Source organism: Bradyrhizobium embrapense (assembly GCF_001189235.2).
Classification (GTDB): domain Bacteria; phylum Pseudomonadota; class Alphaproteobacteria; order Rhizobiales; family Xanthobacteraceae; genus Bradyrhizobium; species Bradyrhizobium embrapense.
The window spans coordinates 1-57,671 of sequence record NZ_LFIP02000005.1 but is presented as its reverse complement, the minus strand read 5'-3'; the positions used below and the strand labels follow the sequence as shown (position 1 = coordinate 57,671).

Annotated in this window: 48 protein-coding genes, 1 tRNA gene and 2 pseudogenes (1 of these 51 running past the window's edge); 23 read left to right on the top strand and 28 right to left on the bottom strand. The window is 64.5% G+C overall.

Annotated features, from left to right (window positions below; genetic code table 11):
• Nucleotides 1-509, top strand: the 3' portion of a protein-coding gene (locus AKN83_RS22960) for a ring-cleaving dioxygenase (protein ID WP_050401782.1). The gene continues 430 nt to the left of window position 1, outside the view; the window shows 509 of its 939 coding nt (coding positions 431-939); its start codon lies off the left edge, out of view; its stop codon occupies nt 507-509.
• Nucleotides 506-1,135: an alpha/beta hydrolase gene (locus AKN83_RS22955; RefSeq protein WP_050401781.1), complete on the top strand. Its 630-nt coding sequence runs from the start codon at nt 506-508 to the stop codon at nt 1,133-1,135. Before AKN83_RS22960 ends, AKN83_RS22955 begins: the two co-directional genes overlap by 4 nt.
• Before the next feature lie 59 nt (nt 1,136-1,194).
• Here the strand turns inward: AKN83_RS22955 and AKN83_RS22950 are convergent, their stop codons facing one another.
• From AKN83_RS22950 to AKN83_RS22915, 8 genes are all read right to left on the bottom strand, one after another.
• Complete coding sequence (locus tag AKN83_RS22950; protein ID WP_050401780.1) at nt 1,195-2,796, bottom strand: Na+/H+ antiporter; 1,602 nt, start codon at nt 2,794-2,796, stop codon at nt 1,195-1,197.
• Nucleotides 2,797-2,804: 8 nt separating this feature from the next.
• The gene (locus AKN83_RS22945; RefSeq protein ID WP_050401779.1) at nt 2,805-3,500 is read right to left on the bottom strand and encodes a YoaK family protein; all 696 of its coding nucleotides are present in this window, start codon (nt 3,498-3,500) and stop codon (nt 2,805-2,807) included.
• 1 nt (nt 3,501) lies between these two features.
• A complete protein-coding gene (locus AKN83_RS22940; protein ID WP_083992209.1) occupies nt 3,502-4,923 on the bottom strand; it encodes an alginate export family protein in 1,422 nt (473 codons plus the stop codon).
• A gap of 8 nt (nt 4,924-4,931) precedes the next feature.
• Nucleotides 4,932-5,885: a VOC family protein gene (locus AKN83_RS22935; RefSeq protein WP_050401778.1), complete on the bottom strand. Its 954-nt coding sequence runs from the start codon at nt 5,883-5,885 to the stop codon at nt 4,932-4,934.
• 32 nt (nt 5,886-5,917) lie between these two features.
• Entirely contained in the window at nt 5,918-6,352 is a 435-nt protein-coding gene (locus tag AKN83_RS22930) for a DoxX family protein (protein ID WP_050401777.1), read from the bottom strand.
• A 1-nt stretch (nt 6,353) separates the two neighbouring features.
• Nucleotides 6,354-8,231 (bottom strand): amidohydrolase, encoded by a 1,878-nt coding sequence (locus AKN83_RS22925; protein WP_050401776.1) that lies wholly within the window; start codon nt 8,229-8,231, stop codon nt 6,354-6,356.
• Nucleotides 8,228-8,512, bottom strand: a complete 285-nt coding sequence (locus AKN83_RS22920) for a XapX domain-containing protein (RefSeq protein WP_050401775.1) — start codon at nt 8,510-8,512, stop codon at nt 8,228-8,230. The genes AKN83_RS22925 and AKN83_RS22920 overlap by 4 nt, the downstream gene beginning before the upstream one ends.
• 132 nt (nt 8,513-8,644) lie before the next feature.
• Nucleotides 8,645-9,283: a hydrolase gene (locus tag AKN83_RS22915; RefSeq protein WP_050401774.1), complete on the bottom strand. Its 639-nt coding sequence runs from the start codon at nt 9,281-9,283 to the stop codon at nt 8,645-8,647.
• A gap of 335 nt (nt 9,284-9,618) precedes the next feature.
• Between AKN83_RS22915 and AKN83_RS22910 the strand changes: the two genes are divergently transcribed.
• Nucleotides 9,619-10,434, top strand: a complete 816-nt coding sequence (locus AKN83_RS22910) for an alpha/beta fold hydrolase (RefSeq protein WP_050401773.1) — start codon at nt 9,619-9,621, stop codon at nt 10,432-10,434.
• Nucleotides 10,435-10,448: 14 nt separating this feature from the next.
• Nucleotides 10,449-11,075, top strand: a complete 627-nt coding sequence (locus tag AKN83_RS22905; protein ID WP_050401772.1) for a hydrolase — start codon at nt 10,449-10,451, stop codon at nt 11,073-11,075.
• A gap of 18 nt (nt 11,076-11,093) precedes the next feature.
• Here AKN83_RS22905 and AKN83_RS22900 read toward each other — a convergent pair whose 3' ends face one another.
• Nucleotides 11,094-12,017 (bottom strand): helix-turn-helix domain-containing protein, encoded by a 924-nt coding sequence (locus AKN83_RS22900; protein WP_050401771.1) that lies wholly within the window; start codon nt 12,015-12,017, stop codon nt 11,094-11,096.
• A gap of 194 nt (nt 12,018-12,211) precedes the next feature.
• Between AKN83_RS22900 and AKN83_RS22895 the strand changes: the two genes are divergently transcribed.
• On the top strand, nt 12,212-12,643 hold the full coding sequence (locus tag AKN83_RS22895) for a hypothetical protein (RefSeq protein ID WP_157113517.1): 432 nt from the start codon (nt 12,212-12,214) through the stop codon (nt 12,641-12,643).
• A gap of 92 nt (nt 12,644-12,735) precedes the next feature.
• Nucleotides 12,736-15,597, top strand: a complete 2,862-nt coding sequence (locus AKN83_RS22890; RefSeq protein WP_050401769.1) for an ATP-binding protein — start codon at nt 12,736-12,738, stop codon at nt 15,595-15,597.
• On the opposite strand, the gene AKN83_RS22885 is transcribed toward AKN83_RS22890, so the two are convergent.
• A complete protein-coding gene (locus AKN83_RS22885; RefSeq protein WP_050401768.1) occupies nt 15,594-16,535 on the bottom strand; it encodes a ring-cleaving dioxygenase in 942 nt (313 codons plus the stop codon). The two genes, AKN83_RS22890 and AKN83_RS22885, sit on opposite strands and share 4 nt — an antisense overlap.
• Nucleotides 16,536-16,898: 363 nt before the next feature.
• Here AKN83_RS22885 and AKN83_RS22880 point away from each other — a divergent pair, with 363 nt between their 5' ends.
• From AKN83_RS22880 to AKN83_RS22870, 3 genes and pseudogenes are all read left to right on the top strand, one after another.
• Nucleotides 16,899-17,612, top strand: a complete 714-nt coding sequence (locus AKN83_RS22880) for an alpha/beta fold hydrolase (RefSeq protein ID WP_083992181.1) — start codon at nt 16,899-16,901, stop codon at nt 17,610-17,612.
• Nucleotides 17,534-18,136 (top strand): MBL fold metallo-hydrolase, encoded by a 603-nt coding sequence (locus tag AKN83_RS41300; RefSeq protein WP_244522091.1) that lies wholly within the window; start codon nt 17,534-17,536, stop codon nt 18,134-18,136. Before AKN83_RS22880 ends, AKN83_RS41300 begins: the two co-directional genes overlap by 79 nt.
• 93 nt (nt 18,137-18,229) lie before the next feature.
• Nucleotides 18,230-18,671, top strand: a pseudogene (locus AKN83_RS22870) (IS481 family transposase); the annotation flags it as partial.
• Between the two features lie 258 nt (nt 18,672-18,929).
• Here AKN83_RS22870 and AKN83_RS22865 read toward each other — a convergent pair.
• From AKN83_RS22865 to AKN83_RS22850, 4 genes are all read right to left on the bottom strand, one after another.
• Nucleotides 18,930-19,019: transfer RNA gene (locus tag AKN83_RS22865), tRNA-Ser, on the bottom strand.
• 416 nt (nt 19,020-19,435) lie between these two features.
• A complete protein-coding gene (locus tag AKN83_RS22860; RefSeq protein ID WP_050401766.1) occupies nt 19,436-20,887 on the bottom strand; it encodes a trehalose-6-phosphate synthase in 1,452 nt (483 codons plus the stop codon).
• Nucleotides 20,888-21,087: 200 nt separating this feature from the next.
• The gene (otsB, locus tag AKN83_RS22855) at nt 21,088-21,921 is read right to left on the bottom strand and encodes a trehalose-phosphatase (RefSeq protein WP_050401765.1); all 834 of its coding nucleotides are present in this window, start codon (nt 21,919-21,921) and stop codon (nt 21,088-21,090) included.
• Between the two features lie 3 nt (nt 21,922-21,924).
• Nucleotides 21,925-23,415, bottom strand: coding sequence for an MFS transporter (locus AKN83_RS22850; RefSeq protein ID WP_050401764.1), 1,491 nt, complete (start codon nt 23,413-23,415; stop codon nt 21,925-21,927).
• A 181-nt stretch (nt 23,416-23,596) separates the two neighbouring features.
• Here AKN83_RS22850 and AKN83_RS22845 point away from each other — a divergent pair, with 181 nt between their 5' ends.
• Nucleotides 23,597-23,989, top strand: coding sequence for a DUF3175 domain-containing protein (locus AKN83_RS22845; protein WP_050401763.1), 393 nt, complete (start codon nt 23,597-23,599; stop codon nt 23,987-23,989).
• Nucleotides 23,990-24,130: 141 nt separating this feature from the next.
• Here AKN83_RS22845 and AKN83_RS22840 read toward each other — a convergent pair whose 3' ends face one another.
• Entirely contained in the window at nt 24,131-26,164 is a 2,034-nt protein-coding gene (locus AKN83_RS22840) for a methyl-accepting chemotaxis protein (RefSeq protein WP_050401762.1), read from the bottom strand.
• A 452-nt stretch (nt 26,165-26,616) separates the two neighbouring features.
• Between AKN83_RS22840 and AKN83_RS22835 the strand changes: the two genes are divergently transcribed.
• Nucleotides 26,617-27,789, top strand: coding sequence for an FIST N-terminal domain-containing protein (locus tag AKN83_RS22835; protein WP_083992208.1), 1,173 nt, complete (start codon nt 26,617-26,619; stop codon nt 27,787-27,789).
• Nucleotides 27,786-29,159, top strand: coding sequence for an ATP-binding response regulator (locus tag AKN83_RS22830; RefSeq protein ID WP_050401760.1), 1,374 nt, complete (start codon nt 27,786-27,788; stop codon nt 29,157-29,159). Before AKN83_RS22835 ends, AKN83_RS22830 begins: the two co-directional genes overlap by 4 nt.
• Here AKN83_RS22830 and AKN83_RS22825 read toward each other — a convergent pair.
• From AKN83_RS22825 to AKN83_RS22810, 4 genes are all read right to left on the bottom strand, one after another.
• Nucleotides 29,154-29,900, bottom strand: coding sequence for a LuxR C-terminal-related transcriptional regulator (locus tag AKN83_RS22825; protein WP_063695474.1), 747 nt, complete (start codon nt 29,898-29,900; stop codon nt 29,154-29,156). The genes AKN83_RS22830 and AKN83_RS22825 overlap by 6 nt on opposite strands.
• Nucleotides 29,901-30,017: 117 nt before the next feature.
• Nucleotides 30,018-30,698, bottom strand: coding sequence for a response regulator (locus AKN83_RS22820; protein ID WP_050401758.1), 681 nt, complete (start codon nt 30,696-30,698; stop codon nt 30,018-30,020).
• Nucleotides 30,699-30,734: 36 nt separating this feature from the next.
• On the bottom strand, nt 30,735-31,952 hold the full coding sequence (locus AKN83_RS22815; protein WP_244522089.1) for a c-type cytochrome: 1,218 nt from the start codon (nt 31,950-31,952) through the stop codon (nt 30,735-30,737).
• A 27-nt stretch (nt 31,953-31,979) separates the two neighbouring features.
• Entirely contained in the window at nt 31,980-33,695 is a 1,716-nt protein-coding gene (locus AKN83_RS22810) for a PQQ-dependent methanol/ethanol family dehydrogenase (protein ID WP_050401757.1), read from the bottom strand.
• 402 nt (nt 33,696-34,097) lie between these two features.
• Here AKN83_RS22810 and AKN83_RS22805 point away from each other — a divergent pair, with 402 nt between their 5' ends.
• The 4 genes from AKN83_RS22805 to AKN83_RS22790 all read left to right on the top strand — a co-directional run bounded on the left by AKN83_RS22805 (nt 34,098) and on the right by AKN83_RS22790 (nt 39,171).
• Nucleotides 34,098-34,583 carry a (2Fe-2S)-binding protein gene (locus AKN83_RS22805; protein ID WP_050401756.1) on the top strand — a complete coding sequence of 162 codons (486 nt, stop codon included), beginning with the start codon at nt 34,098-34,100 and terminating at the stop codon, nt 34,581-34,583.
• 90 nt (nt 34,584-34,673) lie between these two features.
• Nucleotides 34,674-37,013 (top strand): xanthine dehydrogenase family protein molybdopterin-binding subunit, encoded by a 2,340-nt coding sequence (locus AKN83_RS22800; protein WP_050401755.1) that lies wholly within the window; start codon nt 34,674-34,676, stop codon nt 37,011-37,013.
• 13 nt (nt 37,014-37,026) lie between these two features.
• Complete coding sequence (locus tag AKN83_RS22795) at nt 37,027-37,827, top strand: FAD binding domain-containing protein (protein WP_050401754.1); 801 nt, start codon at nt 37,027-37,029, stop codon at nt 37,825-37,827.
• A gap of 231 nt (nt 37,828-38,058) precedes the next feature.
• A complete protein-coding gene (locus AKN83_RS22790) occupies nt 38,059-39,171 on the top strand; it encodes a CaiB/BaiF CoA transferase family protein (protein ID WP_050401753.1) in 1,113 nt (370 codons plus the stop codon).
• Between the two features lie 124 nt (nt 39,172-39,295).
• Here AKN83_RS22790 and hppD read toward each other — a convergent pair whose 3' ends face one another.
• Entirely contained in the window at nt 39,296-40,414 is a 1,119-nt protein-coding gene (hppD, locus tag AKN83_RS22785; protein WP_050401752.1) for a 4-hydroxyphenylpyruvate dioxygenase, read from the bottom strand.
• Between the two features lie 123 nt (nt 40,415-40,537).
• Here hppD and AKN83_RS22780 point away from each other — a divergent pair, with 123 nt between their 5' ends.
• Both AKN83_RS22780 and AKN83_RS22775 read left to right on the top strand, forming a co-directional pair.
• Entirely contained in the window at nt 40,538-41,014 is a 477-nt protein-coding gene (locus tag AKN83_RS22780) for an Lrp/AsnC family transcriptional regulator (RefSeq protein WP_050401851.1), read from the top strand.
• 84 nt (nt 41,015-41,098) lie between these two features.
• A complete protein-coding gene (locus tag AKN83_RS22775) occupies nt 41,099-41,410 on the top strand; it encodes a DUF1272 domain-containing protein (RefSeq protein WP_050401751.1) in 312 nt (103 codons plus the stop codon).
• A gap of 162 nt (nt 41,411-41,572) precedes the next feature.
• Here the strand turns inward: AKN83_RS22775 and fahA are convergent, their stop codons facing one another.
• The 5 genes from fahA to AKN83_RS22750 all read right to left on the bottom strand — a co-directional run bounded on the left by fahA (nt 41,573) and on the right by AKN83_RS22750 (nt 47,187).
• Nucleotides 41,573-42,844 carry a fumarylacetoacetase gene (gene fahA, locus AKN83_RS22770; RefSeq protein WP_050401750.1) on the bottom strand — a complete coding sequence of 424 codons (1,272 nt, stop codon included), beginning with the start codon at nt 42,842-42,844 and terminating at the stop codon, nt 41,573-41,575.
• 146 nt (nt 42,845-42,990) lie between these two features.
• On the bottom strand, nt 42,991-44,337 hold the full coding sequence (gene hmgA / locus AKN83_RS22765) for a homogentisate 1,2-dioxygenase (RefSeq protein ID WP_050401749.1): 1,347 nt from the start codon (nt 44,335-44,337) through the stop codon (nt 42,991-42,993).
• Nucleotides 44,338-44,339: 2 nt separating this feature from the next.
• The gene (locus AKN83_RS22760) at nt 44,340-45,296 is read right to left on the bottom strand and encodes an MBL fold metallo-hydrolase (protein ID WP_050401748.1); all 957 of its coding nucleotides are present in this window, start codon (nt 45,294-45,296) and stop codon (nt 44,340-44,342) included.
• A gap of 28 nt (nt 45,297-45,324) precedes the next feature.
• Nucleotides 45,325-45,552, bottom strand: a complete 228-nt coding sequence (locus AKN83_RS22755) for a DUF2783 domain-containing protein (protein WP_050401747.1) — start codon at nt 45,550-45,552, stop codon at nt 45,325-45,327.
• 9 nt (nt 45,553-45,561) lie between these two features.
• Nucleotides 45,562-47,187, bottom strand: coding sequence for an FAD-dependent oxidoreductase (locus tag AKN83_RS22750; protein ID WP_050401746.1), 1,626 nt, complete (start codon nt 47,185-47,187; stop codon nt 45,562-45,564).
• Nucleotides 47,188-47,363: 176 nt separating this feature from the next.
• Between AKN83_RS22750 and AKN83_RS22745 the strand changes: the two genes are divergently transcribed.
• Nucleotides 47,364-47,924: a MarR family winged helix-turn-helix transcriptional regulator gene (locus AKN83_RS22745; RefSeq protein WP_430641570.1), complete on the top strand. Its 561-nt coding sequence runs from the start codon at nt 47,364-47,366 to the stop codon at nt 47,922-47,924.
• A 68-nt stretch (nt 47,925-47,992) separates the two neighbouring features.
• Here AKN83_RS22745 and AKN83_RS22740 read toward each other — a convergent pair whose 3' ends face one another.
• Together AKN83_RS22740 and AKN83_RS22735 are read right to left on the bottom strand one after the other, a co-directional pair.
• The gene (locus tag AKN83_RS22740; protein WP_283807400.1) at nt 47,993-48,931 is read right to left on the bottom strand and encodes an NAD(P)-dependent oxidoreductase; all 939 of its coding nucleotides are present in this window, start codon (nt 48,929-48,931) and stop codon (nt 47,993-47,995) included.
• Nucleotides 48,928-49,734 (bottom strand): N-acyl homoserine lactonase family protein, encoded by an 807-nt coding sequence (locus tag AKN83_RS22735; RefSeq protein ID WP_050401745.1) that lies wholly within the window; start codon nt 49,732-49,734, stop codon nt 48,928-48,930. The genes AKN83_RS22740 and AKN83_RS22735 overlap by 4 nt, the downstream gene beginning before the upstream one ends.
• A gap of 371 nt (nt 49,735-50,105) precedes the next feature.
• On the opposite strand from AKN83_RS22735, the gene AKN83_RS22730 reads away from it, so the two are divergent.
• From AKN83_RS22730 to AKN83_RS22715, 4 genes are all read left to right on the top strand, one after another.
• Nucleotides 50,106-51,683, top strand: a complete 1,578-nt coding sequence (locus tag AKN83_RS22730; protein WP_050401744.1) for a caspase family protein — start codon at nt 50,106-50,108, stop codon at nt 51,681-51,683.
• 140 nt (nt 51,684-51,823) lie between these two features.
• On the top strand, nt 51,824-52,468 hold the full coding sequence (locus AKN83_RS22725) for an OmpA family protein (protein WP_050401848.1): 645 nt from the start codon (nt 51,824-51,826) through the stop codon (nt 52,466-52,468).
• Between the two features lie 252 nt (nt 52,469-52,720).
• Nucleotides 52,721-53,638 carry an efflux RND transporter periplasmic adaptor subunit gene (locus AKN83_RS22720; RefSeq protein WP_050401743.1) on the top strand — a complete coding sequence of 306 codons (918 nt, stop codon included), beginning with the start codon at nt 52,721-52,723 and terminating at the stop codon, nt 53,636-53,638.
• Nucleotides 53,639-53,651: 13 nt separating this feature from the next.
• Nucleotides 53,652-56,804, top strand: a complete 3,153-nt coding sequence (locus AKN83_RS22715) for an efflux RND transporter permease subunit (protein ID WP_050401742.1) — start codon at nt 53,652-53,654, stop codon at nt 56,802-56,804.
• Nucleotides 56,805-57,484: 680 nt separating this feature from the next.
• Here AKN83_RS22715 and AKN83_RS41295 read toward each other — a convergent pair.
• Nucleotides 57,485-57,671: pseudogene (locus tag AKN83_RS41295) on the bottom strand (hypothetical protein); the annotation flags it as partial.

Genomic DNA, 57,671 nt, shown 5'->3' with positions numbered 1-57,671 from the left:
CCGAGCATGCGATCCGCGGCTTTCACGGCGTGACACTGCTGCTCGACAATGCCGGGAAGACCGCGGCGGTACTGACCGACGTGTTCGGCTTCAAGGAGACGACCCGGGAAGGCTCCGTGATCCGCTACAAGGCGGCGGGCGACGTCAACGGAAGCGTCGTCGACATCTATGAGGCGAAGGGATTCCTGCGTGGCCATCAGGGCGGCGGCTCGGTGCACCATATCGCCTTCCGCGCGGCCGACGACGCCGAACAGGCCAGAATGGCGCAGCGGCTGGTGGAGAATCACGGGCTGCATCCGACCGAACAGAAGGACCGCAACTACTTCCGCTCGATCTACTTCCGTGAGCCGGGCGGCGTGCTGTTCGAGATCGCAACCGACATTCCGGGCTTCGCCGTCGACGAGCCGGTGGAGACGCTGGGGCACGCACTGAAGCTGCCGCGCTTCCTGGAGTCGCACCGCAAGGAGATCGAGGGCGTGTTGCCGAAGCTGGAAGGAGCCGTGTCGTGACGGACGCCACCTCATTCGTCTATCGCTTCGAGAAAGCCGGCAGGGCCGACGCGCCGCCGCTGCTGCTCCTGCACGGCACCGGTGGCGACGAGACCGACCTGTTGCAGCTCGGAGCCATGATATCGCCGGGCTCCGCCCTGCTCTCGCCGCGCGGCCGCGTCCTCGAACACGGCATGCCGCGCTTCTTCCGACGCCTCGCGGAGGGCGTGTTCGACGAACAGGACGTGCGCAAGCGTGCGCTCGAGCTTGGGGAATTCGTCGAAGGCGCGCGGCGGCGCCACGGCATCGCGGCGCCGGTCGCGGTCGGGTTTTCCAACGGCGCGAACATCGCCGCTGCGCTGCTGCTGACGAAGCCGGAGGTGCTCGCCGGCGCGGTGCTGATGAGGGCCATGGTGCCTTTGTCGGACCCGCCCAAAGCCAGGCTTGACGGCAAACCGGTGCTCATCTTGTCGGGACAGGCGGACCCGATCGTTCCACCTGGCAATGCGGCCAGACTATCGGCAATGCTCGCGGATGCGGGAGCAAAGGTGATTCTCAGGACCTTGCCGTCCGGTCACCAGCTGTCGCAGGCGGACGTCAATCTGGCCCGCGATTGGATCGCCGGTGTCGATGCCCGGGTTGCCTAGATTGATGCGAGCCGAACTGTCACTCCGGCAGTTCGGCTCCATCACCTTGGTCACGCCCGTCAGCCGCCTTCCATCACATCGACCACGCGCGCAGCGAACAACTCCTCCTGATCCAGCTCTCCTTCCAGCCGGTGCATGATGCTGTCGTGAATGCGCCCCCCGTTGAAGAGCTCCAGGAGCCTGCTGCGGCCGGCATCCACCGCGATCAGCACCGCACGATAATGCTGAAGCCTTCGCTCTTCATGCGGCTCTTTGGCGAGGGCATGGTCCTCAGCGACCGCCAGACGATGCCCGTATTGTTCGACGAGTCGCGGATGCGCATGATTCCCCTCGCCGTCAAGAGAATGCGCGCGGATGGCCTCGAACTGGGCACGCGCGATTTCGGCGCGAACCATCTCTTCCGACAGCGTTTCCTCCCCGCGCAGCAGGAATTCCTTCCCTGTCAGCGTCTTCGCCACCGGACCAAGCGTCAATCCGAGGACGACGATGGTCGCGGCGACAACGCAGAAGGTCACGAACAGGATGACGTCGCGGCCCGGAAAATGCTCCGGCAATGACAAGGCGGCAGCAAGACTGACGACCCCACGCATCCCGGCCCAGCTCATCACCAGCGGAACGGCAAGCGGCGGATAAGGATCCCGCGCCCGGAGCGAGGGGATCAGCGCCCGTGGAATGTAGGCGGTCGGGAAAATCCACGCGAACCGAGCCAGCACCATCACCACAAAGATCGTCGCGGCTGCCGGCGCAAGCGTACGCACGATCCCCCAATCCGAGCCGAAGCGGTGGAGCACGCCGCGAAGCGCCAATCCCACCAGCACGAAGACCAGGGCCTCCATCACGAAGGTCACGACGGACCACACCGCGAGCGCCTGCACGCGGGACGCCGCGCTCAAGGCCTTGTGCTGCAGGCGGCCGAGGACCAGCCCGCACGCAACTGTCGACAGCACGCCCGACACATGCAGGCGATCGGCCAGCAGATAAGCCGCCCAGGCGGACAGGAAGGTCCACACCACGGTCAACCTGGCATCCGTCAATCGTCCGGCGACGTAGGCGCAGATCCAGCCGAGCGCAAGACCGATACCGACGCCCACGGCCGAAACATAGACGAAGCTTGCCGCGGCCGCCCCTGCGCTGAAGGCGCCGGTCAGGGCAGCGGCAACAGCGAAACGAAACAGGACGAGGCCCGACGCGTCGTTGATGAGGCTCTCGCCTTCGAGCAGCACCGCGATGCGTGGCGGAACATTGAGATGGTCGAGCACGGCGCGCGCGGCGACGGCGTCGGGCGGCGAAACGATCGCGCCAAGCGCAAAGCATGCGGCCCAGGGCAATGCCGGGAAGAAGACGTGCGTCACGACGCCGACCAGCAAGGTCGTCAGCACGACGGCGCCGACCGCCAATTGCAGGATGATGCGGAGATTGGCCCGAAAGTCCGGCCACACCGTAAAATAGGCACCCGACAGCAGGAGCGGCGGCAGGAACAGCACCATGACGAAGTCCGGGTCGAATTCCACTTCGGGAAGTCCCGGGACAAGTGCCAACACGATGCCGGCCAGCACCAGCACCGACGCGGACGGCAGCCGCAACCGCCGCGCCACCGTGTCGAGCACGACGGCAATCATCAAGAGCAGCAGGATGGTCTGGAAGGCCTCGGACGAACTCATCGCGAGCGCTAGGCCGTCTTTTCGGGCGCGGGCTCGGGACCTGCAAGAAAAACCGCCGGCAACGCGAGAAGCGGAGGCAGGACGAAGCACCAGGTTCCGAACTTGGCATAGAGGCAGGCGCCCGCCGCGCACCCCAACGCGAACGCGGCGACGCTCGCCGCCATCTTGCCGAGGCGAGGCCTGGCAACTGTCAGGACGGAAGCCGGCGCACGACGCAGGACGTCGGCGATATCGATCATGATCTGGGTCGTCGTTCCCGTCATCAGCGTGCTGGGCGGATCGGTGCCCATATGGATGCGGTGAGCCGCGTTCTGGATGGCCATCGCGGCAACCAGAAGCATCCCGGTCACGATCGCCTGCCAGCTGTCGCCCTGCACGAACGGGCCGAAAGTGGCGGCGGCCGCACCACCCGCAGCGAGCAGCAGCGTCTTGATGGCCAGCATCGAGCGGAAGATCGGCAATCCCATCGCAGGAAGATAGAAGCTGAAAACCCTGGTCACGATCACGACAGCGCAGAACACGGGAAGAGCAAGCAGCTTTGCCAGCGCCCCGGACGTTCCGAGCACGATAGCGGCGCCGAACGTGACGAAGTTGCCGGTGACATGCGCCGTGAACAATCCTTGAAGGGCAAGGAAGCCGGCCGTGTCGACGAAGCCTGCATTGAGGCTCATCAGCAGAGCGAGAAAGGAAACGGGCTTTGACATGCTACCAGCCGTACTGGAGTTGGACACCGAGATAGTTGCTGGTGTGCCCGCCGGCGCCGAGGATCGTATTGCCGACGGCGAAGTGTACCGCTTCGACCGCGCCGGTGAGATGTTCGTTGAAAGTGTAGTCGAGGCGCAACTGCCCGTAGGCTCCCGTCCACGCGCTGCCAGTACCGGCCGTACCGGCAACAGGCACATTCGGCTGCACATAAATTGCATCCGCCGTCGTCTGCCGCCACTGGAAGGCAACCGCCGCCATGACTTTCAGCCGATCCGTCGGATTGACGAGGATCGCCGGCTTGAGATGGATCAGATTGGTGTATCCGGTATAGCCGCCGAGCGTGAAATAGTAGCCGTTCGGAAACAGCGGGTTGAAGGTCTCGACCACGCCGTCTCCGGGGTGGCGGTCGCCCGATGCCGCGTCGAATTGCAGGCCGATCCGAGGCTGCCACGCCACATCGGAAAACGTGTAGCCGGTCCGCGCGCCGACCGCCCAGGCCCGCACGTCCGTCCTACCGACCTGGCCGGCCTGTCCCATCGCCTCGAGATCCCAGTCGAACCCGGCGCCCTTGCCTGCGAACCGCACGTCCAGGATATGCCGTTGCTCGTCGCCGCGCGCATCGAGATATTTGGCGTCGCTGCGCTCATAGAGCGAATAATAGCCGGACAGCTCGTCGTTTCCGAACACCTTCCGCTCGACGCGCAGGGTGCTGAACTTGAAGCGGTCGTTCGACGTATCGTCGAAGGGACGCACGTCGAAATATTGGACGGGCCGGCTGACGAAGCCGAGGATGCGCCAGGCACCGCTCTCCCAATCGGCCCAGATCGCATCGAAGGATTGGCGTACGTTCGGTCCGTCCCGTGACGACACGAAGCGCTGCAGGTCGAACGCAAAATCCTGACGACCGGCGCGCGCCTTGAAGGTGCCGGCCGCGGTGGTGTTGACATACTCGATGAACGCCAGTCGCAGATCGAGGCGATCCTGGTCGACCGAGGAGACGTTCTGTTTGTCGAAGGCACGATCGTCCTCGAGCTGGACGAACGCCCGCCAGTTTTCGTCGAAATGCACGTCGGCATGGACCTGAAGCCGTTGCAAGAGATAGCTGTCCGCAGGGCTGTTGCTGGTCCCGAACGCCGCCGCACTGTTGGACTCGAAGCGCTCGCGCAGCGTGGCTCCGAGTGAAATGTAACTCTTCGGGTCCGTGGCCCACAGCGGAATGTATTTGAGCCCGTCGAAGGCTTCGGTCCGCAACTTGGGATCAGCGAGCACCGACCAGTCCTCGGCCCATCGGTTGGCCTGGATCGCCGGACGCTTGGCCGCCGTATCATCCCCGTCCGCCGCAAAGGCGGCATGGATCGATGACGCGATCGCCAGAAGGGGCAATAGCGTCCTGACAATTCGCGTGTCGATCCATGCCGGCATAGCGACCATTATTTCAAGGCGAGCTCAGGAGGCTGCTGGTCGGTGCGGGCAGCATGTTTGGTGCCCGTCGAGTGGATCTCCGCAACGTAACCGCCCGGAAACTGCACGATCGCCGCAGACCTTCCTTCGGACGTGTAGGGCTCGACCAGGACAGCCGCTCCCGCCGACTTCGCCTTTGCAAGCGTCGCGCCGAGATCCGCGACCTCGTAGCCCGTCGTCTCGCGGCCATAGGGATAGGGGAGATGACCGTCGGTCACGAGGACGACCATCTTGCCGAATGTCGATTCAATGCGGATCCTCTTGTAGGTCTGGTCCGCCCTGCCGATCTCGATCCCGGGGGCTTTCGCGGTCTGCGACACGACCTTCCCGTGCGAGAAGGCGAGGAAGCTCCGCACGAATGCATCCGCCCTGTCGGCCGAAACATACACCCGGTTCTCCGGGACCTTCTCGAAGGCCGCGTAGTTCGGCTTGGTCGTATGCCAATAGATCTGCATGTTGACGCCGCCCGGCCACTGGATCACGGCATCGCGCCCGATCGGATCCGGGAAGGTCGAGACGATCACGTCGGCACCCGCCGTGCGGGCGGCCTTGATCGCGGCGTCCATGTCGGTGACCAGATATCCGTTCCGCTCTGCGCCAAACGGATAGGGAATCGGAGTCTTGAAGCCGAACAGCGAGACCGTGCCGACCGGTGTCTGAAGCAGCTGCGACGTCGTGCTGCTCGGCGTGGGCGTGACCGTTGCAACAACCTGCTTGGTGCTCTGGCCGCCGAACGTCGCGAGGAAGCTCGACACGAACTTGTCCACGTCCTCAGGAGCGACATAGACATGCGTCGTGTCGTATTGCGGCGCCACCGCAACCATCTCCCTGCCGGCTTTTCCGGTATCCCTGGCGACCGCCGGCGCCGCTACGGCAAGAGCCGCAACCGACAAGAGCAGGATCGATGCCGATAGCCGTTTCATGGACAACTCCTTGAGCGAGATTGGACTAGAATTCACTGATTCGACGAGGTTTGCGTCTTTTCAGCGCAGATTGTCACGACCACAAGGCCCGCGATGAGGCCGAGGTGTTCGAAGAACGCGTTCACTGCCACGAACCGTTCGTGGCCGACCAATTGCCAGAACGCATTTGCGGTCAGCATCGCCACGAAGGTGAGCACGCCAAGTCCGCCGGCGCCGAGCCAGACCAATCGATTCGCAATGACCAGTACCGAGCCGCCGAGCTCGACGACGATCGCCGCGACGGCCCACAGCCAGGCCGGCTGCAGACCGAAATGCGCCTGCTCGGCGACAGCCGCCGGAAAATCGGCGAGCTTCTCGATCCCGCCGATCAGGAATGCGGAGACCAGCGCGCCCCTGGCGATCGGCAGCAGCCACGGCCAGCACAGGATGGCTGCGATCCAACGCGGTGTGCCGGCCCCCGCATGCATCTCACACCGCCCAGCAGGCGCAGCCGAGCGCGCCCCAGAAGCTCTTGAGGTCGGCGATCGGCAGCCTGGCAGACCACGCGGTCGCATGATCATGGCCGTGCACGCCGCACGCGCTCGCGCAACCACACATCTGCATGGCCTGCGATTGAATCGCCTTGGCCTTTCCGTCCGATCCAACCCAATTGCCGTAGCCGCCGAAATTACGCACCGGCGACCAATCCGGCATCGCCGGCGGCGGCGCGTTGGTGTCGAGCGCCTTGAAGTCGCCTGCACCGTAGACGATACGGCCGCCGACCACCGTCAGGTCGCTCGACGTATCGGCGATCTCGGCCTCGCTGCACGAGAAATAGTCGCGATCCGGAACGATCAGATCGGCGAGCTGCCCGACCTCGATACGCCCCTTCTTGCCTTCCTCGTTCGAGAACCAGGTGACATTCTCGGTCCACATCCGTAGCGCGGTCTCACGGTCGAGGCAGTTGCGCGGCGGATAGAGCCGCAGGCCGCCGACCGTCATGCCGGTCACGAGCCAGGCGAGCGAGACCCAGGGATTGTAGGATGCGACCCGGGTCGCGTCGGTACCCGCGGAGACCTTGACGCCCTTGTCGAGCATCTTCTTCACCGGCGGCGTCGCTTCCGCCGCGCCGTAACCATAGCGTTCGACAAAATATTCGCCCTGATAGGCCATGCGGTGCTGCACCGCGATGCCGCCGCCGAGCGCGGCGATGCGATCGATCGACTGGTCGGAAATGGTCTCCGCGTGATCGAAGAACCAGTGCAGGCCCTCCAGCGGCATATCCTGGTTGACCTTCTCGAACACGTCGAGTGCGCGCGAGATCGTCTCGTCATAGGTTGCGTGCAGACGCCATGGCCATTTGTTCTGGACCAGGATGCGGACCACGCCTTCGAGTTCGCCTTCCATCTCCGGCGCCATGTCGGGACGTGCGACCCGGAAATCCTCGAAGTCGGCGGCCGAGAACACCAGCATCTCTCCGGCACCGTTGTGGCGGAAGTAATCGGTGCCCTGCTGGTATTTTGAAGTCCTGGTCCAATTCAGGAAATCGTCCTTTTCACCCTTCGGCTTCTGAGTGAAGAGGTTGTAGGCCAGGCGGATCGTGAGCTGCCCCTCGTCGGAGAGCTTCTGGATGACCGCATAGTCCTCCGGATAGTTCTGGAAGCCGCCGCCGGCGTCGATGGCGCCGGTGACGCCCAGTCGGTTCAGTTCGCGCATGAAGTGACGGGTCGAATTGACCTGGTAATCGAACGGCAGCTTCGGCCCCTTTGCCAGCGTGGCATAGAGGATGTTGGCGTTCGGCTTGGCGAGCAGGAGCCCCGTCGGGTTGCCCTTCGCATCGCGGATGATCTCGCCGCCCGGCGGTTCCGGGGTGTCCTTGGTGTAGCCGACGGCGCGCAGTGCCGCGGCATTGAGCATCGCGCGGTCGTAGAGATGCAGGATGAAGACCGGCGTATCCGGAGCCGCGGCGTTGAGCTCGTCGATCGTCGGCAGGCGCCGCTCGGCGAACTGGTGCTCGGTGAAGCCGCCGACGACGCGCACCCACTGGGGCGGCGGCGTGATCGCCACCTGCTTGCGCAGCATCGCCATCGCGTCGGCCAGCGACCACACGCCGTCCCAACGCAGCTCCATGTTGAAGTTGAGCCCCCCGCGAATGATGTGCAGATGGTTGTCGATCAAGCCGGGCAGCACGCGCCGGCCTTTCAGATCGATCACCTTGGTCGACGGCCCGGCCAGCGGCATGATGTCGTGGTCATGACCGACCGCGGTGAAGACCCCGTCCTTGATGGCGACGGCGCTCGCGGTCGGGTTCGACCGGTCGAGCGTCGTGAACAGGCCGCGATGAAGAATCGTATCAGGAGCGCTCATGACGCCTTCTCCGCAACATCTTTGGTTGTCTTGGCTTCCTCGGCATGCCGCCCCGGCAGCAGACCGAACATGTGAGGTGCGCACTTGGCCTGCCGCCACGCGGCGGCGAGGCCCTCACCAACGACGACCTGCCGGGCGACCGGAACGATCTGCTCGCCGATAAGGATGCCGAGCAGACCGACCAGGGCCACCAAGGGCGGCGCGGGCGAACGTACGTTGAGAAGGCTGTAGATGACGCCGACCAGCAGGCCGGCGCCAAGAGACAGAATGTAGATCTTCATCGCACCACTCTCGGAGGATGGAGAGAGAAATCAGGCGGGTTGAGGCGCGATGCGATCATGTCATCACGCCTCGGCGCCTGGCTCGAGCATCACCTTCCCGGAAAACCGCTTCGCGCTTTTCCGAATCGCGCTCTAGCCGGCCTCCGACGCATGCTCGCCGAGCGCCCACTTCGAGAAGCGGATCTGGATGCCGTAGGGCGAGTGTGCCTTCAGGATCTCCATCATGCCGTCATAGGTCTCGGTGCGCGCCCAATCCTGCTGCAACTCGAATGCGTACTGGCACGAGGTGATCGGAATAGCTCCCGCCTGCACCAGGCGCTCCATCGAGCGGTTGTGGCACTCGACCGACAGGTCGCCGCACGCGTCCGCCGGAATGTAGACCTCATAGCCTTCCTTCAGCATGTCGAGCGCCGGAAACATCACGCAGGCCTCGGTCCAGAGACCGCCGATCACGAACTTCTTGCGCCCGGTCGCAGCGACCGCCTTGCGGAAGTTGGCATTGAGCCAGGAGTTCATCGAGGTGCGGTCGATGATGTCGTGATTGGGGAACAGCTCGGCGACTTCGGGCATGAACGGTCCGGAGAACGAGTCCTTCGCAACCGTGGACAGCACGGTCGGAATCTTGAACAGCTTGGCGGCCTTCGCCAGGATCTGGACGTTGTTGAACACCCCGAGGCGATCGTGCGACTGGACGCCCTGGTACATCGCCGGCTGGTAGTCGATGAGCGCAATGGCACTGTTGTCAGGGGTCAGCATATCGAGTTTGGACATCGAGATATCTCCTTGAATTGACGATTGCCGGCCGGAGCGAATGACATCCAGCGTCCGAGCGGATTTGACTGTATGGCCCAGGGCGGCATCGCTGCTTGGACAAGTTGTTCGCTGCTTGGACGAAGTCGCGATCAATGCCGACGTGCGACAAAGCGGCTCCTGGCGATGCCCGGGATCACGCCCTTCGGAGCCTGCACGCTGCGGAAAGCCGAGACCGCGCGGCCGTACAAACAGCGCCGTTGCCGTCCAAGCCACGCGGGTTCCCATCCATGAGATTGATGGAGGATGGCCCGACGCCCCTGCGCGCGGCCGATCGCCACACAAGGGAGCACTCGATGGCGCTGCTGAAACTACGCGATGGTACCGACCTCTACTTCAAGGACTGGGGCAGCGGAAAACCGATCCTGTTCAGCCATGGCTGGCCGCTCAGCGCGGACATGTGGGACGCCCAGATGCTGTTCTTCGCCAGTCACGGCTTCCGTGCGGTCGCGTTCGATCGCCGCGGTTTCGGCCGATCCAGCCAGCCCTGGGAAGGTTACGACTACGATACGTTCGCCGATGACATCGCCGAACTCATCAAGCATCTCGAGCTCAACGACGTCACCCTGGTCGGTTTCTCGATGGGCGGCGGCGATATCGTGCGCTACGTCGCGCGCCACGGCGCCTCGCGGGTGTCGAAGCTGGCGCTGGTGAGCGCCGTGACCCCGCTGTTCGGCAAGACGGCGGACCATGACGGTGTCGACAAGGCGGTGTTCGACGGCATCAAGGCCGGCCTCGCCAAGGATCGTCCGCAATTCCTCGATGATTTCAGCCCGCTTTTCTACGGGACCAATCACGGCACCAAGGTCTCGCAGGGCGTGTTCAAGCAGACCCTGCAGATCGGCCTGCAGGCCTCCATCAAGGCGACGATCGATTGCGTGACGGCGTTCTCCGAGACCGACTTCCGCCCGGATATGGCGAAGATCAGCGTTCCGACGCTGGTGATCCACGGCGACGACGATCAGGTGGTCCCGCTTCAGTTCACCGGAAAGCTCGCGGCCGAGATGATCAAATCCGCGACGCTCAAGGTCTATCCCGGAGCCCCGCACGCAACCGCCACCACCCACGCGGACCAGCTCAACGCCGATCTGCTCGCATTCCTCAAGCCGTGACAAAGGGTGATCAGATGACCGACGCTCCCCTTCTCGAACCGAAAGACTGTGCGCTCCTGTTTGCAGACCAGCAGGCCGGACTCGCCTTCGGCGTGAGTTCGATCGACCGCCAAGTCCTGCTCAACAACGTTGTCGCCCTGGCCAAGACGGCCACGGCGTTCAACCTTCCGGTCATAGCCTCGACCTCTGCGACGAAAGTCTACAGCGGTCCGCTAATGCCTGCGATCAGTGCGGCTTTGCCGGGCATCGTCCCGATCGAACGGCGCAACATGAACGTCTGGGAAGACGATCATGCGCGCGAAGCAATTCTCGCGACCGGCCGGCGGCGCCTCATCGTATCGGGACTGCTGTCTGAAGCGTGCGTCAGCTTCGTGGTTCTGTCGGCGCTCGCCGCCGGGCTCGAGGTCTACGTGGTAGGCGACGCCTGCGGCGGTCTCACCGCGGCCGGCCATGACCTCGCGCTTCGCCGCATGGAGGCCGCGGGAGCAAAGCCCACATCATGGATCCAAGTGCTGCTCGAGTTGCAGCGGGACTGGACCCGCCATGAGACCTACGATCATGCGCGAGCCATCGTCGAAGCCCATGGCGGCGGCTATGGCATCGGACTGTCGTACGCGCGCGATATGATTCATCCGACCTAGCGCTTCGGCGGAAGCCCTTCAACCTTCGGAACGAGCCCTGCGCCAGGCGCCGGGGCTCGTTCCCACGCTGCGCGAGAAGACCCGGGTGAAGTAGCTCTGGTCACCGAACCCGCAGATCAGCGCGATATCCGCCAGCGGCAGCCTGGTGGTGCTCATCAGACGCTTGGCTTCATCGATCCGGAGCCGGGAGAGATATTCGTGGGGAGCGACACCGGTGCTGCGCCGGAACGCGCGGGCAAAATGGCTCGGCGTCAGCCTGCATTCGGATGCGACATCGGCGATCGTCAACCCGCTGGCGAGGCGAGCACGCATGATCTCCTTGGCGCGCCGCTCCTGCCACGGCGCCAATCCGCCCTCCTGAACACCTTCCCGCGAACAGAGATCGCCGTAGGTCTGCGCAAAATGGGCGAGCAAACTCAGTCCGAGCTGATCGACGAAGAGTTGATTGTTCGCGCTCTCCTCTTCGAGGGCGCTCAACAGGACGTTTGACAACGTGGACAGATATGGATCGCGCCGGTCACGCGTCCACTTCATCGTGGAGATCGGCTTCGCGCCATTCTCGTAGGCGAAATCATCAAGAGCGCGACGCGGGATATAGTATTGAAGCGCATCGAACGGGCCTCTGAACTCACACTGCGGATTGTCGCGCAAGTCGATGACGCTCACCGTTCCCGCACCGAACGATCCTGAATATCTCTGGCGGCCGGCGAGCCAGCATGAGTGCCGGTCCAGATCACCCAGTTGATGGAGGATGCTGAATGCCGGCTCCGACGGAATCGCAGCGGTCCGCTCACGAACAAAGCGGGTACATGTCAATCTCGTGATGGCAAGCGCGAGCTTGCCGTGGCGATTGATCTTGCGAACGCAATCGCCCTCCATTCCAAGATGCGAGGCGAGCCGACGGCCGTAAAAGCCATCGGTTAAGGTATCGGTGTCGTCCATCGGAGCCCCGTCGAGATTCTGCACACCCAGGCGATGGTTATCCCCGCCGCATCGCCTGGCCAGTAAATCGTTCCAAAACGTGCTTGCACACGCTGATGCGGCGTTTCCATGAACCGCCCTGAATTTGCAAGATTTTAGTTGGCTTCGACCTTCGGCCGCGAGAGAGTTGCCTACATCGATACGACGAGGATTTGATGAACGGCAATTTGGCTCAATTAGGAGAGGATTTGCGCCTCCATCTGTCCCACCTGCAAGTGAGCCTTGACAACATCAACGGACTGTTCGCCAGGGGCAGCATTGCTCACGAGGCAGAATTCGAGAGCCGGGCGCAGGAATTGCAGGCCGCCGTCAAGGAATCCTCCGAACGTACCGCCTCGCTGCACGAGACATTGCGCGACGGCCTCGAACGCTATGCCGCACTCACGCCGGAAACCCTGTCCGGATGGGTCAGCAAGCGGCAAACCGCGCAGCTTCACGCCCGCGCCGACCTGATCGAGCAAATGGCCGCGGTCGCGGTGGAATTGGCGGTGCTGTCCACGGTCGAGGCCGAACGCCTCACCGTGACCGCCATCATGGCCCGCCGGCAGGCGGTTGCCCTTCAAGTCGAGCGTAACGACCAGCTGTGACGTCCTGGTCCGCATGCGTCTTTGAGGGGATGGACACCCTCCAGGTCGTGGCGTAGTGAGGTCCCTTGAGAAGGCTCATGGCTGACTGAAGGATGCCTGATCGCGACGACAGACCAGAGCGTACGTTTCTATTTGGACCGTTTCGCCTTTCCACTTCGAAGCGGGTCCTGCTCGAGGGCGAGCGCGTCATTCGCCTCGGCAGCAAGGCGATCGAGATCCTGATCGCGCTGGTCGAGCGCGCGGGCGAGCTGGTGAGCAAGCGCGAACTCGTCGAGATCGCCTGGCCCGATACATTCGTCGTGGAAGCCAACCTGACCGTCCAGGTGGCGGCACTTCGTCGCGCGCTCGGCGAGGACGACAACGCCAATCAGTACATCGTCAACAGTCCGGGCCGCGGCTATCGCTTCGTTGCGCCCATCAAGGTGCTCGAAGAGGAGCGCCCGGCGATTGACCAGGCGGCGACGCAGGCGGCTCACAACCTGCCGGCGCAACTGAACCGGCTGGTCGGACGCGCCGAAGCGCTTCGGTCGATGAGACAGAAACTGGCTGACAGCCGCCTTCTCAGCATCGTCGGGCCGCCGGGCGTCGGAAAGACATCGGTCGCGCTTCGGCTGGCGGAGGCGATGCTGCCGCAGTTTCAGCACGGCGTGTGGCTGATCGACCTCGGCTCGATCGCGGATGCCTCGCTGATTTCGAGCGTGATCGCGTCCGCCCTTCCGATCGACGCCCGGTCGAGCGACGTCTTGCCCGGCATCGCGGCGGCGCTGCGTTACAAGAGTCTGCTTCTGGTGTTCGACAATTGCGAGCATCTGATCGACGGGGCGTCGGCCGCCATCGGCGAGCTGCTGCGCGGCGCCGGCGGCATCAAGGTGCTGACCACGAGCCGGGAGCCGCTGCGCATCGATGGCGAGCAGGTGTTCCGGCTGCCGCCCCTCGAGGTGCCTCCCATCGGGGTATCCCTCGGGCCGAAGGATGCCTTGGGCTATCCGGCGGTTCAGTTGTTCGTGGAGCGGGCGGCTGCCATCGTCAACGATTTCGAGCTGACCGAAGCCAATGCCCACTTTGCCGCGGAGATCTGCCGCGAACTCGACGGCAACCCGCTCGCAATCGAGGTCGCCGCCGCGCGCGTCGATGCGTTCGGCGTCAACGGACTGGCGGCCCGGATCGAGGACCGCATGCACCTGCTCGCGGACGCACGCCGCGGCACGCCGGCCCGACATCGTACGATCGCGGCGGCCCTCGACTGGAGCTACCAGCTGCTGTGCGAGCGCGAGCGATACGTTCTGCGCTGCCTCGGCATTTTCGCCGGCAGCTTCACCCTCGAAGCCGCCGTCTCGGTGATTCCGCCAGCCGAGGACGCCGACACCGCAGCGATCCTCGCCGATCTCGTCTGCAAGTCGCTTGTCTCGGTGGATATCGGCTCCGAGCGGACCCGATTCCGGTTGCTGGAGATCACCAAGGCGTTTGCGCTCGCCAGGCTGGTCGAACAATCCGAGCGCAACGAGCTCGCAGCGCGCCTTGCGGCCTGCGTTACCGAAATGCTCTGCAGGTACGCCGATGGACCGAAGCGGGTGCAGGCCCTGAGGGGGGCGGTCCAGGAACTCGATAATGTGCGCGGCATCCTCGACTGGGCGTTCTCGACGGATAGCCACGCCCCAGCGGGCGTCGCGCTTGCGGCCGCGGCGGTGCCCGTGTGGCTGGAGAACTCGCTCCTGACCGAATGCATCGCATGGACAACAAGAGCGATCGACGCGCTCGACCCGGCCATCGAGAGCGAACGCAACGAGATGGTTCTGAAGGCCGCTCACGGCCTCGCCGTGATGTTCACGCAGGGCATGACGGGCCAGTCGCGCGACGCGCTGAACAGGGCGATCGAGCTTGCGGCACGCCTCGGCGACCGGCAATGGGAGCTGAGAGCCCGGCTGGGCCTCATCGTGTTCCTGCACCGGCGCGGCGACTTCAAAGGCGCACTGCAGGGAACGGAGCGGATCGAGAGGCTCGTTGCCGACGCCGACGAGCCCGCGGCCCTGGCGATGACGAAGAGCGCGAAGAGTGCGTCGCTGTTCTTCCGCGCCGAGTATGCACCGGCCCTGGAGCTTGCACGCGAAGCCCACGAGTACTTCCGAACTCATAGTGACGTCTCGCAGATCGGCCGATGGGGATTGAATCATTCGGTCTATGCGCAATGCGTGACCGCGCGGGCCTATTGGAATTTGGGACGCTTCGATCGCACCGTTCGAGCCTGCCTGTCCGCGCATGCCGAGGCGGAGGAGACGGGTAATCCGACCTCGATCTGCCAGGCACTCAGCTGGTGCGGGGTTTCGCTGTTCCTGAGCCTGGAGGACCTCGACCAGGCGGCGTGCGCGATCCAGCGGTTCAGACAGGTGGCTCAGGATAACGATATCCAGAGCTACGTGTTTTCATCGATCGGCTTCGAAGGCAGGCTGCTCTTCCTGAGAGGCCAGATCGAGCCCGCCGAACGGCTGCTGCGAGAGGCGCTTTCGAAGCTAAGTGGCGCCCAATACGAGAATGTGTCGATCCCATTCATCGGCCGTCTGGCCGAGGTGCTGGCGGCGGATGATCGACCCGAAGAGGCGCTGCTGGCGTCCGCGGAATGCCTCGAGCGAACCAGGGCCACGGAAGCACTCTGGTTGCTGCCGGATTCGCTGCGGATCCACGGCGACGTCCTCGCTATCTTGCAGGGACCCAATTCGGAGTCGGCCGAGGCCCATTTGCGCGAAGCATTCGAGGTTTCCGAACGGCAAGGGGCCCTTGGATGGGAGCTCAGGTCGGTCGAAAGTCTCGCAGGATTCCTGCGCCGGCAGCGACGAGACAGCGAGGCTGCCGCGGTGCTCGAGCGGACGCTGGGAAAGTTCACTGAAGGTTTCGACGCCGTCCCGTTCCGGCGGACCAAGGCGATGCTCGACGAGTTGGCCAACCGCAAGCCCGCTTAGTTCAGCGGGGGCAAGATGGTTTGCAATTCCAGGCGGCGTTCCTCGAGAAAACCGGGCAATCTGAGACCCTCCCCCAGCTGATTGCGCGGCTCGTCGACCGCGAAGCCGGGTCCATCGGTTGCGATCTCGAACAGCACGCCGCATGGCGCCCGGAAGCCGACTGCAGTCAGATAGGTTCTCTCGATCGGCTCAGTTACGGCGATGTCGTGATGTCTTTGAAGCTTCCGGATCATTTCGGATTGATCTTCAACATTCGCCGAGCGGAAAGCAACATGCCTGATCGTGCCGCCACCAAGGCGGCCCCGCGACGACGCGCCCACCATCCGCAGCGTCAGCGTGCCTCCGGGACCGTCATGCGCGGCGAAACGGATCGAATCATCGGCCTGCGAAACGCGCTTGAAGCCGAGCACGTCCTGGAGGATATCGATGGTGGCGTCCTCCGAGCGGACGTTCAGCGTGACCTCGTTCAAACCCATGACCGCTTGAGCCGCATCGCTAGGTCCGGCGTCGTGACGATCCTGCACCGCTTCGACCAGAGCAAGCGTCGTTCCGTCGGGATCGGCGAAGCAGAGCAGCCGCTCGCCAAACGGCGAATGATCGAACCGGCATTCGACATTCGCGGCCGTGAGCCGCTCCGCCCACCATTCGAGCGATCCGGTCGGCACACGAAGTGCGGTCTGCACGACTTCCCCGACCCCGACCAATCCCTTCGCGACGCATCGCCACGCCAGGGTACTCAGCACCGTTCCCGGGCTCCCGGCGTCGTCGCCATAATAGAGGTGGTAGCTGCCCGGGTCGTCGTAGCAGACCGTTTTCTTGACTCGTTTCAGACCGAGAACGCCGGCGTAAAAATTCGCGGCACGCTGCACGTCGTCAATGATCGTCGTGACGTGATGAAGGCCACGGGAGGGCGAGCGCGATCTGTCTGGTTCGGCCACGATACGCGCTCACCGTTGCCTTGCTGAATAGTGCTGAAGAGAACCCTTCATAGCCGATACGCAATCCTCGATATGGCGATCCAAATCGCAGCCGAACGCAAATCGTCCTCCCCGCTCCCGCCAACGGCAGTCGCAGCTGTCTGATCGCTTATTGAGGCCGATACCGATCGGAATGTCTTGGATTTTCGCCCGATCACGTGAGGGGCCACACGGATTTGGGAGCCACGACCGGCAGCATCCTCACTTTCAACCAGGACGCAATCGTACAACCGCACGCCAGGATGTGCAATCAGCCGGACTGGTTTTGGATCAACATCGGAACAAAATCGATGCCACCCGCGCCGGTCAGGGATCAGATCGCAAATGGACGACGCCGGACACGACACGATCAGGGCCAACGGCATCCGCCAGCATTGTCGCCACGCGGGCTCCGGTCCACCGGTCATCCTGCTGCATGGCTTTCCCGAGACCAGCTACGCCTGGCGGTTCCAGATTCCCGAGCTTGCGCGGCGATATCGGGTGATCGCGCCCGACCTGCGCGGTTATGGCGACACCGACAAGCCTTCGACCGGCTACGACAAGAGGACGATGGCCAATGACATCGTCAAACTGGCGGAGGCTCTCGGCATCGGTCGGTTCGCGCTGATCGGGCACGATCGCGGCGCGCGGGTCGCCACGCGCCTGGTGAAGGACCATCCCGCGCTGGTCGACAGGCTTGTTGTGATGGACAACGTGCCGACGCGCGTCGTCGCGCGCGAGATGAATGCAAAGATCGCACGGCAGTACTGGTTCTTCCTGTTTCACCAGGTGGCCGACCTGCCCGAAGCGCTGCTGGCGGGCCGTGAAGAGATCTGGCTGCGTCACTTCTTCACCGACTGGTGCCACGATCCGCAGAGTATCAACGCTTTCCTGATCAACACCGGGGGCAAGCTCGTGCTGATCGACAGCGGCGCGGCAGCCTCTACGGCGACTGCTGCGGCCATCTCGTCGAAAACCTCATCGCCGCCGGCTATCGGCCCGAGCAGATCGACGAGGTCTATCTCACGCACCTGCATGCCGATCATGTCGGAGGCATAGCTCCGCACGGCAAGGTCGCATTCCCGAACGCGATCGTCAGGGTCAGCCAGAACGATCTCGACTACTGGCTCGATCCGAAAAGCGAGGACCAGGCGGCAGCCTTCCTCAAGCCCATGTTCGAAGGCGATCGCGCGTCGTTGAAGCCCTATCTGGATTCCGGCCGCGTGCGGCCGTTCCAGCCGGGCGCAGAGCTGTCACCCGGAATTCGCGCGATCCCGACGTTCGGCCATACGCCGGGCCACACCTCCTACGAGGTCACGAGCGGACCGCATCGGCTGCTGGTGTGGGGAGACCTCGTCCACGTCGCCCCGATCCAGTTTCCCGATCCCGCCGTGACCGTGACCTATGACAGCGATCCGCTCGCGGCCGAGGCAAGACGCATGGCAGAATTCTCGGATGCTGCGCGAACTGACACCTGGATCGCCGCTGCCCACATTGCCTTTCCGGGCCTCGGACACGTCCGCGCCACGGACGGCCGGTTTGAATGGATCCCGGCGAACTACACGACAGTCCTGCGGCCCTAGCTGCGAGCCCGACCGAAGGTGAACAACATGGCAGGTCTCTTTCGTCCCATAGCCCTCGGCGACCTCAGCTTCCCGAACCGGATCGTGATGGCGCACCTGACGCTGAAGCAGGAGGCGACCCGGCCACCGGGCGCGAATATTCTACAACAACAGGGCCGCTTCGATGCCTTCGTCCAGGAGTTCAACACGGAAAGACCACACGAGGCGCTCGACATGAAATGTCCGGCGCAATTGTATGCGACTTCACCGCTCCGCTATGACGGCTTGCCCGAACTGTCCTATCCATTCCATGACCGCGACGTCCTCGTTACCGCCTGCGGCCGGCTCTGCCTGCATCGCAAGAGGATCAACATCTCGACCGTGCTGGCCGGCCAGAAGCTCGGCATCAAGGAAGTCGACGAGGGCATCTGGCTCGTCAGCTTCATGCACTACGATCTGGGATATTTCGACCTGGAGCAAAAGACCTTGCAGCCCCTCGACAACCCATTACGGCCCCAAGCCCGTTACCGATGTCCCCGGTACGACGGTGCTCTGACCGAGATGCACTCTCGCTCATTGTTGGCATGGCAGCCACTTGCTTGGCCGCGCTGAGCAGTCAACCTCCGAAGCCCGCAGGGGCGCGCCCCTTGGCGCGCGGGGTTGGCGGCGAAAGCGCGGACCGAGCTATAATGGGGTGTGCCATCAATGCGTGGAGTAGACTCTGCAACCCTCGACAACCCGAACGGCACGAGGTTGTCACCCATGTCTCAGGTACGTTCTGTTACCTATGTGTCCGGGCTGGACAAATAGGGACTGGCGGAGAGAGTGGGATTCGAACCCACGGTACGGTTTCCCGCACACACGCTTTCCAAGCGTGCGCCTTAAGCCACTCGGCCATCTCTCCGGGAGGCCTCTCTTGAAGGGCTGAGGCGGATTTTGCAAGGGAGCGCGGGGCCGGAGCGTGAAATTTCCCCAACAGATTGAAAATATTGGGTAAATTGGCGACAATGTCAGCCGCATTCCGGCGGCCTTGCCCGCCACGGCGCGCGATTTTGGCCGGTGGCCGGTCAAAGACCGGCGCAAATCGGGCAGCGCAATCGATCGGCCGATCCTGGTCGCGTCCCGGTGGCAATTACGCTCCTTGGCTCACGCGGAGCACGACCCCGGAGGCTCACGCGGAGTACGACCCCGGACACCGTCAACCAGAAGTGCGTGCAACCGTGACACTGAGCGGACAGACGACGAGCGGGCAGACGACGCGCCCGATGGGCAAACGCTGGCGTGCCCATCCTCGCTGTGCGCTGGCGAACCCGTGCTGGCTCAGTGATATCGCGCGGCAAAATCCGCCGTGCGGCGCGGCCACAGGCTGGGTGGCTCCGGCAGCGCCGCGGCACCCGCATTGTGCGTATCCTGCAGCGCCTCGATGAAATCGGCGAACCATTGCTGGATGGTGCCGCTGTTGAGCTTCTCCATCATGGCTTCCCAGCGCATCCGCCGCTCGGTCAGCGGCATCGCGAGCGCGGTCGCCAGGGTCCGTGCCATGCCGTCGATGTCATGCGGGTTGACCAGCAGCGCGGCGTCGAGCTCGTTCGCGGCACCGGCGAATTTCGACAGCACCAGCACGCCGGGGTCGGCCGGATTCTGCGCTGCGACATATTCCTTGGCGACGAGGTTCATGCCGTCCTGCAGCGGCGTCACCACGCCGACCTGCGCGGTGCGGTAGAGCCCGGCGAGCACGCCCTGGCCAAAGCCCTTGTTGAGGTAGCGGATCGGCGTCCAGTCCACCTCGCCATGCACGCCGTTGACGTCGGTGACGAGCTTGGCGACCTCGCTCGCCAGATTGCCATAGGCCTCGATCGCGCCGCGCGACGGCGTTGCGATCTGCAGCAGCGACACCGAACGCTTCAGGTTCGGGTGCAGCGTCCACATCTTGTCGAACGCCTTGATGCGGTTGACGAGGCCCTTGGAATAGTCGAGCCGGTCGACGCCGATCGCGAGCTTCTCGCCGTTGAGGCTGCGCCGCAGCCGCGTCACGTCGGGATGCGTCATCGCCCTGGTCGCCTGCTGCGCGAATTTTTCGGGATCGATACCGATCGGAAACACCGCCGCGCGGGTGCGACCGAACGACGAATTGATCACGCCGTCGCGCACCTCGAAATCGAGATCGTTCTGCACGTAGCTCAGGAAGTTCTCGCAGTCCTCATCGGTCTGGAAGCCGATCAGGTCGTAAGACAGCATCGCCTCGATCAGTTCGCGATGATTGGGCACGCCTGCGATCACCGCGCGCGCCGGCCACGGCGTGTGCAGGAAGAAGCCGACCGGCTGCGTGACGCCGAGGTCGCGCAGCTCGGCGCCGAGCGCGAGGAAATGATAGTCCTGGATCCAGAACACGGAATCGGGCTTGCGGAAGCGCAGCAGCGCACGCGCCATGAACGCATTCACTTCGCGATAGCTCTGATAGTCCTCGTGCGAGGCACGAATCAGGTCGGCGCGCGAATGCATCGCAGGCCACAGCGCCGAATTGGCAAAGCCTTCGTAGTAGCCGCCATAGTGCGCGGCCGGCAGGTCGAGCATCGCCAGCGCGCCGGCACCGAGAGCTTCGACTTCTGCAAAAGGTTCCTTCAAGTTCCCGTCGCGGACGCGTCCGCTGGAACCAACCCAGATGGCCCCTGTCTTTTCCACCACCGGCAACAATGCCGCAGCCAGCCCCCCCGTCATGGGTTCATTGGGTTTTCCGCGCGAGACGCGGTTCGATACGACGACGAGGTTCACCCGGTCCCCTCCTGTTGGTCAACTCGCGTATTAACAACCATTCATCAAGATGGTTCCTGATCAAGGAATCTCCCAATTGAAACCAAATTCTGACAAACGCGCACGGAACTCGCGGGAACTCGCGAAAAGAAAATTTCATGCGAGGTTGACGCAACGACGCAAAAGCACCGCATTCGATCATTGCGCTGAATGTCGCTCGGTTAGGACAGGCCGGCGTCCCTATCATCGTCGAGCAGACGCGCAAGGAATGTGCGCACGTCGCTCGGCCCCTCGAAATGTCCGGCAACGCCGGTCGCGCGGCGGCCGACGGAGAATGCGAGACCGTTGAAATCGGGCATGATCGCAAACACCGTCTCGTCGGTAACGTCATCACCGATAAAGAACGGGCGGCGTCTCTTGAAGGGCTCATGGGTCATCAGCTCGCGCACGCCGGTTGCCTTGGTGAAGCCGGAATGCTTAATCTCGCAGACGCTCTTGCCCGGCAGCACCTCGATCGGCGCGTTCGGCAGCTCGGCGCGGATCAGCGACACCGCCTCATAGATCGCCCTCTCCGCCTGCGGCGCGAGCCGATAGTGCAGCGCCAGCGAGTAGCCCTTGTCCTCGAGCAGAATGCCGGGGCTGAGCTTGGCGATCGCGGCGAGGCGACGCTTCAATTCCTTGTCAAGCGGCGGCGCGTGCGCGGCGACCGCCTCGCTGTCCGGCTGCAGCCGCATCTCCGCGCCATGGCCGCCGATCGCGGGAAACACCTCCGGCGCGAAGATCAGGTCGATATCGTTGAGCGAGCGGCCGCTGACCAGCGCCAGCGCGCCGCCAGTGCGATCATGCAACCGCTTCAGCGTGGTCGCGAGTTCCGGCGGCACCCAGACCTCGCGCGGCGTCGGGGCGAAATCGAGCAGCGTGCCGTCGATGTCGAGCAACACCGCGGTGTGATCCAGCGGCGGAACGAGCGATGCAGGCGCCGGCACGCTGCCGGTCGTCACGTCAGGGGCGATATCATCATCCATGGGCATTTCGGCCAATTCATGCTTCGTCATAGTCTACTCCACACATGCCAGTGGTCGCGCGACTGATTCGAGCGATTTTCGCTCGGCCGCGACGGCGTAGCGCCGTGCGACGGCTGCCGCGACGATCATGAGCGCCGACCCCAAGAGGTAGCCGGCGAACACGCTGTTGCGCGATCCGGTGTCGATCAGCACGCCGAACAGCGCGGGTCCGATCACCCCGCCGATGCCGGTGCCAACAGCGTAGAAGACGGCGATCGCGAGCGCGCGGACCTCGAGCGGAAACGTCTCGCTGACGGTGAGATAGGCGGCGCTCGCGGCCGGCGAAGCGAAGAAGAAGATCACCATCCAGGCGATGGTCTGGGTCTGCGCACTGAACACGCCGATCGAGAACAGATAGCCGGATAGCGCCAGCAGCACGCCCGAGGCGCCATAGGTCAGCGCGATCATGGTGCGGCGGCCGAGCGTGTCGAACAACCGGCCCAGCAGCAGCGGCCCGAAGAAGTTGCCGGCGGCGAAGGGGAGGATGTACCAGCCGACATTGCTGGCGGCGATGCCGAAGAAATCGGTCAGGATCAGCGCGAAGGTGAAGAAGATCGCATTGTAGAAGAAGGCCTGCGCGGCCATCAGCGTCAACCCGACCATCGAGCGCTGCCGGTAGGTGGAGAACAGCGTCACCGCTACCTCGCGCAGCGGCGTGTGATCGCGCATCCGAAGTCTGATCTTGTCAAAGTCTGCGCTCGACTGTTCGTGACCGAGCACCGAGGTCTCGATATCGGCGACGATCCTGTGGGCCTCGTCGGGGCGACCGTGGATCATCAGCCAGCGCGGACTTTCCGGAATCCACATCCGCATCAACAGCACGACGAGGCCGAGCACCGCACCGGTGAAATAGGCGATCCGCCAGCCGTGGTCCGGAGCAAGGAACGCGGGATCGAGCAGGACGATCGCGCTCAGCGCGCCGATCGCGGCGCCGATCCAGAAGCTGCCGTTGATGACGAGGTCGGTCCACCCGCGATAGCGCGCCGGCACCAGCTCCTGGATGGTCGAATTGATCGCGGTGTATTCGCCACCGATGCCGGCGCCGGTGAGAAAGCGAAACAGCGCGTAGCTCGCGATATTCCACGACAGCGCGGTCGCGGCGGTGGCCGAGAGATAAACCGCAAGCGTAATGAAGAACAGCTTCTTGCGCCCGATGCGGTCGGTGAGCCAGCCGAAGCCGAGGGCGCCAAGCACGGCGCCGGCAAGATAGGCGCTGCTGGCAAGTCCGACATCGGCGTTGGAGAACCCCATGGTCGGGCTCTCCTTCAGCGCGCCCGACAGCGCACCGGCCAGCGTCACTTCGAGCCCGTCGAGGATCCAGGTGATGCCGAGCGCCAGCACGACGCGGGTGTGGAAGCTGCTCCAGCGGAGGTTGTCGAGCCGAAGGGGGATCGAGGTCTCGATGATGCGGTCATCATCTGGCGTGGCCGGGGCCACGGCCTCGCGCGTCGCCGCAGAGCTCAATTGGGTCGGCTGCAGTGTCATCAGAATTGACCAATGGCAAAGGCCCCGGAACGGTTGTTCCAAGGTTCTCTCTCCCAGGATTGCGGCAAACGGAGTGCCCGCCACGCAACGTCAACGCCGCAGCCCCGCATCGGTTCCCGCAATGCGGCATAGGAACCGCGGCTGCGCGAGCGGTTTTGGTTCAACAGCCACGGAGGCATCGATGGCCGCACACAAGAAAGCGACGCGCAAGACGGCAAGAAAATCACCGAGGAAATCAGTACGAAAATCGGCCGCGCGATCCACGAGCACGGCGCGCCGCACGCGCGGCGCGAGGAAAACGCCGTCGAAACGCTGGTCGCAGCGGGTGACGAAGGAGAGCGACGCGCTCGACCTCGAGCACGGCGTGTTCAAGCAGGCCAGCGCAAAGAAGATCGCGGCATCGCTGAAGGCATCCGCCGAACACAGTACGCGCCGCAAGAGCGGCGCCTATCGGTCGGCGCTGTCGATGCTCACCTTCTACATCAACCGCGCCGGCAGAACGCTGCCGAAGGCGGAGCGGTCACGGCTGGAACGCGCCAAGGTCGAGTTGAAGCACCAATTCGGGCGAGATTGATTGATTTCGTCGCCCTGGCGAAAGCCGGGATTCATACGCCGTGGCCTTCGAAAGAAGTACGCGGCTCGTTGCCCCGGGATCTACAAACATTTGTGGTAATGGGTCCTGGCTTTTCGCCAGGACGACGACTAGCAGTTCCGCCTACGCCGCGCGGATATTCGCCATGAAGCGGTCGAGTTCCTCGCGCAGCCGCGAGCTCTCGACCGACAGCGAGCGGGCCGAGTTCAGCACCTCTTCGGAGGCGGCTCCCGTCTCGGTAGCGCCGCGATTGACCTGGGTGATGCTGGCGGCAGCTTCCTGGGTGCCCTGCGCGACGTTCTGCACGCTGCGCGCGATCTCCTGCGTTGCCGCGCTCTGCTGCTCGACCGAGCTTGCGATGTTGGTCGCGATCCCGGAGATCTGTCCGATCGTGCCGCCGATCTCCTTGATGGCGGCGACCGATTCCTGCGTCGCGGCCTGCATGCCCGAGATGTGGGTGGAGATCTCGTCGGTGGCCTTGGCGGTCTGGCTCGCCAGCGACTTGACCTCGGATGCGACCACCGCGAAGCCGCGCCCCGCATCGCCGGCACGCGCGGCCTCGATGGTGGCGTTCAGCGCCAGGAGGTTGGTCTGCTCGGCGATCGCCGTGATCAGCTTGACGACGTCGCCGATCTCCTGCGCGGCGCGCGAGAGCTTGCCGATCCGAGCATCGGTCTGCTCGGCCTGGCGCACGGCGGAATCGGCGATCTGGCTGGACTCCTTGGCGCGGCGGCCGATCTCGTCGACCGACGCCGACAGCTCCTCGGTCGCGGAGGCCACCGATTGCATGTTGCTGGAGGCCTCCTCGGAGGCGCCGGCGACCTGGCTCGACAGGTTCTGGGTGGTCTCGGCCGTGCGGGTCAACGTACCGGCCGCGGATTCGAGCTGAACAGCAGAGGCCGACACATTGGAGACGATCGAGCCGACGGCGGATTCGAATTCGTCGGCGAAGCGAATCAGCTCGGCACGCCGTGCGGTGGCGCTCGCCTTGTTCTGGGCCTCCTGGGTCGCGGCATCGCGCTCGGCCTTGGCGACCGCCTGGACCTTGAACTCCTCGACGGCGCCGGCCATCTCGCCAAGTTCGTCGCGACGGCCGAGACCGGGCAGCACCACGTCGAAATTGCCCGCCGCGAGTTCGCGCATCGCCGCACACATCGCCGCGATCGGCCGCGAGATCCCCTTGCCGAGCAGGAAGGCCCAGCCGAGGCCGAGCACGAAGCTGCCGGCAGCAAGCATCAGGATCAGCCGCTCGGTCTCGCCGATCATGGAATGCGATTCGGTCTCGAGCCGCTTCTGATCGGCGAGCAGGTCGGACTTCATCGCTGCCGCACCCTGGCTGATGGCGGCCGCGGATTCCGTCATCTCAACGGTCAATTCGTCGATCGACTTGGCATTCGCTATCAGCTTGGCCAGCGCCTCGCGGTACTCTTCAAGCAGGGCGGTAATGTCCTTCACGCCCTGCGTGATCCGTTCGTTCTTCGAGGTGATCCCCTTCACGAGATTGTCGGCGAATTTCAACCGAGCGAGCGCGCTGGAGGCGACCGTCTTGTCGCCGTTGACGACGAACGTGTTGACGGCGCCGGTGATCGACTGCAGCTGATCGGAAACTTTCTTGGCGCCGAACTGAATCGACTGCAGCTCGGAATCGTCGGCATTGCTCGGCAGATCGTCGAGCTTGTAGCGCATCGAAGTCGCACTGCGGACCAGCTTGTTCTGTGCGGTCTGCGCGCTCTCGTCCTTTGTGCGGACGATCTCGGCAAAGATCTTGGTGAAGGCGCGGAATTCGCGCTCCAGCTTGGTGACCTGCTCGAGCCGGGCGGGATTGGTGGTGCCCTTCATCGACGCCACGATGGCGTCCTTCAGGTTGGCCTCGGCGGCGAGCGCGGCCTTGGCGTCATCCTCCTTGCCGGTCGCGACGTAGTAGCGCGCCAACGATCGATAGGAGATCAATTCGCGATCGATGTTGCGGGCAAGATCGGCTTCCGCGACGCTCTGCCGGTAGGAGCCGACCCCGGCGGAGACCCGCTCGAAGCCCATATAGGCGAAGCCCATGGTGGCCGCCGACAGCGCCAGCGTGACGGCAAAGCCGAGCATGATCTTGGCTTGAAATCTGAGGGTTGGGAACCTGATCGACAGCGATCGCTTGAGTCCCGGCATTCCAACCCCCGTCTTCATTCTGAAAACCACGCAGGGTCCGGCAGCAACCCGCCACCTCAGACCCCGGAGCGCAAAACTAAGGCAGAATCAATAAGGCCCGGTAAATGGGCAGCGGCCGCCCGGTACTACCTTGGTCGGGCAAAGGCGGTAGGCTTGCGGATTGACGCGCGGGTCCGGCCCGATAGTTTAGAACCGATCAACCCTGTCCCTGCCCGGGCCGGGAGAACGCATCGGGAGGTGTCCCATGTCATCGCGTCGAACGGCGCCGTTGTCGCTTGCGACGGACGCAGCTGCCGGCAAAGTCGCGCGGCCAATGACATTTCCCCTCACGACCTAGAACCGGCGGGCCTGACCGCAACCAATCGCGGCATGGCCCATATGCCGTTACGACCCGCGCGGTCACGACAGGTCGCGCCAAGAAAAACCAAAAATTCTGGTCAGGGAGAATGCCTTTGGCGAAGCAGAACGGCAGCGCCACCGACAGTATTGTCGTGGTGCAGGCAAAGACCGACGGACCGCGGCAAGCAGCCGACGAGATCGCGCGCCAACTGGTGACGGCCGATCTCGCCATGCTCGTCGTGTTCGTGTCGCCGTTCTATCAACCGCAGGAATTCATTGCCGAGCTGTCGCAGCGAATGCCCGACGTGCCGATCTTCGGCTGCACCACGGCCGGCGAATTATCGCCCGGTGGCTGGGACGAGGACAGCGTGGTCGCGATGGGCTTCAGCGCCGCGGATTTCGTCATCGCGGCCCGTCCGCTGTTCGACGTCTCGACCTTTCGGGTCGACCACGGCCGCTCGATCTGCACCGAGTTGCAGAACGAATTCGCCCAGCGCACCGAGCATTGCGACCACACCGACGAGTCCTTCGGGCTGCTCTTCATCGACGGCATGTGCCAGCGTGAGGAGACCATCATGTCGGCGATCTACGCATCGCTTGGGGACATTCCGGTGGTCGGCGGCTCTGCCGGCGACGGGTTGCGCTTCGAGAAGTCCTGGGTCTTCCACGGCGGCAGGGCCCACAGCGATGCCGCTGTCTTGATCCTGATCCGGACCCGGCTGCCGTTCCGCCCCTTCAAGTGCGACCATTTCGAGCCGACATCGACCAAGATGGTGGTGACCGAGGCCGACACCGAGCACCGCATCGTCAAGGAGTTGAATGCCGAACCGGCCGCGCTGGAATATTCCCGCGCCGTCGGCCTCAGCGACAGCAAGCTCGAATTGTTCTCCTTTGCCGCCCATCCGGTGCTGGTCCGGGTCGGCGGCGCCTATTATGCGCGGTCGATCCAGCGCACCCATCCAGACGGGTCGCTGCAGTTCTTCTGCGCGATCGACGAGGGCATGGTGCTGACGGTGGCGCGCGAGCGCGACCCGATCGACGTGACGAGCCGCCTGCTCAAGGAGCTGACCGAGGAACTCGGCGAGGTCTCGATGTTCATCGGCTTCGAATGCGTGCTGCGCCGGCTCGATGTCGAGCAGCGCCAGCTGTCGCGGGAGATGTCGGAGCTCTATCGCCGCAACAAAGTGATTGGCTTTCAGACCTATGGCGAGCAGTATCGCTCGATGCATGTCAACCAGACGCTGACCGGCATCGCCATCGGCAAGCGGGCTGTCGCGCCGCAATGACCGACAGCAATACCATGCGCATTGCCGCCCTCGAACGCGAAGCCGAGAAGCTGCGCAAGATCAACGCGGCGCTGATGTCGCGGGTCGAACGTTCGACCGACCAGCAGCTCAACGCCTTCTCTCTGTTCGAGACCGCGATCGCGCTGGATCAGCAGGTGCGCGACCGCACCCAGCAGCTCAAGCAGGCGCTGCAATCGCTGGAGAAAACCAACGGACGCCTGCTGCAGGCCAAGCAGCAGGCCGAGGCGGCAAGCTCGCTGAAGTCATCGGTGCTGGTGTCCGTGACGCATGACCTGCTGCAGCCGCTGAACGCGGCACGGCTGACGCTGTCCGCGCTGGCTGAAATGGCCACCGAACCCAAGAGCGGCGCGCTGACCGACCAGATCGACCGGTCGCTGGCGACGCTGGAAGACATGCTGCGGACCCTGCTCGATATCTCGAAACTCGATGCCGGTGTGCTCAGGCCCGAAATCGGTCCGGTCGCAATCGTCGCGCTGTTTGAGGCGCTGGAGCAGGAATTTGTCGCCACCGCGGCCAAGCGCAACCTCGGCTTCCGGATCATGCCCTCGTCTGCGGTAGTTCGCTCCGACCCGCTGATGCTTCGCCGGATCCTGCAGAACCTTGTCGCCAACGCGCTACGCTACACCCAGCGCGGCACCGTGCTTATGGGATGCCGCCGCAAGGGCGACGACATCTGCATCGAGGTGCACGACACCGGGCCGGGCATCCCGGAAGCCGAGCGCGAGGCGATCTTCGTCGAGTTTCAGCGCGGCGACGCCGGCGCCGGCGACAAGGCCGGCATCGGGCTTGGCCTTTCGATCGTGCGCCGGTTTGCCGACCTGCTCGGCCATAACATCAGGCTGAGCTCGCGCGCCGGCAAAGGCTCGGTGTTCTCCGTGACCGTGCCCCGCACCTTCGATCCGGTTGCGATCCCGGTCCGCGAGCAGGCCAGCGTCGACTACCGCTATGGCGGCATGGAGGGTGCGAAGATCCTGCTAATCGAGAATGACCTGTCCAGCGCCGAGGGCCTCGCCCATCTCCTGGAGAAATGGGGCTGCGACGTCGCGGTGACGATCTCCAAGACCGAGGCGCTCGAGCGCATCCATGCGCTGGACGGCATTCCCGACGCCATCATCGCCGATCTGCATCTCGACAACGGCGAGACCGGCATCCAGGCCGTCGACGTGATCCGCGGCGAAATCAACGCCAAGGTTCCGGCGATCATCGTGACCGCCGACTACTCGGCCAAGGCCGCTTCCGACGTCTCGGCCTTCGGCCACGAATTGCTGAAGAAGCCGATCAAGCCGGCGGAGATGCGCTCGTTGCTGTCCTTCTTGCTGGCGGCGGAGCAGTCGAGCGCGAGGTTATGATTCAGCGCCGTGCGACGGTGGCGGCGCCGTCACCGGCGCGTGGTCGTGCTTGCCGAAATCCAGTTTCGACAGCGCGATGATGGCCTCGGTCCGGCTGCGCACACCGAGCTTGCGCAGGATTTCCGAGACATGCACCTTCACGGTGGTGACCGAGATATCGAGCTGATAGGCGATGTGCTTGTTCTGCAGGCCGTGACAGATCATGTCGAGCACCCGAAGCTGCTGCGCGGTGAACTGGCCGAGCTGCTGCACCAGCTGCTTGGTGTCGGCCTGGCCCTTCCGTGCGGCAGCCGAATCGCGGAAACGCGTCGGCAGGCACACCTCGCCTTCGAGGATGCCGCGCAGCAGGCGCGCGAGCTCGAGCTTCGGCGTCGACTTCGGAATGAATCCGGAGATGCCGAGCGCGATCGCGCCGCCGATGATCCGGGAGTCGTCATGCGCCGACACGATCACGAGTGCGCTGCGCGGTGCAGCGGCGCGCACCCGGTAGGCGCCAAGCAGGCCCGTGGTGCCCGGCATCGACAGGTCGAGCAGGATCAGATCGAGACCGTCGCGCGTGGCGATCATGTCCAGCGCGCCGTCGATCGACGTCGCCTGCAGCACCTCGGCATCGGGAAACTCGGCCCCGATCACCCCGATCAGAGCAGCACGGAACAGCGGGTGGTCCTCGACGATCAGCAGTCGAGGTGCTCCCGCTTGATCGACCGGCGGCTGGTCCGCCAGGGGCACGGTCGTGGTCAATGCTGCACCGTCCTCCCTCGGATGCTCATGACAGCCATTGCGCACGACGTTATCTCAAAGCCGGGCGGCGGCCTATAGGTAGCATCCCGGATGCGTTCGCCTTGCAGCGCAGCAAATCTAGGGCGCCTTCTCTGCCTTCGCACCCGAACTGGCCTCAAGGACGGGAAGTGGAATCTTGCCGAGCTCGATGATCGCCTTGTTGCGGCTGAACAGCTTCAGCTTGCGCAGGATCTCGGTGACATGCGCTTTCACCGTGGATTCCGCGAGCTTGAGTTCGGAGGCGATCTCGCGGTTCTGCAGGCCCCGGACGATCAGGTGAAGCACGCGAATCTGCTGCGGCGTCAGCTTCTGGATCCGCTCACGCAGCGTCCGCGCCGTCTCGGACTGCTCCAGCGCGCCGACCGCGACGAAATCCCGCGGCGCCGAGACCGAGCCGCTCAGCACGCGCGCGATCGCCTGCGACAGCTCGCCGAGCGAGGTCGACTTGGGCAGATAGCCGACCGCGCCCATTTCCAGCGCCTCGCGGACGGTGTGCTTGTCCTCTTCGCTGGAGACGATCGCGATCGGCAGCCGCGGATAGCGATCCCGGATTTTCTGGAAGCCGGAGAAGCCGACCACGTCGGGCAGCAACAGGTCGAGCAGCGCAAGATCGATGTTCGGCTCGCTGGCGAGGATGCCAAGAGCGCCCTTGATTGAGGTCGCCTCATAGATCCGGGCATCGGGATGCGAGATGCGGATGGCGTTGCCAAGCGCCTCTCCGAACAGGGGGTGATCGTCGATGATCAGGAACCCCATCATGAGGACCCTCGCACTGTTATGCGCCGTCGGCCGAAGCTAGTCCGATCCGCCGGTATCCTGCACACTCTGCAGATAGGCATATACGTTTCTGAGCTCGTCGTCGCTGAAGACGTCCTTCCAGGCGGGCATGCCCTTGGCTGGCCGCCCGTCATGGACCGTCTTCCAGAATGTCTGTTCCATGTCGTCAGCATAGCGCTTCTTGAGCAGCCTGAGATCGATCTTTCGCTCGGCCTGCACCGCGTCCGGACCATGGCAGTGGGCGCAGGTGCCGTTGAAGACCTCCCGCCCCGCGGTGGCATCGCCCTTGGTATCTGCGGCGATCGCAGCTGTTTGGACCGGCTTCTCGGTCGAAGCCGCCTGCCCGACCGTGGCGGGCTCGGCCGCGCCAGTGGACGACGCCGTCGCCTGGGTTGCTTGGCCAAACTTCACCGGCGCGCCGTCCGGCACGCCGTACTTGGCAAATAGCGCCGAAATCTCCGGCGCCAGCGAGGGCAGCACGGCGTCGACTTCATCGCGCAACGCGCCGGACGCCTTGGCAAAGCCGATCGCGGTCGCCCAGAGCAGGCCGTCGCCCTCGGTCGACACGATCTGATACTTGTCGCCGGAGCTGGTCTTGTTGAGCCACCCCGCCACCGGCGCCCAGATGAAGGCGATGTCGACCTTGCCCTGGTCGAGGGCCGCCATGCCCTCTTCCGGGCTCAACACCGTGACCTTCTGGATGTCGTCACGCAGCGCCAGGAGGTTCTGCGGCGTCGACTGATATTGCACCGCAACCCGCAATCCCTTGAGGTCGTCGATCCCGGCAAGCTTGCGGTCCTTGCCGCCGACCAGCGCGTAACCTTCATGGGCGATCGGCTTGGAGAAGATCACCGCCGGGCCCATGAAATCGTCGATCAAGGGCAGCCCGACCATGGCGTCGCACTGCTTGCTGAGCAAGGTCTCGCGCACGGTGCGCTTGCCGAAATAGGACTTGTACCAATTGGTGCTCACCGTGCGGCCGAGCTTCTGCGCCACCGCATGGCCGATCTCAAGATAGAGGCCGGGCTTGGCGGGGTCGTCGCTCGAGAACGGCAGATTGGTCGGGTCGGCGCAGAGCCGCAGCGGCGGCTTTGTCTCGTCGGCGCCGGCCGCCAGGGCCGGCACCATAAGCGCCGGCGCCATCAGCAGGGCGGAGAGCAGCACGGTCCGGATTGCACGGTCCAACCGCATGTTGCGCGAGGGGGTGCGCAGTTCGTTTCGGGCGATGCAGGACACCGACAATGCTGCCTCCTGGACGATCGTTTATTGCAGGGCGAACACGAACAGCGAGCCGCCTTCGGGTGCCGCGGCGACCATCTTCTTGCCGATGTCACCGAGGAAGGCCGGCAGTGCCGCGGTGCGTCCGACCACGATCGCGACATACTGCTTGCCGTCGACCGAGTAGGTCACGGGACCCGCGCCGATGCCGCTGCCGAGGTTCTTGCTCCACAGCACCTTGCCGTTCTTGGCATCGATGGCGCGGAAGTCGCCGTGCAGATTGCCCGAGAACACCAGGTTGCCGCCGGTCGTCAGCGTGCCGCCGTTGAAGGGCAGGTCTTCCTTGATGCTCCACACCTTCTTGTTGGCGACCGGATCCCAGGCCACGAGCTCGCCCAGGAAGCCGCCGGGGCCCGGCTTGGTCGGGAATTCGGCACCGAGATAGAACACGCCGCGCTTGTAGTTCACGTCAGAGACCGACCAGTCCATGCAGACGTTGTTGCTCGGGATGTAGACGAGGCCGGTCTGCGGATTGAACGACATCGGCTGCCAGTTCTTGCCGCCGATCAGGTTCGGGCAGATGTCCTTGGCGGGGTGGCCCGGGCCCGGACGCTTGTCCGGATCCTCTTCCGCCCGCATCGTGTTGACGTCCCACTTCTTGGCCCAGTTGGCAAAGACGTACTTCTCGGCCGAGAGAACCTTGCCGGTCTCGCGGTTGGCAACGAAGAAGAAGCCGTTGCGATCGGCCTTCATCAGAACGGGCGTCTCGGTGCCCTTGATCTTGAGGTCGGCGAGCAACAGCTCGTTGACGCCGTCATAATCCCAGGCGTCGGCCGGCGTGCCCTGGATGTGCCACTTGATCTTGCCGGTGTTGGGATCGATCGCCAGCGTCGAGGCGGTATAGAGGTTGGTCAGCTTGCCGAAATTGCCGTCGCCGGTGGAGCGGACCGCGGTATTCCACGGTCCCGGGTTGCTGGTGCCCCAGTAGACCGTATCCGTCTTGGCGTCGTAGGAGCCGACCAGCCAGGCGGCGCCGCCGCCATGCAGCCCGGTGTCGCCCTTCCAGGTCTCGCTGCCGGGCTCGCCCGGTGCCGGCACGGTAAAGGTCTGCCAGAGCAGCTTGCCGTCCTTGAGGTTGAAGGCCTGCAACGAGCCGCGGACGCCATATTCGCCGCCGCCGAAGCCGGTGATCACCTTGTCGCGGACGATGAGCGGCGGCGAGGTGATGACCGAGCCCTGCTTGTAGTCGACCACGGTCGAGGTCCAGAGCTCCTTGCCGGTCTCGGCATCGAGCGCGGTCAGCTTGCCGTCGAGCCGGCCGACGAAGATCTTGCCATCGGCATAGGACACGCCGCGGCTGTTGACGTCACAGCAGGCGTATTGGAGCACGTCGTCCGGAATATCCGGCTGCCAGGTCCATTTCCGCGCGCCGGTCGCGGCATCGATCGCATAGACGTATTTCGGCCCCCACGAGGTCGACACAAACATCGTCTTGCCGATCACGACCGGCGAGGACTCGTTGGAGCGCAGCGAAGCGAGCGACATCGAGTAAACGAGCTGCAGCTTGCCGGCGTTCTCGGAATTGATCTGCTTCAGGGGGCTGAAACGCGTGTTGCCGTAGTCGTGGCCGGCGATCGCCCATCCGTTGGGATCGGACGCCGCCTTCGCGACGGAATCATTCGCTTTCGACGCAGTAACGCCTGCCAGCACCATGGCGACCAGCGACACGCCGGCAAAGAAAATCCCGCTCCTCAGCTTCATTGGCTTCCTCCAATATGGTTTCGTTGCCGCGATGGATGCATCGCGCGCCGCGTCTCACTACCCAATTCGTGAACCAGCGATCTTCAGTCGCTATGTCGGCGATGAAAATGCCAGCAACGCTTTTTTGTCGTTATAGGCGGAAGGTAGTAGCAATCGTCGCGGCGGTTTTTGACATGGCGCAAACCAGATCGACCGACCGAATCCCTTGCACCGCCGCGCAATCCATCGCGCCGGAGCGCGCCGCCGGCAGCTTGCAAATTGCCCATTGAACGGCCGCCTGCTAGGATCAAACGTACAGCCCGGAGCCTTCAAGACAGGGCCGCAACTACGACTTTGATCGCGGTTACGTCCCACATGAAGCGTGGTCTACTGGGCCCATAACGAAGCTATTGGGAGAAACGCGTGTCTACAGTCAAACTGACGGTAAACGGCAAGGCGGTCTCGGTCGAGGTCGAAGACCGAACCCTCCTCGTGCACCTCTTGCGCGAAAACCTCAATCTCACCGGCACCCATGTCGGCTGCGATACCAGCCAGTGCGGCGCCTGCGTCGTCCATGTCGACGGACGGGCGGTCAAATCCTGCACCATGCTGGCCGGCCAGGCGGCTGGCTCCAACGTCACCACGATCGAAGGCCTCGCCAAGGGCGACGAGCTGCACCCGATGCAGGCGGCGTTCCGCGACAATCACGGCCTGCAGTGCGGCTATTGCACCCCCGGCATGATCATGTCCGCGGTCGATATCGTGCACCGCCATGGTGGCAAGCTCGACGAGGAAACGGTTCGCCACGAGCTCGAAGGCAACATCTGCCGCTGCACCGGCTACCACAACATCGTCAAGGCGGTGCTCGACGCTGCCGGCCGCATGAAGGTCGCGCAGGCTGCCGAATAGCAGCTGACGCACCGCACACGATCAAGCTCATCACCGCCGATCTCGATGGAAACGGCGGCAAATCGAATCTCCGGTCGGGAGGACTAGACCATGGGTGTTGAAGGAATTGGCGCACGTGTCGTGCGCAAGGAAGATCGCCGGTTCATCACCGGACAAGGACGTTACGTCGACGACGTTAAGATGGTCGGCATGAGCTATGCTCACTTCATCCGCAGCCCGCATGCACATGCCAAGGTCAAGGGCATCAACTCCGCCGAGGCAATGAAGATGCCCGGCGTGATCGCGGTGCTGACCGGACAGCAGATCGTCGACGACAAGGTCGGCAACCTGATCTGCGGCTGGGCGATCACCTCGAAGGACGGCTCGCCGATGAAAATGGGCGCGTGGCCGGCGATGGCGCCGGAGACCGTGCGCTTCGTCGGACAGGCGGTCGCGGTGGTGATCGCCGAGACCAAGAACCAGGCCAGGGACGCGGCGGAAGCCGTCGTCGTCGACTACGAAGAGCTTCCCGCGGCGGCCGACATCAAGGCCGCGATCAAGCCGGGCGCACCGCAGCTGCATCCCGAAGCCCCCGGCAATATCGTCTATGACTGGCATCTCGGTGACGAAGCTGCGGTGAAGGACGCCTTCAGCAAGGCGGCCAATGTGGTGACGCTGGAGCTCACCAACAACCGCCTGGTGCCGAACGCGATGGAGCCGCGCGCGGCGGTCGCACATTACGACCAGGCCGAAGAGCACTACACGCTCTACACCACGTCGCAGAACCCGCACGTCGCCCGCCTCGTGCTGTCGGCGTTCTACAACATCGCGCCCGAGCACAAGCTGCGCGTGATCGCGCCCGACGTCGGCGGCGGCTTCGGCTCCAAGATCTACATCTATCCGGAAGAGATGGTGGCGCTGTGGGCCTCCAAGAAAGTGGGTCGCCCGGTGAAGTGGACCGGCGACCGTTCGGAAGCCTTCCTCACCGACGCGCACGGCCGCGACCATGTCTCGAAGGCGGAGATGGCGTTCGACAAGGACAACAAGATCCTTGGCCTCAGGGTGAAGACCCACGCCAATTTCGGCGCCTATATGTCGCTGTTCTCCTCGGCGGTGCCGACCTATCTCTACGCAACGCTGCTGTCGGGCCAGTACGTGATCCCGGCGATCTACGCCGAGGTGATCGGCGTCTACACCAACACCACGCCGGTCGACGCCTATCGCGGCGCCGGCCGCCCGGAGGCGAGCTACCTGATCGAGCGCATGATGGAGACGGCGGCGCGGCAGTTGAAGGTCGATCCGGCCGAGCTGCGCAAGAAGAACTTCATCACCCAGTTCCCGTATCAGACGCCCGTCATCATGGCGTATGACATCGGCGACTTCCATGCCTCGATCGACGCCGCGATGAAGGCGATCGACTATGCCGGCTTCCCGGCCCGCAAGGCCAAGGCGAAAGCCAGTGGCAAGCTGCGCGGCATCGGCGTCTCCTGCTACATCGAGGCCTGCGGCATCGCGCCGTCGAAGGCCGTCGGCAGTCTCGGCGCCGGCGTCGGCCTGTGGGAGTCCGCGGAGATCCGCGTCAATCCGGTCGGCACCATCGAGGTGCTGACCGGCTCGCACAGCCACGGCCAGGGCCATGAGACGACGTTCTGCCAGATCATCGCCGAGCGCCTTGGCGTACCGATCAGCCAGGTCTCGATCGTCCATGGCGACACCGACAAGGTGCAGTTCGGCATGGGCACCTACGGCTCGCGCTCACTCGCGGTCGGCGGCACCGCGATCGTGAAGGCGATGGAGAAGGTCGAGGCCAAGGCCAAGAAGATCGCGGCGCATGCGCTCGAGGCGTCCGAGAGCGACATCGTGATCGAGAACGGCGAGTTCAAGGTCACCGGCACCGACAAGTCGATCGCGTTGCCGATGGTCGCGCTCGCCGCCTACACCGCGCACAATCTGCCCGACGGCATGGAGCCCGGCTTGAAGGAGACCGCGTTCTACGACCCGACCAACTTCACCTTCCCGGCCGGTGCCTATATCTGCGAACTCGAGGTCGATCCGGGCACCGGCAAGACCTCCTTCGTCAACTTCGTGGCGGCGGACGATTTCGGCCGGCTGATCAACCCGATGATTGTCGAGGGCCAGGTCCATGGCGGCCTTGCGCAGGGCATCGGCCAGGCGCTGCTCGAGGGTGCGGTCTATGACGACACCGGTCAGCTCGTGACCGCGTCTTTCATGGATTACACCATGCCGCGCGCCGACGACCTGCCGTCGTTCCAGCTCTCCCACACCACGACGCTGTGTCCGGGCAATCCGCTCGGCGTCAAGGGCTGCGGCGAAGCCGGCGCGATCGGCGCCTCTGCTGCCGTGATCAACGCGATCACGGACGCCATCGGCAACAACAAGCTCGAAATGCCGGCGACGCCCGATCGCGTCTGGCACGCCATTCACGGTTGAGGGAGGAAGAGCCATGTACGAGACCAATTATCATCGCGCTTCCTCAGTCGCCGACGCCGCCGCAACCTTCGCCAAAGGCGCGGAATCAAAATTCCTCGCCGGCGGACAAACCCTGCTCCCGGTGATGAAGCAGCGTCTTGCTTCACCCTCGGACGTGATCGACCTCTCCAAGGTGCAGGAGATGATCGGCATCGAGGTTTCGGGCGACACCGTCACCATCAAGGCCGCTACGCCGCATTACGATGTGGCGCAAAGCGACGCCGTGCAGAAGGCGATCCCGGCGCTCGCCAAACTGGCGTCGATGATCGGCGATCCCGCCGTACGCTATCGCGGCACGATCGGCGGCTCGCTCGCCAACAACGACCCGGCGGCGGATTATCCGGCAGCGGTGCTGGCGCTCGGCGCGACGGTCAAGACCAACAAGCGGTCGATCGCAGCGGAGGACTTCTTCAAGGGCCTGTTCTCGACGGCGCTCGAGGACGGCGAGATCATCACGCAGGTCGCGTTCCCGGTCCCGGCCAAGGCGGGCTATGCCAAGATGCGGCATCCTGCCTCACGCTTTGCGCTGACCGGCGTGTTCGTCGCCAAGACCAAGTCGGGCGACGTCCGCGTCGCCGCGACCGGTGCGTCGCAGAGCGGCGTGATGCGGGTGGCGCCGATCGAGCAGGCGTTGAAGGCGAACTGGGCGGCCTCGGCGCTCGATGCCGTCACGATCCCGGCGAGCGGCCTGCTCGCGGACATCCACGGCTCGGCGGATTACCGCGCCAACCTGGTGAAGGTGATGGGACAGCGCGCGGTCACCGCCGCGGGATAGCGTCTAAACACAAGTCGAGCGGCGGCGCGCAGCGATGCGCGCCGTTTGCGTTTTACCGGCGCGATCAGGCAAAAGGCGCTTGCCACATCCCGCATTAGGCGAGACAATTTAGCTAATCAGCTAATTAAAAATACCGTCTCGCGGACGGCTGGGGAAACGCATGACATTCGGCACCAAGCCAGCCCGCAGCACCTCAGCCGCCTAACGCCACACAACCAACGGAACAACAACGTGCTCGACAAGCCCGCCTCCCACACCGCCGCTCGCACCTCGGGCCCGCTCGCCGGCTTCCGCATCGTCGAATTCGCCGGCATCGGTCCTGGCCCGTTCGCCTGCATGCTGCTCGCCGACATGGGCGCGGAGGTCATAACCCTGGATCGGGTCGGCGCGGGCAAGAATTTGAAGGCGGTGGCAACCCGCGGCCGCAAGGTCATCGAGCTCGACCTCAAGAACAAGGCGGCGATCGCCGAAGTGCTCGAGCTGCTCAGCCATGCCGACGCGCTGATCGAAGGTTTTCGGCCCGGCGTGATGGAACGCCTCGGGCTCGGCCCCGAAATCGTGCTCGCGCGCAATCCGAAGCTGGTCTATGGCCGCATGACCGGCTGGGGCCAGGAAGGCCCCTTGGCCAACGCCGCCGGCCACGACATCAACTACATCTCGATCACCGGCGCGCTGGCGGCGATCGGCACCAAGGAGAAGCCGGTGCCGCCGCTCAATTTGGTCGGCGATTTCGGCGGCGGCGCGCTCTATCTCGTGGTCGGCGTGCTCGCAGCGCTGCTGGAAGCGCAGAAGTCCGGCAAGGGCCAGGTGGTCGATACCGCGATGTGCGACGGCGCGGCCTCGCTGATGTCGATGTTCTACGACATGGCCGCACAAGGCCGCTGGAGCGGCGGCCGCGACCAGAACTTCCTCGACGGCGGCGCGCATTTCTACGGCGTCTACGAATGCTCCTGCGGCAATTTCATCTCGATCGGCTCGATCGAGCCGCAGTTCTACGCACTGCTGCGCAAGCATGCCGACCTGACCGATGCCGACTTCGACGCCCAGATGGACCGCAAAGCCTGGCCGGCGCTGAAGGCGAAACTGGAGAAGGTGTTCAAGAGCAAGTCGCGCGCCGACTGGTGCAAGATCATGGAAGGCACCGACATCTGCTTCGCGCCGATCCTGACCATGGAAGAAGCCCCGAAGCATCCGCACATGGTGGCGCGCCAGGTGTTCGTCGAGCGCCACGGCGTGACCCAGCCCGCCCCCGCGCCGCGCTTCTCGCGCACGCCATCAGCGATCCGCGAGCCGGAGCTGGCAAGCATTGGCGACGTGACGAGCGCGTGGAAGGCCGGGAAGTAGCTTCCTCGGCCGTCATTGCGAGGAGCGAAGCGACGAAGCAATCCATGTCTCCGCAGGCGGTGAGATGGATTGCTTCGCTTCGCTCGCAATGACGACGCAATGGGGCGCGGTCGCCACGCAGTTTCTACGCCGCGTGATCGACCTTCAGCACGCCGCGGCGGATCTGGTCTTCCTCGATCGATTCGAACAGCGCCTTGAAGTTGCCTTCGCCAAAACCGTCGTCGCCCTTGCGCTGGATGAATTCGAAGAAGATCGGCCCGATCGCATTCGCCGAGAAGATCTGCAGCAGCACCTTGGTCTGGCCGCCCTCGACCACGCCTTCGCCGTCGATCAGGATGCCGTTCCTCTGAAGCCGCGCCACGTCCTCGCCATGCTGCGGCAGGCGGGCATCGATCCGCTCGAAATAGGTGTCGGGCGGCGACGGCATGAACGGCAGGCCGTTCGCGCGCAGCGTCTCGACGGTCGAATAGATATCGCGCGCGCCGCAGGCGATGTGCTGGATGCCCTCGCCGTGATAGATGTTGAGGTATTCCTCGATCTGCCCGGAATCGCCGGCGTCCTCGTTGATCGGAATCCGGATCTTGCCGTCCGGGCTGGTCAACGCACGCGAGAACAGGCCGGACGCACGACCCTCGATGTCGAAGAAGCGGATCTGGCGGAAGTTGAACAGCTTTGCGTAGAAGCCGGTCCAGACATCCATGCGGCCGCGATGGACGTTGTGGGTGAGGTGATCGATGTAATAGAGGCCCGAACCCGCGGGACGCGGATTCTCGGCGCCCAGCCACTCGAACTCGGCATCATAGGCCGAGCCTTTGGCGCCGTAGCGATCGACGAAATACAGCAGGCTGCCGCCGATACCCTTGATCGCGGGCACATCGAGCGTCTTCGCCGCGGACGACAAATCCGCCGGCTCGGCGCCGAGCGCGATCGCGCGCTCATAGGCGCGCTTGGCATCGACCACACGGAATGCCATCGAGGGCGCGCAGGGGCCGTGCGCGGCGACGAAGTTAAAGCCGTGCGTACCCGGCTCCTCGTTGACGAGATAGTTGATGTCGCCCTGGCGATAGACCGTGACGGCCTTGGTCCGGTGCCTCGCGACCGCGACAAAGCCCATCAGCTTGAACAGGGCATGCAGCTCGCCGGGATTGGGGTGGGCATATTCGACGAACTCGAAGCCGTCGGTGCCCATCGGGTTCTCGGTGCTGATCTCGGCCGGCGGCGCATCGTGCGGAAACGGACCCATGGCGGCAACTCCCTCATTTGTCTGGCAACCAGTTTCCGTCACCTGCGGCGCAACGTGCGTGCAAAATGGTCCCATACTTGCTAGAAGTGCGCACGATCCGTGCATGAAATGGACATTTGGCGCATGCCTGAAGTCGACGCCTTCGACCTCAAAATACTCGCTGCCCTGCAAGATGATGGCCGGCTGACCAACCAGCAGCTCGGCGACCTCGTCGGGCTCTCAGCCTCGCAATGCTCGCGGCGGCGGATGCGGCTGGAGGAGGAGAAGGTGATCGCGGGCTACCACGCCGATCTCGCCGGCGAGGCGCTCGGCTTCGGCCTGATCGCCTTCATCCACATCACGCTCGCGACCCACTCGCCCGACAACGCCAAGCGGTTTCGCGAGCTGGTCAACCGCGTCGATGACATCCAGGAGGCCTATGCGCTGACCGGCGATGCAGATTACGTGCTCAAGGTGATGCTGCGCGATCTCAAGAGCCTGTCCGACATCGTCAACAATGTGCTGATGCCGCACCAGAGCGTGGCACATGTGCGCTCGTCGATCGTGCTCGACCGGCTGAAGGAGAGCACCAAGCTGCCGCTGAAGGCGCTGCAAGAGTGATGGCGCGAATCGAGGGAATTCCGTCATTCGTTTTTGCGGTCCGATTTGCGATCATTGCTCCAACATCCGCCAAGAGAGACGACCATGGCGCTTCAGCTGCGACCGAACTGCGAATATTGCGACAAGGACCTGCCACCGAGCGCGCTCGACGCCCGGATTTGCTCCTATGAATGCACGTTCTGTGCGGATTGCGCCGAGACCAAGCTCGGCAATGTCTGCCCGAACTGCGGCGGCGGCTTTGCGCCGCGGCCGATCCGCCCGGCCAAGCCGTGGCGGGCCGGCGTCTGCACCGTGAACCAGCCGCCGTCGGACAAGCGGGTGCACCTGAAGTACAGCCTCGAGGACTGCGCGGCGCATACGGCGCGGCTGAGGGATATCCGGCCGGAAGAGCGGTAAGGCTTGCACCGCCTGTCGGGCTCCTTCCCCCTGCAAGGGGGAAGGTGGATGGGAGTCCAAGCCGCAAGCGCTGGCGTTCGTGGTGAGACCGGATCCCCACCCGGTTTGCTGCGCAAACCGACCTCCCCTTTTCAAGGGGAGGTGAAGCGGCGCCCCTCTCGGCTACTCCGCCGCGACGATGGTGCCTTCGACCTCGCCAAAGCCGACGCGGTAGCCGTCGCCCTGGCACCAGCCGCGCATCACGAGCGAGTCGCCGTTCTCGAGGAACGCGCGCGTCACGCCGCTCGCCAGCTCAACCGGCTCGGTGCCGTTCCAGCTGATTTCCAAAAGACTCCCGCGCTGATGCTTTTCGGGGCCGGAGATCGTGCCGCTGCCGAGGAGGTCGCCGACATTCATCGCGCAGCCGCTGGAGGCGTGGTGCACCAGTTGCTGCACCGACGACCAGTACATGTATTTGAAATTGGTGCTGCAGATCGTCTTGGCTTCGTTCATCGCACCGGCGCGCAAGCCCACGTCGAGCTGCAAGTCGTAATTGTTCGGCTTGGTCTGCTTCAGGTATGCCAGCGGTTCCGGCTGTTGCGCCGGGCCCTGCATCCGGAACGGCTCCAGCGCCTCGCGCGTCACCACCCACGGGCTGATCGAGGTCGCGAACGCCTTGGCCTGGAACGGCCCGAGCGGCACATACTCCCACTGCTGGATATCGCGCGCGCTCCAGTCGTTGAGGATGACGAAGCCGAAGATCATCTCTTCGGCCTGCTGCTCGGTGAGCATCTCGCCCATCGCTGAGGCCTGGCCGACCACCACGCCCATCTCGAGCTCGAAGTCGAGCCGCTTGCAGGCGCCGAAGCTCGGCACCTCGGCGGCCGGCGGCTTGAGCTGGCCGCGCGGCCGCCGCACCTTGGTGCCTGACACCACCACGGTCGAGGCGCGGCCGTTGTAGCCGATCGGCATGTGCAGCCAGTTCGGCTGCAGCGCATTGTCCTTGCCGCGGAACATGACGCCGACATTGGTGGCGTGCTCCTTCGACGAATAGAAATCGGTGTAGCCCGCGACGGCAAACGGCATATGCAGCTTCACATCAGCGATCGGCAGCAGCGCGCGTGCACGCAACTCCCTGTTGTCGCGCAGCTCCGGATGATCTGATCGCAACAGCTCGCTGATCCGCGCCCGCGTCGCCGACCACACTTTTGGCCCGAGCGCCATGAAGGCGTTCAGCGAGGGCTGCGAGAACACGCCGAGCGGCCCGACATCAAGCCGCGAATCCTGCTCGAGCTCCCACAGGTCGAGCACGTAATCGCCGATCGCAACGCCGACACGCGGCGCAAGGCCGTCCTTCGACGAGAACACGCCGTAAGGCAGGTTCTGGATCGGGAAGTCGGAGGTCGGGGCGACGTCGATGAAAGAGCGGAGTTTGGGGTCGTTGGAGTGGGGCATGATCTCGTCCCTGAAATGGTCGGATATTATTTCCGCCGTCATTCCGGGATGCGCTGCCAGGCGCAGGCCCGGAATCCATAACCACGATCGTGAGGATGGATTCCGGGCTCATCGCTTCGCGATGCCCCGGAACGACGAGAGGTGTGTTACGGCTTGGTCGGATCGAACTTCTTCTCGAGCCCCTTCCAGCAATCCGAGTAGTCGTCCTGCAGCGTCGATGACGTCGCGGCGTGCTGCGTCACGCGCTGCGGGAAACGGGTCTCGAACATGAAGGCCATCGTGCCGGTCAGCTTCACCGGCTTCAGCTCCGAGTTGCTGGCGTGCTCGAAGGCTTCGCGGTCGGGGCCGTGCGGCAGCATCATGTTGTGCAGCGAGATCCCGCCCGGCACGAAGCCCTGCGGCTTGGCATCGTAGACGCCGTAGATCAGCCCCATGAACTCCGACATGATGTTCATGTGGTACCACGGCGGCCGGAAGGTGTTGTCGGCCACCATCCAGCGCTCCGGGAAGATCACGAAGTCGATGTTCGCGGTGCCGGCGGTCTCCGAAGGCGAGGTCAGCACCGTGAAGATCGACGGATCGGGATGATCGAAGCCGATCGCGCCGACCGGCGAGAAGGTACGCAGGTCGTACTTGTAGGGCGCGTAATTGCCGTGCCAGGCCACCACATCGATCGGCGAATGCGGCAACGTGGTCTTGAACAGCGATCCGCCCCACTTCACGTAGAGCTCGGTCGGCGTGTCCTTGTCCTCGTAGGCGGCCACCGGTGTCAGGAAGTCGCGCGAATTGGCCAGGCAATTGGCGCCGATCGGGCCGCGCTCCGGCAGCGTGAACGCGCCGCCGTAATTCTCGCAGAGATAGCCGCGGGCAGGACCCGACGGAATCTCGACGCGGAATTTGACGCCGCGCGGGATCACCACGATCTCGCCCGGCTCGGCATCGATCCGGCCGAACTCGGTGACGAAGCGCAGATTGCCCTGCTGCAGCACGAACATCATCTCGCCGTCGGCATTGTAGAAATGCTGATCGACCATCGATTTGGTGATGAGATAGACGTGCGCGGCCATGCCGGCCTGCGTGTTGGCATCGCCCGCCGTGGTCATGGTCTGCACGCCCTGCAGGAACGTCATGTCCTGCTTCGGGATCGGCGCCGGGTCCCAGCGCAGTTGCGCGATCGGCATGTCGTATTCGTGGCACGGCGCAGTGCGCCACAGCCCGCTATCTGCCTTGGCGAACCGGCCGGAATGCCGCACCGACGGGCGGATGCGATACAGCCAGGAGCGCTCATTGGTGCCGCGCGGCGCCGTGAACGGCGAGCCGGACAATTGCTCCGCATAGAGCCCATAGGCGCAGCGCTGCGGCGAGTTGCGCCCCATCGGCAGCGCGCCGGGCAAGGCCTCGGTCTCAAAACTGTTGCCGAATCCGGACATGTAGCCCGGCGTGACTTGCCCCGAGCTGCGAACGATCTGATCAGGCGAGGTGTTGATGTTCACGACTATCCTCCTCCTTGCAGGGCGGCCCACATTTCCTGGTCGCGCTTGTCGGTCCAGATCACGGGATCGTCGATCCCGGATGCCTCGTCATAGGCGCGCGAAACGTTGAACGGCAGGCAGTGCTCGTAGATCGCGAAGCTCGAGAACTTCGGATCCATCACCTCGCGCGTCGCCGCCATCGATTCCTTCAGGCTCCGGCCCTTGGCGACCGACGATTCGGCGGCGCCATAAAGCGTGGTGACGAAATCGCGGGTCATCGCGATGGCATCGCGGCCGGTGGCGAGGCCCTTCAGCGCATCGCCGCGGCCCGGCGCGATCGCCTTCGGATTGAAGGCGCGGATCTCGTTCAGTGTCGTCGGCCATTCGCGCAGATGCGCATCGCCGCAATAGCACGCCGAGTGGTATTCGATCAGGTCGCCGGAGAACATCACCTCGGCATCCGGCACCCAGGCGACGATATCGCCCGAGGTGTGGCCGGCGCCGAGCTGCATCAGCCGCACCTCGCGCTTGCCGAGATAGATCGACATCTCGCCCTCGAAGGTCAGCGTCGGCCAGGTCAGGCCGGGAATGCTCGCCGCGTCCTGGAACAGCCGCGGGAAACGGCCGTATTCGGAATCCCAATCCTGCTGGCCGCGCTCCTGGATCAGCCGGTAGGTCTCCTGCGAGGCCACGATGCCCTGCGCGTGGTAGGCCGAGGCACCGAGCACCCGCACCGCGTGATAATGCGACAGCACGACATATTTGATCGGCTTGTCGGTGACGGTCTTGACCCGCTCGATCACCTTGTTCGCCATCGCCGGCGTTGCCTGCGCGTCGAACACCAGGCAGCCGTCATCGCCGACGATCACGGCCGTGTTGGGATCGCCCTCGGCGGTGAAGGCATAGAGATCGGTGCCGATCTCGGAGAAGGTGACCTTCTTCTCCGCGAGATCCGTGGTCGATGCGAAACCTTTGGCCATCAGTTCAATCCTGTCCGTTTGATCAGTGCTATTGTTGTTGCTGTTGCTGCTGCTGGCTCGCGTCCAGCATCCGTCGCTTCGCCAGCGCGATCGCTTCGCGCAACACGTCGAGATCGCCGATGTGGTTGGCGAGCACCAGGACCAGCGCGGCATCGAGATCGGCGCTTTGCGCCTCGGTGAGGCCGCGATGCGCCTCGACGATGGCGCGGAACGCGTCATCGGGCTTTGCGAAATTCGAACTGGTCGACAGCGCCATGACTGCTCCTCAGTTCACACCTGCGGCGCGCGCCAGCGCCGCATCGAGTGCCGGCCGCGCCGCATTGCGGAAGCGTGCCGCAACGTAGCCATCCGGCCGCAGCAGATAAGCGGTGCCGGGCTCGGCGTCGTAGCGCTTGCCGGCAAGGCCTTGCGCATCGACCAGGCCGCCCTCGCCACCGATCCGGATCGTCCCGACGCCGTCAGGCACATCGACAGCCGCGCCATTGCCAAACTCCAGCAGCGTGAAGCGCGTTCCCTGCTCGATGAAAACATCGGTCAGATAAATCGTCCCGCCGCCCTGCTCGGTCACCGGCGCGTCCAGCATTGAGGCGCCCGGCCGCGGACCGCCGCGCCAGTCGTCGCGATCGCTGCTCGACAGTGGCGTGTCGTAGATTGACGGCACCGACAGCCGGCCGCCATTGACCATGCGCTTGCCGAACTCTGTATCCTCTGCGAGCGACAGCACCGCCTGCCGCAGCCGCGCCTCCTGCCGCGTCACCGGCGCCATGAAGTCGGTTGAGCGGGTGGACTCGCGGATGTTCTCATCCGCCGCGGCGCTGCGCTCGATGTGGTAGCTCTCCAGCAAGCTTTCGGGTGAGAGCCCGCGCAGCACACGATCGAGCTTCCACGACAGATTTTCGGCGTCCTCGAGCCCGGAATTGGCGCCACGCGCGCCGAACGGCGAGACCTGGTGCGCGGAATCGCCGGCGAAGATCACGCGGCCGTGGATGAACCTGGCCATCCGACGGCACTGGAATTTGTACAGCGAGATCCATTCGAACTCGAACTTGTCATGGCCCAGCATCCGCTCGATCCGCGGCCGGACGTTCTCGGGCTGCTTCTCGGCCACCGGATCGGCATCCGGATTGAGTTGCAGGTCGATCCGCCAGATGTCGTCCGGCTGCCTGTGCAGCAGCGCCGAGCGTCCGGCATGGAACGGCGGATCGAACCAGAACCAGCGCTCGGTCGGGAACGCCGCCGTCATCTTGACGTCGGCGATCAGGAACTGGTCCTCGAACACCTGCCCCGCAAAGTCGGCACCGACCATCTGCCGCAACGAGGAACGCGCACCATCGCAGGCGACGACAAAAGAAGCGCGCACCTGGTACGCGCCCTCGGGCGTAGCAATCGTCAGCGTGACACCATCGTTGCGGCTCTCCAGCGCGATCACCTTGTTGCGCCAGCGCAGGTCGATTTCAGGCAATTGCTCGACCCGGTCGACCAGATAGGCCTCGGCGTAGAATTGCTGCAAATTGATGAAAGCGGGCCGCTTGTGGCCCTCTTCCGGAAGCAGGTTGAACTGATAGAGCTGCGACGCGCCGTGGAAGATCTTGCCGACGCTCCACACCACGCCCTTCTCGACCATGCGGTCGCCGACGCCGAGCCGATCCCAGAACTCCAGCGAGCGTTTCGAGAAGCAGATCGCCCGCGAGCCTTCGCCGATCCGGTCGGCATCGTCGAGCAGCACAACGCGCTGGCCGCGTTGCGCAAGATCGATCGCCAGCGACAATCCCACCGGCCCCGCGCCGACCACGACGACCGGATGCTCCGCGACGTTGGCGCCCGACCGGTCCTGGTCGGGGTGACGGCGATAACCGAACTGGGTTTTGGCCTGTGCCGTGTTGGCTGCCATTGCGTGACCTGGATGTTCCCTGGCGCCGGCCTTTCTCTGTGGCTCGGACCGCGGCTTGTGTGACCGGCTTGCGACCAGCACCTTGCGAGCCGGTCGCGACCTTGCTAAATTAGTCTCACTTGCAACTATCTTAAACTCCCAGTCGGGCCCGCCGTCAACTCAAATTGGAGGAATATTTGGCCAGGACCTCTGCAAGCCAGCCTCCGATCCGGCCGCGCAGCGCCGTGGAAGCGGATGTGCGCGACGACGCCGCGCCGACCAAGAAGCGCCTCGACCTCTTCCACTTCATGCCGTTCCGCCTCAACCGGCTGGCCGCCGAGGTATCTTCGGCTTTGTCGAGCGAATATCAGGCGCGCTACGGCCTCGACATTCCGGAGTGGCGCGTGCTTGCGACGCTCGGCTTCCGCTGCGATCCCTGCAGCGCGCAATACATCGCGCATTGCACCCGCACGCACAAATCGACCATCAGCCGGGCCGTGTCGGCGCTGATGGAGCGCGAGATCGTCGAGCGCGTCGAGAATGCCGATGACCGCCGCGAATTCCGCCTGCGGCTGACCAAGAAGGGCCAGGCGCTCTATGAGGAGCTGATCCCGCGCCTGCTGCGCAAGGAACAGGAGATCATGTCCTGCCTCTCCACGCAGGAGCGCCGCGATCTGGCACGCCTGCTCGGCAAGGTCGAGACCAGCCTCGAGCTGATACAGACCAGCGAACAGGCCGACGCCAAGGACGCGTATTAGGCCGCGCCTCATCCTCTCGTCATTCCGGGGCTCGCAAGGCGAGAACCAGGAATGACGGATGGAGAGCACTAGGCCTGGTCGATATGCCTCGCGATGACAGGAAAGTAATTATCCCTCGATCCCTTGTCGATCGCTTCCTGCAACACGGTGCCGATCAGCTCCGCGCCGCGGATCTTGATGCCGGCATCGGCGGCGAGCTCCAGTGCATAGGACAGATCCTTCAGCGCATATTCGGTCGAGAACGCGCGCTCCGGGAACACGCCCGGCACGATCGCCTTCATGCCGTGGTTGCGCAGCGCGAAGCTGTCGGCCGAGCCCTTCGACAGGGTTTCCAGCAGCAGTTTTGGATCGACCCCATTGTGCTTCGCCACCGCGACAGCCTCGGCCAGCGCGTTCACGGTCTCGAACAGCACCATGTTGTTGAGGATCTTGGTCACCTGCCCGGCACCGACGTCGCCGCAATTGGTGACGTCGGTGGCAAAGCAACGGATCAAGGGCTCGATCGCGGCATAGAGCGCGGGCACCGCACCGACCATCACGCTGAGCGTGCCGTCCTGCGCCGCCTGCCGCGTGCGCGCGATCGGCGCATCAGCCCAGGCCGCCCCCCTGGCCTGCAATTGCCCGGCGAAGTCGCGGGTCTGGCTGACCGAAGACGTGCCGAGATCGACCACGACCTGGCCACTCCTCACGTTCTTCAAAATGCCGTCGCCTTCGAACACCGCCCGCACATGCTTGGCGCTCGGCAGACAGAGGAACAGCACGTCGCTCTGCTTGATGACCTCTGCGACCGAGCCGGCAATCTCGGCGCCGTCGTCGCGCAGCCGTTGCAGCGGTTCGGCCGAAAGGTCGAACACCACGACGCGCTTGCCGCTCTTCTTGACCAGATTGCGGCAAATCGGCTCACCCATCACGCCGAGACCGATGAATCCGAGGGTCCTGTATTCAGTCATATCAACTCTTCTTTTGACGTTTCTTGAACTGCGCCTCGCCCGAACCGGCGAGGTTATTTCGCGAACGATCGCGACGGCGCCAGATGCAGCGCGAACGCATCGACCTTGTCGCTGGCGCGCGGATAGATCTCGCTGACGATCGGATCGTGGCCCGGAATGAAGCGATCGGGATGGCCGGCGAGCCGCTCGACGGTTTCCCAGCCCTGCGCCATGTCGCCGACATTGTAGACGATCGGGAACGGGCTCCTCTTGTGCAGGTTGGCATAATAATGTGCGGCGTCGGATGCCAGCACGACCGGGCCGCGCGCGGTCTCGACCCGCACCACCTGGAGGCCATCGGAATGGCCGCCGACGCGATGCACGGTGACGCCGGGCGCGATCTCGCCATCGCCGGAATGGAAGGTGACGCGCTCGCCATAGACATGGCGTACCATCTGGGTGACGTGCTCGATCGAGAACGGATGGCGCAGCATGCCGTTGCACATGCAGCGGCCGGTCGCGTAGCTCATCTCGCGTTCCTGCAGATGGAATTTGGCGTTCGGGAAGCGATCCAGATTGCCGGCGTGGTCATAATGCAGATGGGTCACGATGACGTCGCGGATCGCGTCGGCGCTGACGCCGAAGCCGGCCAGCGCATCGACCGGGTTGAGCGTGAGCTTGCGGGCGCGCGCCTTGGCCTCCTCGGCGTTGAAGCCGGTGTCGACCAGGATGTCGCGGCCGTGTCCGCGGATCAGCCAGACGAAATAATCCAGATCCTGCGCCGTGGTGTCATGCGGATCGGGCACCAGGAAATTCAGGTGGGGCGTGCGCGGCGACATCGTCGCATAGCGCAGGGCGTAAATTTCGTAGGCGTTTCCCATCGGTTTCGCTCTTGTTTGCGGTCTTGTTGAAATGGCTTGCCGTCCCGGACACAAAGCCATCGCCTTGCGCAAAGGTCAAACTGCGCGCAGTGCGACGAGCGCATGACAGGGCGGCCCAAACCACTGCACGAGCCTCTGTGAATGCAATCACACTATCGGTCGCAGGAACCTGCACCATGCCACGACGGCGACGGCCGCCATGAGCGCGGGTGTTGCACTGCGGCCTCGCGGTCCTCGCTGCGTACAGCAAGCCGTTGACGGGGGTTTGGCCGTGGTTTGATAATGGATTTTCGCTAGAGTAAGGTCCCCGAGGCGCAGGCTCGAAGCGGCGCCATCTCATTGGAATGCCGCGATCTGGATTTGCCGCGATTATGAAAATCCGCCTTGCCTTGCTCGCCACGCTGATTTTTTCAATCGCGTCGCCCACCCTGTCCGTCGCCGCCGGCGACCGTTTCGCGCTGGTGATCGGCAACGCCAAATATCCCGACGCCGACGCGCCGCTGAAGGAGCCGGTCAACGACGCCCGCGACGTCGCCGACGAGCTCAAGCGTGACGGCTTCACCGTCGAGGTCGGCGAGAACCTGACCGGCGACGGCATGCGCCGCGCCTTCGACCGCCTCTATGGCAAGATCAAACCGGGCTCGGTCGCGCTGATCTTCTTCTCCGGTTACGGCATCCAGTCGAACCGGCAGAGCTACATGATCCCGATCGACGCCCAGATCTGGGCCGAGGCCGACGTCCGCCGCGACGGCTTCAGCCTCGAGACCGTGCTCGGCGAGATCAACAGCCGCGGCGCCGGGGTCAAGATCGCCCTGATCGATGCCTCGAGGCGCAACCCATTCGAGCGCCGTTTCCGCAGCTTCTCGGCCGGCCTCGCCCCGGTGATCGCACCCAACGGCACGCTGGTGATGTATTCGGCCGCACTGTCGTCCGTGGTCTCGGACAATGGCAGCGACCGCAGCCTGTTCGTGCGGGAACTGCTCAAGGAGATCCGTACCCCCGACCTGATGGCGGAGGAAACGCTGAACCGGACCCGCGTCGGCGTCACCCGCGCCTCGCGGCAGGAACAGGTGCCGTGGATATCGTCGTCGCTGGCCGAGGATTTCTCGTTCATTCCAGCCGGCGCAGCCGCCCCAGCCGGCGCACCGGGACCGTCGAACGCTGCGCCTGCGCCGACTGCATCGCCATCGACCGAGGTCGCCACCGCACCGTCGGTCTCGCCTCCGCCGGCGCCGCCCGCCCCACCCGCTGCAACGCCGAAGCCGACACCGACGCCTCCAGTGGCAACCGCGCCGACGCCACCACCGGCGCCGCCGAAGCCGGCCGTCGCGACAGCGCCGGCGGCGCCGCCGCCTCCGCCAAAAGCCCCCGAGATTGCACTGCCGCCACCCGCGCCTCCGCCGCCGGTGGTGATCCAGCCCACGCCGGCCCCGAGCAATTCGCCCGTTCTCGCCGATGATCCGACGATCAAGGGCCTGAACGAAAAGCTCGACAAGAACCCGGATGACGCGGCTGCGCTGTATCGTCGCGGCCAGGTCTATGCCAGCAAGGGTGCCTACGACCTCGCGGTGAAGGACTTCACCAATTCGCTGCGGCTGAACCCGAAGGATGTCGAGGCCTACAACAACCGCTGCTGGGTCCGCACCGTGATCGGCGACCTGCAGGCGGCCCTGAAGGACTGCAACGAGGCGCTGCGGCTGCGCCCGAACTTCGTCGATGCGCTCGACAGCCGCGGCCTGATGAACCTGAAGGGCGGGCAGAACAAGAATGCCATCGCCGATTTCGACGCCGCACTGAAGATCAACCCGCGGCTGACCTCGTCGCTGTACGGGCGCGGCCTTGCCAAGAAGCGCAACGGCGCAGTCGCGGAGGGCGATCTCGACATCGCCAATGCCAAGGCGATGGACCCGAACATCGTCAAGGAATTCGCCGACTACGGCGTGCAGTGACATACGAAACGGGGCTGTCCGCGGCTCGAACCGCTGATGCAATCGCGCGACTAACCAGAGGATGCGTGCCGGGCAGCGATGCCGGCGATCATTCCGAAGCGTTGCATGGAACCGCGCCGGCCGGCGCAGGAGGGACCGAAATGTTCAAGCCGTCGGCAAGGGCCGCGATCCTCTCAATCATGCTCGGCGCCGTGCTGTTATCAGGCATGGCGGCCGCCTGCGCTGGTGACGTCACCGAGGACCAGATCATCAAGGCGCTGACGCCCGAGAAGAAGCCGCTGACCCGCGGCCTTTCGGTCGGTCCGCAGACCTCGCCCGGGCTGAACGCCGACCAGGCCAAATTCGTGCAGAGCGTCCGTGGCCGCGCCACCCGCTCGCTGTCCTCGGCCGAGCGCGAGGAAATCGCAACCATCGTCCAGGACAAGCCGAAGATCGATCTCGAGATCAACTTCGACTACAACTCCGCCGACATCAGCGCCAAGTCGTTGCCGTCGGTGCAGGCGCTCGGCCGCGCCTTGACCAATCAGGACCTGAAGGGCTCGACGTTCGTGGTCGCCGGCCACACCGACGCCGCCGGCGGCGAGGACTACAATCAGGGCCTCTCGGAGCGCCGCGCCGACGCCATCAAGCGCTATCTGGTCGACAAATACGGCATCAACGGCACCGATCTCGTCACCGTCGGCTATGGCAAGAGCAAGCTGAAGGACCCGAGCCACCCGATGGCGGACGTCAACCGGCGCGTCCAGGTCGTGAACGTGGAAAACAAGGACACCGCCGCCAAGTGATCGAGAGGTGATGGGCGGTGGCGTGGCCCCTTTTTGAGGTTACAATGCGTCCCGCACCCCGGCGGGGCGCATTTGCTTGAGGGACCCAAAGCGGCCTCACAGGTGACCCGCCTCACATGACGTCCGGGCATGAGCCGGAACAATGGACCTTGGCCTTTTCGATGCTCACACGATACGACGACGTGGCGAGACTTCGACGAGCGCCCAAGACAATGACTGTCGAGACGTGCCAAGTGCTGGATTGATCAGGCGATGAACTTTTCCCAATACCTCAAGCCTGCGCTCGGCACGGTCGTCTTCCTCGCGCTGGCTGTCGCCTATTACGCGTTCGAGCACCGCTCCCATCCGGAGGAGAAGGAGACGCCGGGCCAGGCGCTGGTCGTGGTGACGAAGTCGACCAATGCCTGCTTCTCCGACATGGTCCGCGTCACCGGCTTCATCGTGCCGCGCCGCGAGGCGCAGGTGAATGTCGACCAGGACGGCTCCAAGGTCACCGACGTGCTCGTCCGCGAGGGTGACACCGTGACCGAGAACCAGGAACTGGCGCGGCTGACCCCGCCGCCGCCGCAGGCGGCGCAGGGCAATGCCAAGCCGCTGGTGCTGCGCGCGCCGGCCGCCGGCCTCGTCACCGAGGTGCGCACCGCGCCCGGCGCCCCGGCCTCGCCGCAGGCGCCGCCGATGTTCAAGATCTCCGTCAACAACGAGATCGAGCTCGACGCCGAGGTGCCGGGCTTCCAGCTCCTGAAGCTCAATCCCGGCGCCAATGTCCGGATCAGCCGCGACGACGCGCCCGACATCGTCGGCAAGGTCCGCCAGATCTCGCCGCAGATCGACCGCGCCACCCAGCTCGGGCACGTCCGCATCACCATCAACAACAATCCAACGCTGAAGGTCGGCATGTTCGCCCGCGCCAATATCGACGCCAAGCGCTCCTGCGGCGTCGCGGTGCCGCGCACCGCGATCGACCGCCTGACCCTGCAAGTCGTGAAGGGCAACACGGTCGAGACCCGCAGGGTGCGCGTCGGGCTGACCTCCGACACCTCGACCGAAATCCTTGAAGGCCTCGACGTCGGCGAAATCGTCGTGGCCGATGCTGGCACCTCGCTGCACGACGGCGACCAGATCAAGACCATGTTCGCCGACGAACTCGATCGCACGCGATCACGCTAATTCGGACAAGCTCATGGCTTTGAACATCTCGGCATGGTCGATCCGGAACCCGCTTCCCTCGATCGTCTTCTCGATCATCCTGCTGGTGCTGGGCTGGGTCTCATTCACCAAGCTCGCCGTGACGCGGCTGCCGAGCGCCGACATTCCGGTGATCTCGGTCGCGGTATCGCAATTCGGCGCGGCGCCCTCGGAACTTGAATCGCAGGTCACCAAGACGATCGAGGACGGCGTCTCCGGCGTCGAGGGCGTGCGCCACATCTCTTCCTCGATCACCGACGGCCTGTCGGTGACCACGATCCAATTCGCGCTGGAGACCAACACCGACCGCGCGCTCAACGACGTCAAGGACGCCGTCACCCGCGTGCGCGCCAACCTGCCGCAGAACGTCACCGAGCCCCTGATCCAGCGCGTCGACGTGATCGGCCTGCCGATCGTGACCTACGCCGCGATCTCGCCGGGCAAGACGCCGGAGCAGCTATCTTACTTCGTCGACGACGTGGTCAAGCGTGCGCTGCAGGGCGTGCGCGGCGTCGCCCAGGTCGAGCGCATCGGCGGTGTCGAGCGCGAGATCCTGGTCTCGCTCGATCCCGACAAGCTGCAGGCGGTGGGGCTCACCGCGGTCAATGTCAGCCAGATCCTGCGCGGCACCAATGTCGACGTCGCCGGCGGCCGCGCCGAGATCGGCAAGAACGACCAGGCGATCCGGACGTTGGCCGGCGCCAAGACGCTGAACGAGCTCGCAGGCACCATGATTCCGCTGTTCGGCGGCGGCGAGATCCGGCTCGACGATCTCGGCACCGTCACCGACACCATCGCCGACCGGCGCACCTTCGCCCGTTTCAACGGCGAGCCTGTCGTGGCGCTCGGCATCAAGCGCTCCAAGGGCGCCAGCGACGTCGTCGTCGCGGCCGCCGTGCAGAAGCGGATCGACGCGCTGAAGGTTGCCTATCCCGACGTCGACCTCAAGCTGATCGACACCTCGGTCGAATTCACCAAGGGCAATTACGAGGCCGCGATCTCGACCTTGTTCGAAGGCGCGATCCTCGCCGTCATCATCGTGCTGCTGTTCCTGCGCGACATGCGCGCCACGATCATCGCGGCGGTCTCGCTGCCGCTGTCGATCTTCCCCGCGTTCTGGGCGATGGACCTGCTCGGCTTCTCGCTCAACCTGGTCTCCTTCCTCGCCATCACGCTGTCGACCGGTATCCTGGTCGACGACGCCATCGTCGAGATCGAGAACATTGTCCGCCACATGCGGATGGGCAAGACGCCCTACCGGGCCGCGCTCGAGGCTGCCGACGAGATCGGCCTCGCGGTGATCGCGATCTCGCTCACCATCATCGCGATCTTCGCCCCCGCGAGCTTCATGTCCGGGATCGCCGGGCAGTTCTTCAAGCAGTTCGGCATCACCGTGTCGGTGCAGGTGTTCTTCTCGCTGCTCGCCGCGCGCTTCGTGACGCCGATGCTGGCCGCCTACTTCCTCAAGCATCACGACCACGACGATCCGCCGCCCGGCCGCATCCTGCGCACCTATCACGGCCTCGTCACCTGGTCGGTGCGGCACCATTACATCACCGTGCTGATCGGCTTTGCGGTGTTCGCCGCGTCGATCTGGAGCATCACGCTGCTGCCGCAGGGCTTCCTGCCGGCGCAGGACACCGCGCGCTCGCTGCTGGCGATGGAGCTGCCGCCCGGCTCGCAGCTCGCCTTCACCGAGAAGGTCACCGAGGAGATCGTGGCGCGGCTGCGCAAGCGGCCCGAGGTGCGCAGCGTGTTCGTCGACGGCGGCCGCGTGCCGCCGGGCATCCAGGAGGTGCGCCGTGCCGCGCTGATCATCAACTACACGCCGAAAGCGGACCGCAAGATCACCCAGCGCGAGCTGGAGCTGTCGATCGGCAAGGAGCTCGACAACGTCCCCGACATCCGGTTCTGGTTCCTCGACGAGAACGGCCTGCGCGCCATCTCGCTGGTCGTCACCGGCACCGACAGCAACATCGTCAACAACGTCGCCAGCGAGCTGGCGACCCAGATGAAGCGGATCCCGATCATCGCCAATGTGATCTCGGAGACCGCGCTCGACCGGCCCGAGCTGCGCATCCGTCCGCGCGCCGAGCTCGCGGCGCGGCTCGGCGTCTCGACCGAAAGCCTGTCGCAGACCATCCGCGTCGCCACCATCGGCGACGTCGGCCCGGCGCTGGCCAAGTTCGACGCCGGCGACCGCCAGGTGCCGATCCGCGTCCAGCTCGAGGACAATGCGCGCAGCGACCTGCAGATGCTGGAGCAGCTGCGGGTGCCGCTCGGCCAGCGTGGCGAGCGCGGCGGCGTGCCGCTCTCCGTCGTCGCCGACATCCAGCTCGACCAGGGCCCGACCAGCATTAATCGCTACGACCGCGAACGGCAGGCCACCGTCGCGGCCGACCTGGTCGGCAATGCCGCGCTCGGCGATGCCACCAGGCTGATCTACGACCTGCCGGTCATGAAGAGCCTGCCGAAGGGCGTGAAGGTCAGCCCGTCCGGCGACGCCGAGAGCCTCGCCGAACTATCCGACGGCTTCGCCACCGCGATCACCGCCGGCCTGATGATGGTCTATGCCGTGCTGGTACTGCTGTTCGGCACCTTCCTGCAGCCGATCACCATCCTGTTCTCGCTGCCGCTCTCGATCGGCGGTGCGATCGGCGCGCTGCTGCTGACCGGCAAGCAGCTCACCACGCCGGTGTGGATCGGCATCCTGATGCTGATGGGCATCGTCACCAAGAACGCCATCATGCTGGTGGAATTCGCGGTGGAGGCGATCCGCGACGGCAAGGCGCGCGAGGACGCCATGATCGACGCCGGCATGAAGCGCGCCCGCCCGATCGTGATGACCACCATCGCGATGGCCGCCGGCATGATGCCGTCCGCCCTTGCATTTGGCGCCGGCGGCGAATTCCGCTCGCCGATGGCGCTCGCGGTGATCGGCGGCCTGATCTTCTCGACCGTGCTGTCGCTGGTGTTCGTGCCGGCGATGTTCATGGTGATGGACGATATCGGAGGCCTGATCTGGCGCTTCGGCAAGCGGCTCGTGGTCTCGCATGCCGACCACGAGCTCACCCCGAGCGAGCCTGCGGCCGGCCAGACCAAGCGGCCGCCCGGACCGCCGAACATGATCTCGCCTGCGGCGGAGTGAGCTGGGGGCGCACTGCCAAAATATCGAAAACAACCCCATGCACAGTAGCCGGCGGCTGCCGGCGTTTCGACAAAGCAGCTGTCCGTAGCGGGTGAAGATGTCGTGTTTTTGTAGCTCGTGATCTGTCGCCTTCGTTTGTGATTTTGCAGGGGAGCCGGAAGGCGTGGACGGCTTTCCCTGATTGATCATGCCACGGTTGTTGCGGCGGTTTTAGCGCTGGTTGTGTGTTTCTTTGTTCGACTTGAAGCCCGTTTCTCCGCCCCGACCCGCGCAATCTCGACGGCGGCGCGCGCAGGAGCGGTCAAGGACGCGCGCTTGCGCGCCCGCCAGGGCTTGTCCTTGACGGCTGCGAGCACGCTGCCAGGCTGAGGCGCGTCGGGGCTGATCTGCTGTCCGTCGGCGCTGAACATCGCCAACCGATGCGGTCCGAGGAACACGCTGAGGGTGCCATCGGGATACTCATGGAGGCGCACCACGGCCTTGACGAAGTGAGGCCTGAGCCGGCTCTGCGGCAACTGTAGCCGCCGACCGTTCCATGCGACGGTATTGTCGTTGGCGACGGTTCGCTCCTCGATCACGCACAGCGCCTCGCGCCAGGCCTCATGCCGGTCGGCCACGAATGCGCTGCCTTCCTGTTCGGGCTTGATCGCAAACGCGGCGTTGTGGCTGGCGATGTAATGCGCCTTCAGCCAGGCGTTGGCAGCTTCGACCGTCTTGATCCCGGCGAGCCGCAGCTCCTTCGGCAGCCGGTCCTGCAACGTGCCGAACAGCCGCTCGGAGCGCCCGCGCGCCTGCGGCGAATAGGCTGCGATATGCTCGATCCCAAGAAGGCTGCGATATGCTCGATCCCAAGATGCGACAAAGCCC

Coding starts and splice junctions, on each gene's coding strand:
- AKN83_RS22950 (WP_050401780.1), bottom strand. CDS start 2,796: ATGAGTTCGTCCGAGGCCTTCCAGACCATCCTGCTGCTCTTGATGATT.
- AKN83_RS22945 (WP_050401779.1), bottom strand. CDS start 3,500: ATGTCAAAGCCCGTTTCCTTTCTCGCTCTGCTGATGAGCCTCAATGCA.
- AKN83_RS22940 (WP_083992209.1), bottom strand. CDS start 4,923: ATGCCGGCATGGATCGACACGCGAATTGTCAGGACGCTATTGCCCCTT.
- AKN83_RS22935 (WP_050401778.1), bottom strand. CDS start 5,885: ATGAAACGGCTATCGGCATCGATCCTGCTCTTGTCGGTTGCGGCTCTT.
- AKN83_RS22930 (WP_050401777.1), bottom strand. CDS start 6,352: ATGCATGCGGGGGCCGGCACACCGCGTTGGATCGCAGCCATCCTGTGC.
- AKN83_RS22925 (WP_050401776.1), bottom strand. CDS start 8,231: ATGAGCGCTCCTGATACGATTCTTCATCGCGGCCTGTTCACGACGCTC.
- AKN83_RS22920 (WP_050401775.1), bottom strand. CDS start 8,512: ATGAAGATCTACATTCTGTCTCTTGGCGCCGGCCTGCTGGTCGGCGTC.
- AKN83_RS22915 (WP_050401774.1), bottom strand. CDS start 9,283: ATGTCCAAACTCGATATGCTGACCCCTGACAACAGTGCCATTGCGCTC.
- AKN83_RS22910 (WP_050401773.1), top strand. CDS start 9,619: ATGGCGCTGCTGAAACTACGCGATGGTACCGACCTCTACTTCAAGGAC.
- AKN83_RS22905 (WP_050401772.1), top strand. CDS start 10,449: ATGACCGACGCTCCCCTTCTCGAACCGAAAGACTGTGCGCTCCTGTTT.
- AKN83_RS22900 (WP_050401771.1), bottom strand. CDS start 12,017: ATGGACGACACCGATACCTTAACCGATGGCTTTTACGGCCGTCGGCTC.
- AKN83_RS22895 (WP_157113517.1), top strand. CDS start 12,212: ATGAACGGCAATTTGGCTCAATTAGGAGAGGATTTGCGCCTCCATCTG.
- AKN83_RS22890 (WP_050401769.1), top strand. CDS start 12,736: ATGCCTGATCGCGACGACAGACCAGAGCGTACGTTTCTATTTGGACCG.
- AKN83_RS22880 (WP_083992181.1), top strand. CDS start 16,899: ATGGACGACGCCGGACACGACACGATCAGGGCCAACGGCATCCGCCAG.
- otsB (WP_050401765.1), bottom strand. CDS start 21,921: ATGACGAAGCATGAATTGGCCGAAATGCCCATGGATGATGATATCGCC.
- AKN83_RS22850 (WP_050401764.1), bottom strand. CDS start 23,415: ATGACACTGCAGCCGACCCAATTGAGCTCTGCGGCGACGCGCGAGGCC.
- AKN83_RS22845 (WP_050401763.1), top strand. CDS start 23,597: ATGGCCGCACACAAGAAAGCGACGCGCAAGACGGCAAGAAAATCACCG.
- AKN83_RS22840 (WP_050401762.1), bottom strand. CDS start 26,164: ATGCCGGGACTCAAGCGATCGCTGTCGATCAGGTTCCCAACCCTCAGA.
- AKN83_RS22830 (WP_050401760.1), top strand. CDS start 27,786: ATGACCGACAGCAATACCATGCGCATTGCCGCCCTCGAACGCGAAGCC.
- AKN83_RS22820 (WP_050401758.1), bottom strand. CDS start 30,698: ATGATGGGGTTCCTGATCATCGACGATCACCCCCTGTTCGGAGAGGCG.
- AKN83_RS22810 (WP_050401757.1), bottom strand. CDS start 33,695: ATGAAGCTGAGGAGCGGGATTTTCTTTGCCGGCGTGTCGCTGGTCGCC.
- AKN83_RS22800 (WP_050401755.1), top strand. CDS start 34,674: ATGGGTGTTGAAGGAATTGGCGCACGTGTCGTGCGCAAGGAAGATCGC.
- AKN83_RS22795 (WP_050401754.1), top strand. CDS start 37,027: ATGTACGAGACCAATTATCATCGCGCTTCCTCAGTCGCCGACGCCGCC.
- hppD (WP_050401752.1), bottom strand. CDS start 40,414: ATGGGTCCGTTTCCGCACGATGCGCCGCCGGCCGAGATCAGCACCGAG.
- AKN83_RS22780 (WP_050401851.1), top strand. CDS start 40,538: ATGCCTGAAGTCGACGCCTTCGACCTCAAAATACTCGCTGCCCTGCAA.
- AKN83_RS22775 (WP_050401751.1), top strand. CDS start 41,099: ATGGCGCTTCAGCTGCGACCGAACTGCGAATATTGCGACAAGGACCTG.
- fahA (WP_050401750.1), bottom strand. CDS start 42,844: ATGCCCCACTCCAACGACCCCAAACTCCGCTCTTTCATCGACGTCGCC.
- AKN83_RS22760 (WP_050401748.1), bottom strand. CDS start 45,296: ATGGCCAAAGGTTTCGCATCGACCACGGATCTCGCGGAGAAGAAGGTC.
- AKN83_RS22755 (WP_050401747.1), bottom strand. CDS start 45,552: ATGGCGCTGTCGACCAGTTCGAATTTCGCAAAGCCCGATGACGCGTTC.
- AKN83_RS22750 (WP_050401746.1), bottom strand. CDS start 47,187: ATGGCAGCCAACACGGCACAGGCCAAAACCCAGTTCGGTTATCGCCGT.
- AKN83_RS22735 (WP_050401745.1), bottom strand. CDS start 49,734: ATGGGAAACGCCTACGAAATTTACGCCCTGCGCTATGCGACGATGTCG.
- AKN83_RS22730 (WP_050401744.1), top strand. CDS start 50,106: ATGAAAATCCGCCTTGCCTTGCTCGCCACGCTGATTTTTTCAATCGCG.
- AKN83_RS22725 (WP_050401848.1), top strand. CDS start 51,824: ATGTTCAAGCCGTCGGCAAGGGCCGCGATCCTCTCAATCATGCTCGGC.
- AKN83_RS22720 (WP_050401743.1), top strand. CDS start 52,721: ATGAACTTTTCCCAATACCTCAAGCCTGCGCTCGGCACGGTCGTCTTC.
- AKN83_RS22715 (WP_050401742.1), top strand. CDS start 53,652: ATGGCTTTGAACATCTCGGCATGGTCGATCCGGAACCCGCTTCCCTCG.